Origin of the sequence: Lentzea waywayandensis, assembly GCF_900115955.1 — a bacterium.
Taxonomy (GTDB): Bacteria; Actinomycetota; Actinomycetes; order Mycobacteriales; family Pseudonocardiaceae; genus Lentzea; species Lentzea waywayandensis.
The window spans coordinates 339,996-396,219 of record NZ_FOYL01000008.1 but is presented as its reverse complement, the minus strand read 5'-3'; the positions used below and the strand labels follow the sequence as shown (position 1 = coordinate 396,219).

The 56,224-nt window shown below is 68.5% G+C and carries 55 protein-coding genes and 5 tRNA genes (1 of these 60 running past the window's edge); 23 read left to right on the top strand and 37 right to left on the bottom strand.

Features of this window, described 5'->3' with window-relative positions; translation table 11 throughout:
* Positions 1-38 precede the first annotated feature (38 nt).
* A complete protein-coding gene (locus tag BM417_RS29845) occupies positions 39-449 on the top strand; it encodes a CBS domain-containing protein (RefSeq protein WP_093601494.1) in 411 nt (136 codons plus the stop codon).
* Here the strand turns inward: BM417_RS29845 and BM417_RS29840 are convergent.
* Positions 440-2,737, bottom strand: a complete 2,298-nt coding sequence (locus tag BM417_RS29840) for a LuxR C-terminal-related transcriptional regulator (RefSeq protein ID WP_177320673.1) — start codon at positions 2,735-2,737, stop codon at positions 440-442. The genes BM417_RS29845 and BM417_RS29840 overlap by 10 nt on opposite strands.
* Before the next feature lie 56 nt (positions 2,738-2,793).
* Here BM417_RS29840 and BM417_RS29835 point away from each other — a divergent pair, with 56 nt between their 5' ends.
* Positions 2,794-3,696, top strand: a complete 903-nt coding sequence (locus BM417_RS29835) for a hypothetical protein (RefSeq protein WP_093601382.1) — start codon at positions 2,794-2,796, stop codon at positions 3,694-3,696.
* Here the strand turns inward: BM417_RS29835 and BM417_RS29830 are convergent.
* The 7 genes from BM417_RS29830 to BM417_RS29800 all read right to left on the bottom strand — a co-directional run bounded on the left by BM417_RS29830 (position 3,677) and on the right by BM417_RS29800 (position 5,529).
* Positions 3,677-4,129 (bottom strand): NUDIX domain-containing protein, encoded by a 453-nt coding sequence (locus tag BM417_RS29830; RefSeq protein WP_093601380.1) that lies wholly within the window; start codon positions 4,127-4,129, stop codon positions 3,677-3,679. The two genes, BM417_RS29835 and BM417_RS29830, sit on opposite strands and share 20 nt — an antisense overlap.
* A 16-nt stretch (positions 4,130-4,145) precedes the next feature.
* The gene (locus BM417_RS29825; protein WP_093601492.1) at positions 4,146-4,970 is read right to left on the bottom strand and encodes a DUF72 domain-containing protein; all 825 of its coding nucleotides are present in this window, start codon (positions 4,968-4,970) and stop codon (positions 4,146-4,148) included.
* 88 nt (positions 4,971-5,058) lie between these two features.
* Positions 5,059-5,133: transfer RNA gene (locus tag BM417_RS29820), tRNA-Val, on the bottom strand.
* Between the two features lies 1 nt (position 5,134).
* Positions 5,135-5,212 (bottom strand) — tRNA-Ile (locus tag BM417_RS29815).
* Between the two features lie 88 nt (positions 5,213-5,300).
* Positions 5,301-5,373 (bottom strand) — tRNA-Leu (locus tag BM417_RS29810).
* Between the two features lies 1 nt (position 5,374).
* Positions 5,375-5,448: transfer RNA gene (locus tag BM417_RS29805), tRNA-Leu, on the bottom strand.
* Between the two features lie 8 nt (positions 5,449-5,456).
* Positions 5,457-5,529: transfer RNA gene (locus tag BM417_RS29800), tRNA-Gly, on the bottom strand.
* 404 nt (positions 5,530-5,933) lie between these two features.
* Between BM417_RS29800 and BM417_RS29795 the strand changes: the two genes are divergently transcribed.
* A complete protein-coding gene (locus tag BM417_RS29795; protein ID WP_177320672.1) occupies positions 5,934-6,479 on the top strand; it encodes an NUDIX domain-containing protein in 546 nt (181 codons plus the stop codon).
* 52 nt (positions 6,480-6,531) lie between these two features.
* On the opposite strand, the gene BM417_RS29790 is transcribed toward BM417_RS29795, so the two are convergent.
* The 8 genes from BM417_RS29790 to BM417_RS29755 are packed head-to-tail and all read right to left on the bottom strand — an operon-like array spanning position 6,532 to position 13,092.
* On the bottom strand, positions 6,532-6,918 hold the full coding sequence (locus BM417_RS29790; protein WP_093601376.1) for a metal-sulfur cluster assembly factor: 387 nt from the start codon (positions 6,916-6,918) through the stop codon (positions 6,532-6,534).
* Entirely contained in the window at positions 6,915-7,355 is a 441-nt protein-coding gene (gene sufU / locus BM417_RS29785) for a Fe-S cluster assembly sulfur transfer protein SufU (protein ID WP_093601374.1), read from the bottom strand. Before sufU ends, BM417_RS29790 begins: the two co-directional genes overlap by 4 nt.
* Entirely contained in the window at positions 7,355-8,632 is a 1,278-nt protein-coding gene (locus tag BM417_RS29780) for a cysteine desulfurase (protein WP_093601372.1), read from the bottom strand. The genes sufU and BM417_RS29780 overlap by 1 nt, the downstream gene beginning before the upstream one ends.
* A 26-nt stretch (positions 8,633-8,658) precedes the next feature.
* Positions 8,659-9,432, bottom strand: coding sequence for a Fe-S cluster assembly ATPase SufC (sufC, locus tag BM417_RS29775; RefSeq protein WP_093601370.1), 774 nt, complete (start codon positions 9,430-9,432; stop codon positions 8,659-8,661).
* A gap of 34 nt (positions 9,433-9,466) precedes the next feature.
* Entirely contained in the window at positions 9,467-9,781 is a 315-nt protein-coding gene (locus tag BM417_RS29770) for a non-heme iron oxygenase ferredoxin subunit (RefSeq protein WP_093601368.1), read from the bottom strand.
* Complete coding sequence (sufD, locus tag BM417_RS29765; protein ID WP_093601366.1) at positions 9,778-10,935, bottom strand: Fe-S cluster assembly protein SufD; 1,158 nt, start codon at positions 10,933-10,935, stop codon at positions 9,778-9,780. Before sufD ends, BM417_RS29770 begins: the two co-directional genes overlap by 4 nt.
* A 1-nt stretch (position 10,936) precedes the next feature.
* A complete protein-coding gene (gene sufB, locus BM417_RS29760; RefSeq protein ID WP_093601364.1) occupies positions 10,937-12,391 on the bottom strand; it encodes a Fe-S cluster assembly protein SufB in 1,455 nt (484 codons plus the stop codon).
* Positions 12,388-13,092 (bottom strand): helix-turn-helix transcriptional regulator, encoded by a 705-nt coding sequence (locus BM417_RS29755; RefSeq protein WP_093601362.1) that lies wholly within the window; start codon positions 13,090-13,092, stop codon positions 12,388-12,390. The genes sufB and BM417_RS29755 overlap by 4 nt, the downstream gene beginning before the upstream one ends.
* A gap of 94 nt (positions 13,093-13,186) precedes the next feature.
* Here BM417_RS29755 and mptB point away from each other — a divergent pair, with 94 nt between their 5' ends.
* Together mptB and BM417_RS29745 are read left to right on the top strand one after the other, a co-directional pair.
* A complete protein-coding gene (gene mptB / locus BM417_RS29750; RefSeq protein WP_093601360.1) occupies positions 13,187-14,734 on the top strand; it encodes a polyprenol phosphomannose-dependent alpha 1,6 mannosyltransferase MptB in 1,548 nt (515 codons plus the stop codon).
* 76 nt (positions 14,735-14,810) lie between these two features.
* Positions 14,811-18,467: a patatin-like protein gene (locus BM417_RS29745; RefSeq protein ID WP_093601358.1), complete on the top strand. Its 3,657-nt coding sequence runs from the start codon at positions 14,811-14,813 to the stop codon at positions 18,465-18,467.
* A 208-nt stretch (positions 18,468-18,675) separates the two neighbouring features.
* On the opposite strand, the gene BM417_RS29740 is transcribed toward BM417_RS29745, so the two are convergent.
* Positions 18,676-20,661, bottom strand: coding sequence for a glycosyltransferase (locus tag BM417_RS29740; protein WP_093601356.1), 1,986 nt, complete (start codon positions 20,659-20,661; stop codon positions 18,676-18,678).
* Positions 20,658-21,233: a DUF998 domain-containing protein gene (locus tag BM417_RS29735; RefSeq protein ID WP_245822232.1), complete on the bottom strand. Its 576-nt coding sequence runs from the start codon at positions 21,231-21,233 to the stop codon at positions 20,658-20,660. The genes BM417_RS29740 and BM417_RS29735 overlap by 4 nt, the downstream gene beginning before the upstream one ends.
* 201 nt (positions 21,234-21,434) lie before the next feature.
* On the opposite strand from BM417_RS29735, the gene BM417_RS29730 reads away from it, so the two are divergent.
* Genes BM417_RS29730 through BM417_RS29720 form a run of 3 tightly spaced genes read left to right on the top strand, consistent with a single transcriptional unit; the run spans position 21,435 to position 24,045 of the window.
* The gene (locus BM417_RS29730; RefSeq protein WP_407656182.1) at positions 21,435-22,340 is read left to right on the top strand and encodes an ABC transporter ATP-binding protein; all 906 of its coding nucleotides are present in this window, start codon (positions 21,435-21,437) and stop codon (positions 22,338-22,340) included.
* Entirely contained in the window at positions 22,337-23,095 is a 759-nt protein-coding gene (locus tag BM417_RS29725; protein ID WP_407656180.1) for an ABC transporter permease, read from the top strand. The genes BM417_RS29730 and BM417_RS29725 overlap by 4 nt, the downstream gene beginning before the upstream one ends.
* Positions 23,096-23,115: 20 nt before the next feature.
* Positions 23,116-24,045, top strand: a complete 930-nt coding sequence (locus BM417_RS29720; protein WP_218164593.1) for a COX15/CtaA family protein — start codon at positions 23,116-23,118, stop codon at positions 24,043-24,045.
* On the opposite strand, the gene BM417_RS29715 is transcribed toward BM417_RS29720, so the two are convergent.
* The 11 genes from BM417_RS29715 to BM417_RS29665 form a co-directional block, all read right to left on the bottom strand.
* A complete protein-coding gene (locus tag BM417_RS29715) occupies positions 24,024-25,127 on the bottom strand; it encodes an ankyrin repeat domain-containing protein (protein ID WP_093601352.1) in 1,104 nt (367 codons plus the stop codon). The genes BM417_RS29720 and BM417_RS29715 overlap by 22 nt on opposite strands.
* Positions 25,128-25,136: 9 nt before the next feature.
* Complete coding sequence (locus BM417_RS29710) at positions 25,137-25,601, bottom strand: GbsR/MarR family transcriptional regulator (protein WP_093601350.1); 465 nt, start codon at positions 25,599-25,601, stop codon at positions 25,137-25,139.
* A 59-nt stretch (positions 25,602-25,660) separates the two neighbouring features.
* Positions 25,661-26,098 (bottom strand): Imm1 family immunity protein, encoded by a 438-nt coding sequence (locus BM417_RS29705; protein ID WP_177320671.1) that lies wholly within the window; start codon positions 26,096-26,098, stop codon positions 25,661-25,663.
* Positions 26,095-26,784, bottom strand: coding sequence for a DddA-like double-stranded DNA deaminase toxin (locus tag BM417_RS29700; protein WP_177320670.1), 690 nt, complete (start codon positions 26,782-26,784; stop codon positions 26,095-26,097). The genes BM417_RS29705 and BM417_RS29700 overlap by 4 nt, the downstream gene beginning before the upstream one ends.
* 15 nt (positions 26,785-26,799) lie before the next feature.
* Positions 26,800-26,967 (bottom strand): DUF397 domain-containing protein, encoded by a 168-nt coding sequence (locus BM417_RS29695; RefSeq protein ID WP_093601345.1) that lies wholly within the window; start codon positions 26,965-26,967, stop codon positions 26,800-26,802.
* Entirely contained in the window at positions 26,964-27,800 is an 837-nt protein-coding gene (locus BM417_RS29690; RefSeq protein ID WP_093601343.1) for a helix-turn-helix domain-containing protein, read from the bottom strand. The genes BM417_RS29695 and BM417_RS29690 overlap by 4 nt, the downstream gene beginning before the upstream one ends.
* A 106-nt stretch (positions 27,801-27,906) precedes the next feature.
* Positions 27,907-28,488 carry a Uma2 family endonuclease gene (locus BM417_RS29685; RefSeq protein ID WP_093601341.1) on the bottom strand — a complete coding sequence of 194 codons (582 nt, stop codon included), beginning with the start codon at positions 28,486-28,488 and terminating at the stop codon, positions 27,907-27,909.
* A gap of 91 nt (positions 28,489-28,579) precedes the next feature.
* Complete coding sequence (locus BM417_RS29680) at positions 28,580-29,098, bottom strand: hypothetical protein (protein ID WP_093601339.1); 519 nt, start codon at positions 29,096-29,098, stop codon at positions 28,580-28,582.
* Positions 29,099-29,177: 79 nt separating this feature from the next.
* Positions 29,178-29,639: a DUF742 domain-containing protein gene (locus tag BM417_RS29675; protein ID WP_245822240.1), complete on the bottom strand. Its 462-nt coding sequence runs from the start codon at positions 29,637-29,639 to the stop codon at positions 29,178-29,180.
* Between the two features lie 78 nt (positions 29,640-29,717).
* Positions 29,718-30,137 carry a roadblock/LC7 domain-containing protein gene (locus BM417_RS29670; protein ID WP_093601335.1) on the bottom strand — a complete coding sequence of 140 codons (420 nt, stop codon included), beginning with the start codon at positions 30,135-30,137 and terminating at the stop codon, positions 29,718-29,720.
* The gene (locus tag BM417_RS29665; protein WP_093601333.1) at positions 30,134-32,746 is read right to left on the bottom strand and encodes a sensor histidine kinase; all 2,613 of its coding nucleotides are present in this window, start codon (positions 32,744-32,746) and stop codon (positions 30,134-30,136) included. Before BM417_RS29665 ends, BM417_RS29670 begins: the two co-directional genes overlap by 4 nt.
* A 334-nt stretch (positions 32,747-33,080) precedes the next feature.
* Here BM417_RS29665 and BM417_RS29660 point away from each other — a divergent pair, with 334 nt between their 5' ends.
* Both BM417_RS29660 and BM417_RS29655 read left to right on the top strand, forming a co-directional pair.
* Positions 33,081-33,491 (top strand): DUF485 domain-containing protein, encoded by a 411-nt coding sequence (locus BM417_RS29660; RefSeq protein ID WP_093601331.1) that lies wholly within the window; start codon positions 33,081-33,083, stop codon positions 33,489-33,491.
* The gene (locus tag BM417_RS29655) at positions 33,488-35,065 is read left to right on the top strand and encodes a solute symporter family protein (protein ID WP_093601329.1); all 1,578 of its coding nucleotides are present in this window, start codon (positions 33,488-33,490) and stop codon (positions 35,063-35,065) included. Before BM417_RS29660 ends, BM417_RS29655 begins: the two co-directional genes overlap by 4 nt.
* Here the strand turns inward: BM417_RS29655 and BM417_RS29650 are convergent.
* Genes BM417_RS29650 through BM417_RS29640 form a run of 3 tightly spaced genes read right to left on the bottom strand, consistent with a single transcriptional unit; the run spans position 35,051 to position 36,985 of the window.
* Complete coding sequence (locus BM417_RS29650; protein ID WP_093601327.1) at positions 35,051-35,836, bottom strand: alpha/beta fold hydrolase; 786 nt, start codon at positions 35,834-35,836, stop codon at positions 35,051-35,053. The two genes, BM417_RS29655 and BM417_RS29650, sit on opposite strands and share 15 nt — an antisense overlap.
* 19 nt (positions 35,837-35,855) lie before the next feature.
* The gene (locus tag BM417_RS29645) at positions 35,856-36,698 is read right to left on the bottom strand and encodes an ATP-grasp domain-containing protein (protein ID WP_093601325.1); all 843 of its coding nucleotides are present in this window, start codon (positions 36,696-36,698) and stop codon (positions 35,856-35,858) included.
* Positions 36,695-36,985, bottom strand: a complete 291-nt coding sequence (locus BM417_RS29640) for a hypothetical protein (RefSeq protein ID WP_245822230.1) — start codon at positions 36,983-36,985, stop codon at positions 36,695-36,697. Before BM417_RS29640 ends, BM417_RS29645 begins: the two co-directional genes overlap by 4 nt.
* A 36-nt stretch (positions 36,986-37,021) precedes the next feature.
* On the opposite strand from BM417_RS29640, the gene BM417_RS29635 reads away from it, so the two are divergent.
* Together BM417_RS29635 and BM417_RS29630 are read left to right on the top strand one after the other, a co-directional pair.
* Positions 37,022-38,605, top strand: coding sequence for a DUF885 domain-containing protein (locus BM417_RS29635; RefSeq protein ID WP_093601321.1), 1,584 nt, complete (start codon positions 37,022-37,024; stop codon positions 38,603-38,605).
* A gap of 4 nt (positions 38,606-38,609) precedes the next feature.
* Positions 38,610-39,128 carry a GNAT family N-acetyltransferase gene (locus BM417_RS29630; RefSeq protein ID WP_093601320.1) on the top strand — a complete coding sequence of 173 codons (519 nt, stop codon included), beginning with the start codon at positions 38,610-38,612 and terminating at the stop codon, positions 39,126-39,128.
* A 158-nt stretch (positions 39,129-39,286) separates the two neighbouring features.
* Here BM417_RS29630 and BM417_RS29625 read toward each other — a convergent pair whose 3' ends face one another.
* The gene (locus tag BM417_RS29625; protein WP_093601318.1) at positions 39,287-40,075 is read right to left on the bottom strand and encodes a glycoside hydrolase family protein; all 789 of its coding nucleotides are present in this window, start codon (positions 40,073-40,075) and stop codon (positions 39,287-39,289) included.
* 107 nt (positions 40,076-40,182) lie between these two features.
* On the opposite strand from BM417_RS29625, the gene BM417_RS29620 reads away from it, so the two are divergent.
* Complete coding sequence (locus tag BM417_RS29620; protein ID WP_093601316.1) at positions 40,183-41,124, top strand: quinone oxidoreductase family protein; 942 nt, start codon at positions 40,183-40,185, stop codon at positions 41,122-41,124.
* Positions 41,125-41,172: 48 nt separating this feature from the next.
* On the opposite strand, the gene BM417_RS29615 is transcribed toward BM417_RS29620, so the two are convergent.
* Entirely contained in the window at positions 41,173-41,688 is a 516-nt protein-coding gene (locus tag BM417_RS29615; RefSeq protein WP_093601314.1) for an FKBP-type peptidyl-prolyl cis-trans isomerase, read from the bottom strand.
* A 386-nt stretch (positions 41,689-42,074) separates the two neighbouring features.
* On the opposite strand from BM417_RS29615, the gene BM417_RS29610 reads away from it, so the two are divergent.
* From BM417_RS29610 to BM417_RS29595, 4 genes are read left to right on the top strand one after another with little or no spacing between them, the layout of a single operon-like run.
* Positions 42,075-43,079 (top strand): hypothetical protein, encoded by a 1,005-nt coding sequence (locus BM417_RS29610; protein WP_093601312.1) that lies wholly within the window; start codon positions 42,075-42,077, stop codon positions 43,077-43,079.
* 6 nt (positions 43,080-43,085) lie between these two features.
* Positions 43,086-43,733, top strand: coding sequence for a hypothetical protein (locus BM417_RS29605; protein WP_093601310.1), 648 nt, complete (start codon positions 43,086-43,088; stop codon positions 43,731-43,733).
* 60 nt (positions 43,734-43,793) lie between these two features.
* Positions 43,794-44,444, top strand: coding sequence for an HD domain-containing protein (locus BM417_RS29600; RefSeq protein ID WP_093601485.1), 651 nt, complete (start codon positions 43,794-43,796; stop codon positions 44,442-44,444).
* On the top strand, positions 44,408-44,770 hold the full coding sequence (locus tag BM417_RS29595) for a hypothetical protein (protein ID WP_093601308.1): 363 nt from the start codon (positions 44,408-44,410) through the stop codon (positions 44,768-44,770). The genes BM417_RS29600 and BM417_RS29595 overlap by 37 nt, the downstream gene beginning before the upstream one ends.
* Here the strand turns inward: BM417_RS29595 and BM417_RS29590 are convergent.
* From BM417_RS29590 to BM417_RS29580, 3 genes are read right to left on the bottom strand one after another with little or no spacing between them, the layout of a single operon-like run.
* Positions 44,754-45,002: a three-helix bundle dimerization domain-containing protein gene (locus tag BM417_RS29590; protein WP_093601306.1), complete on the bottom strand. Its 249-nt coding sequence runs from the start codon at positions 45,000-45,002 to the stop codon at positions 44,754-44,756. The genes BM417_RS29595 and BM417_RS29590 overlap by 17 nt on opposite strands.
* Positions 45,003-45,034: 32 nt before the next feature.
* The gene (locus BM417_RS29585; RefSeq protein ID WP_093601304.1) at positions 45,035-47,020 is read right to left on the bottom strand and encodes a hypothetical protein; all 1,986 of its coding nucleotides are present in this window, start codon (positions 47,018-47,020) and stop codon (positions 45,035-45,037) included.
* 22 nt (positions 47,021-47,042) lie between these two features.
* Entirely contained in the window at positions 47,043-47,963 is a 921-nt protein-coding gene (locus tag BM417_RS29580) for a heme o synthase (protein ID WP_093601302.1), read from the bottom strand.
* Between the two features lie 253 nt (positions 47,964-48,216).
* Between BM417_RS29580 and tkt the strand changes: the two genes are divergently transcribed.
* The 6 genes in view from tkt to pgl are tightly spaced (at most 50 nt apart) and all read left to right on the top strand, a layout consistent with a single transcriptional unit that may run on beyond the window.
* Positions 48,217-50,301 carry a transketolase gene (gene tkt, locus BM417_RS29575; RefSeq protein WP_093601300.1) on the top strand — a complete coding sequence of 695 codons (2,085 nt, stop codon included), beginning with the start codon at positions 48,217-48,219 and terminating at the stop codon, positions 50,299-50,301.
* A gap of 5 nt (positions 50,302-50,306) precedes the next feature.
* Positions 50,307-51,419, top strand: coding sequence for a transaldolase (gene tal / locus BM417_RS29570; RefSeq protein WP_093601298.1), 1,113 nt, complete (start codon positions 50,307-50,309; stop codon positions 51,417-51,419).
* A 25-nt stretch (positions 51,420-51,444) separates the two neighbouring features.
* On the top strand, positions 51,445-53,031 hold the full coding sequence (locus BM417_RS29565; RefSeq protein ID WP_245822229.1) for a glucose-6-phosphate isomerase: 1,587 nt from the start codon (positions 51,445-51,447) through the stop codon (positions 53,029-53,031).
* A 50-nt stretch (positions 53,032-53,081) separates the two neighbouring features.
* Positions 53,082-54,569 (top strand): glucose-6-phosphate dehydrogenase, encoded by a 1,488-nt coding sequence (gene zwf, locus BM417_RS29560; RefSeq protein ID WP_143138861.1) that lies wholly within the window; start codon positions 53,082-53,084, stop codon positions 54,567-54,569.
* Positions 54,566-55,588, top strand: coding sequence for a glucose-6-phosphate dehydrogenase assembly protein OpcA (gene opcA, locus BM417_RS29555; RefSeq protein WP_093601483.1), 1,023 nt, complete (start codon positions 54,566-54,568; stop codon positions 55,586-55,588). The genes zwf and opcA overlap by 4 nt, the downstream gene beginning before the upstream one ends.
* On the top strand, positions 55,585-56,224 hold the 5' portion of the coding sequence (gene pgl, locus BM417_RS29550) for a 6-phosphogluconolactonase (RefSeq protein ID WP_093601293.1). 140 nt of this gene lie beyond the right edge of the window; only the first 640 of its 780 coding nucleotides appear in the window; it begins with the start codon at positions 55,585-55,587; the stop codon falls past the right edge of the window. Before opcA ends, pgl begins: the two co-directional genes overlap by 4 nt.

Here is a 56,224-nt window from a genome sequence, read left to right as displayed (position 1 = left end):
GGCGGATGCTCGTGGCACAAGGCCGGAAGGAGGAGGTTGTGACGACAGCGCGCGAGATCATGCACCCCGGAGTGCAGTGCGTGGACGAGGACGCGAACCTCGTCGAGGCCGCCCGCATGATGCGGGACCTCGACGTCGGATCCCTGCCCATCTGCGGCAAGGACGACCGGCTGCACGGGATCATCACCGACCGCGACATCGTGATCAGGGCCGTGGCCGCCGGTCTGGACCTGGCGGCGACCAGGGTCGGCGAGTTCGGGTGCCACGTCCACTGGGTCAACGCCTCGGACTCGCTGGCGCAGGTGCTGCGGACCATGGAGGACAACCAGATCCGGCGGGTGCCGGTGATCGACGAGCACCGGCTGGTCGGCATGGTGTCGGAGGCGGACCTGGCCCGGCACCTGCCCGAGCACGAGCTGGCGTCGTTCGTCGAACGGGTCTACGCCTGAAGTGCCGCTTTGAGGTCCGCGCGGTTGTTGATGCCCAGCTTCAGATAGGCGCGGCCGAGGGTGTTGTCGACCGTGCGGACGCTCAGCCCCAGTTGCGCCGCGATCTGCCTGCTGGTCAGGTTCCGCGTCGCCAGCTTCGCGATGTCGCGTTCTCGCGGGGTCAGGAGGGTGTTGCGCCCCAGTTCTTCGGCGTGCCTGAACATGCCGTGTTCCTGGAACAGGTGACCGGCTCTGGGGTCCTTGCCCGCCGCCAACGCGAACGCGTGCCGGACCGGGTCGTCGGCGAGCTCCTCGAGCTGTCTTCTGACGGAGTGGTCGCCGAGCCTGAAGGCGTCGTAGAGGGCCCAGGCCTTGAGAGGCTTGAGGTGTTCCTGGTCGGCGGCCGCTCTGGCGGTCTTCGCGGCCCTTCTGGTGTCCCGGGTGGCCTGGGTCCAGGCCTGGTTGAGCTTGATGCTCGTGGTGAAGAGCCTGCTGGCCTCTCGATCGGCTCTGACGATCAGGCGTTCGGCCTGCTTCGCCCGGCCTTGGAGGGCGTAGGCGCCGGCGAGTTCGGCGAGACAGGGCGCGGCCAGCCGGAACGTGTCGAAGCCTGCCAGGAGGATCAGCGACTCCCGGAGTGACGTGATGGCGGTTCTCAGGTCGCCTCTTGCTTTGGCCGTTGCGCCTCTCAGGCCCGCCCAGGCTCCCAGTGGGGCGTCGGCCTCCTGTTTCGCCGCCGTCCGGTACTCGCGGTCGGCCAGGTCCCAGGCCTCGTTCAGCCTGCCTTGCGCGAGGAGTCCCAGGCCGTAGCCGAAACCGACCTGGACGTAGCCCCACGGAACGTCGTCGCGGTGCTCTCTCGCGGTTCTCAGGCCGATGGCGTGGATTTCTCTTGCCTGGTCGGGATCTCCGGTGAACCCGGCCGCGGCCGCCGCGGCGGCCGCGGCCCAGCACAGCGCTTGCGGGTTCGTTGTCCGGAGGACCGGCAGGGCGGCGGTGACTGCTTCCTCGCATCTGCCGTCGAAGAGCAGGACCCAGGCCTTCGAGGCCGCAGTCGCCGGGTCCTCGACGGTGTCGAGGACGTCCGTCGCGGCCTGCGGATCGCCCAGGCCCCAGTAGAGGACGTCCGATCTCGTCACGGCCCAGCGGACGCGTTCGTCGTCTTTCGTTGGGGCGTAAGGGAGTGCTTGCAGGCTCTCCTCGTAACGGCCGCCGTGGCTCAGGATCTCGGCGAGGACGTGATCCGCTTCCCAGCCGCCGTTCGCCGCTCTGGCGAACCGTTCGGCCAGCGCCAGGTCGAACCGGTCCATGGCCTGGCGCGCTGCCTCGACCATCAGCCGCGGGTCAGCCGGTCTGCCGGAGTGGAGCCGCCACAGTCCGGCCCTCAGCGCGTCACGCTGGTCGGTGTCGGCCAGTGCGCCGCAGATCTGCTTGAGCCTGGCGGGTGGCATGGTCTCGCGCAGCACCTCGCCGTAGAGGGGGTGGCCGAGCCGGCTCAGGCCGTTCGTGGTGTGGATGAGGCCTTTGCGTTCGGCTTCGGCGATGTCGTTCGTTCTCGCCAGGCGTTCCAGGGTTTCGGTGCTGACGGGTTCGGCGCAGGCCACGACCTCCAGCAGGCGTCGCTGGTTCTCGTCGGCGTTCAGTCTGGTCGCGATGACCTCGGTGAGGCGCGGGGTGGCCTTGACGCCGTTCCAACGCCAGACGCCCTGTTTCCGGATCAGGGCCTTCGCGGTGATGAGTTCTTTGAGCAGCAACGGGTTCCCCGCGCTCATCTGGACCAGGCGGTGCCTGCTCGCCGCGTCGAGATCGAACGTGTCGAGGATCCTGCCGGTGTCCTCTTCGGACAGTGGGCCGAGCTCGATCCGTTCGGCGTGACCGTCCTTCCACAGCGCGGTGATGGCGTCCGGGCAGGGTTCGCTGGCTCTGGTGGTGAGGAGCGCGAACGTCTTGCCCCTGGTGACGAGGTGGAACACCGCTGCCGCCGAGGCGTCGTCGAGCAGGTGCGCGTCGTCGACCACGAGGTCCTGCTCGAGGTGCTCGGCGATTCTTCTGAGCACGTCGGTGCGGTCGCGCGCGTCGTCTGGCAGGAGGTGCGACATCGCACCGAACGGGATCGCCGCGCTCGCTTTGGTCGCACGGATCCATTCCGCGTCCGGCAGAACCTCTCTCGCGAGCCGTGTCTTGCCGACGCCCGCGGGTCCGGCGATGACAACGCTCTTCGGCCTCGTGCGTTCGATGAGCGCGCGCTGCTGCTCGCGGCCCACCAACGGCCACTCCGCTCGGCCGGAGTAACTCGGCTGCTCTACCACCGCCCGCACCCCCTGCCTAGCGTCCAGCGTCGTCCGCCAACACACAAGGAGGGGGCATGAGGAAAGGGTTCGGCCTTCTGGCCGCATTCGTTTTGTTCCTTGGACTTCTGCCGGGCACGGCACACGCGGCGACCTCGCTGGGCGCCGTCGTGAACGCCGCCGGCTACGGCCGTTCCGCCGACCTGAACATCGGCGAGGCGCGCGACGGCGTGGCCCTGGAGTCGAGCGCGGTGGCGTTCGGCACCGCACTGGCCCCGTTCACGGCTTCGGCTTCACCGGCGACGTGCGTCCAGGTGCTCGCGGGACGTTCCGTGGTGCTGATCGACCACCGGGGCAACCGGCTCGTCGCGTGCCTGACGTACGTGTCGTTCGGTCAGATCAACTTCTACCTGCCGCGCGCGCCGTTCACGTTCCTGCCGCACGACTCGCTGCTCGGGGCCGTGCAGATCGTGGACTCGGCGGGGGTCGCGCAGGCCTCGAAGGCGTTGTCGATCCGCGGGATCACGCCGGGGTTCTTCTCGGCGGACTCGTCGGGGTTCGGCAAGCCTGCCGGGTACGTGCTGCGGGTGCGTGCCGACGGGTCGCAGGCGCAGGAGCCGATCACGGGGTGGATCGATCTCGGGCCGCCCGGTGAGCGGGTGTTCCTGGTGCTGTACGGGACCGGGATCCGGCTGCGCACACCGGGGCGGAACGTCTGCCTGGTGTACGGCGGTGTGGTGTCGGGCGGGAAGTACCGGCCTGGCAGGTACATCTGCGGCGGACAGGTGCCGTACGCCGGACCGGCGCCGGGGTTGTTCGGCGGCGTGGACCAGGTGAACGCGGAGATCCCGCGTGACGTCGCCGACGCTCGTGGGGCGGAGGTGTTCATCCGGCTGTTCATCGACGATCCGGGCCAGGCGCCGGCTTTCGCGCGGTGGACCAACGTGTTGTCGGTGAGCGTCAGCTGTTCGACCTGCTGATGCCGTGCTCCAGATAGCGGGTCTCGCCTGATTCCCTGGCTCGCAACGCTTCGGTGACGCGGCGCGCGAGTCTGGGGATCAGGCGTTGCCGGGCCTGGTCCGGGGTCACGAACTCGTACCCCTTGAGCTCTTCGGCCTGCAGGTGGATGCGGTCGTCGGCGGTGAGAAGGCCGCCCTCGAAGACGAACAGGACTCGGTCCTGATCGCCCTGGGGCGCCCAGTCGACCACGAGCAGGCGGCCGGGTTCCCTGACCAGGCCCAGTTCTTCCTCGATCTCGCGGCGGCAGGCCTCGCTCGGGGTCTCGCCGTGCTCGATGACGCCGCCCGGGATCTCCCAGTGCGGCTTGTAGGTCGGCTCGACGAGCAGAAGGCGGCCGGCGGCGTCGAAGAACAACGCGCCGGCCGCCGAGATCGCATTGCTGCTGTGATCCACGGTTCCTTCGTACGGATCAGAACAGGGTCGCGGGCTCGACCGGTTCCGGCTCGGGCAGTGGATCGAGTCCGGGAACCAGCGCGCGCACGTCGTCGTGGAAGCGACGGGCCAGAGCGGGTGCGTCGTCGTTGTCGGGGGTGTGCACGAAGAACGTCGGCGAGAGGCCCTCGCGGAGCCAGTTCGCGACCACCTCGGCCCACGGCTGCCATCCCTCGACCGTCTCCTCGACGGAGTCCCGGCCCAGGTAGCGGACGACCGGCCGATCGGTCAGCGCGCGCGTCCGCCGCGGCATCCTCGGCTTCTTGGCCCACGCCTCGGCTTCGCCCTCGCTGGTCGGCGGACTCTGGAAGAGGACCAAGGTGTCGAACGTCATCCACTCGGCGTGCGCGTCGTCGAGCGTTCCCTCCAACAGCGAGGCCGAACGAGCGTCGGTGAAGAAATCGAGGTGACGCACCTCCACCGTGCGCCGGAGATCGGCGGGCAGCCTGCGCAGGAACCGGCCGAGGGCGTCGACGTCGAGCGGACCGAACGACGCGGGCAGCTGCGTCCACAGCACGGCCCGCTCGCCAAGGGGTTCGATCGCGTCCAGGAACGCCCGCATCTCCACCTCGACCCCGGCGAACCTGCGCTCGTGCGTGACGACCTTCGGCAGCTTCACCACGAACCGGAAACCGGGATCGGTCTGCCGCGCCCACGTTTCCACGGTGGTCCGCGCAGGAGTCGCGTAGAAGGTGGTGTTGCCCTCGACCGCGTTGCACCAGCCCGCGTATGCCCGCAGGCGCTCCTTCGGCGGCGAGGGCTGTGGCAGGAACCGTCCGGGCCACGCCTTGTGGTTCCACATCGCGCAGCCGACGTGAAGACGTGCCACTCCCACCCACTCCCCGTTGGTCGTGGGTCCAATTTACTTCACCGGTTCGTGCGCGATCTTGTGGTCGTCCGACCAGGTTTCGAACCTGGGACCCTCTGCTTGTAAGGCAGATGCTCTCCCCCTGAGCTACCGGACGGTGGTCGTCCCGCCAGGATTTGAACCTGGGACCTACCGCGTATCAGGCGGACGCTCTCACCGGGCTGAGCTACGGGACGCAAGTGGAAGACGAGGGTGTCGAACCCTCCAGGGCGATCTTGCAAGGATCACCTGCGCGCCGGCGCGTCCCCCGATTCAGTTGTGCAGTGCCGCGGGCAGGATTCGAACCTGCACTGGACGCGTTCTGAGCGCGTTGCCTCTTCCGTTGGGCTACCGGGGCGTGCGGATCCAGGGATTCGAACCCTGACTGTCATGGCCCTCGACCATGTGCCTCTACCAGTTGGGCTAGATCCACTCGAAGCGAGCGGTCGGAGGGCATCGAACCCTCTTCTTCGGTTTGGAAGACCGACGTGTCCGCCGAGTTCACCACGACCGCATTGTTTTCGAGCAGCACCGATGGAAGGAGTCGAACCCTCGGGCAACGGGTTTGGAATCCGTTCCGCTTCCAAAGCTCATCGGCATTGACGCAGGACAAAAAGAAAACCGCCCAGGGTTTCCCGTGGGCGGCTCCGAGGTCATGACCTGGGGATCAGGTCATGGCGTGGAGCCCCACGCCACCGCCAGCAGACCGCCGGCGATGAGGGCGAGAATTCGCCATCCCGCGAGCTGTGCGTTGGCAAGCATGTCTTCCTCCGGTTGATCTCTGTCGTTCGTGATGGGATCAAGCTATGCGACCGGCGGATGGGGTCGCAACGCATTTATTCAAGCTTCTCGCGGTGTTCCAGATGGTGGATCTCTGTTTCGATGGCGTTCATGTGGGGTAGGAGGTCTGGATTCGGAGTGCGTCACCCGGACGTGGCGAGGCTGCTGGCCGTGCACACACCCGCCGCCACCGATGAGGTGTCCTGGCTGGGCGGCGCGATGCCGTTGCGAGTCAGCGCCCACGTCGGTCCGGCCGACCTGCCCGACGAGCTGGTCACCTCGGTCCGGTGCGTCGTGCGGGTCGGCGAGCTGGTCGCCTTCTGCGAGAACGTCGACGGCGGCCACGTCCTGCCCGGTGGCCGGCGGCATCCTGGCGAGACGCACGCGGACACCGTGAAGCGCGAGGTTCACGAGGAGACCGGGTGGCTGCTCGACCGCGAAAGCCTTCGCCCGCTGGGATGGCTGCATTTCGAACACCTCGCCCCGAGGCGTCCTGACTACCTCTACCCCTATCCGGACTTCCTCCAGGTCGTCTTTCAGGGCACCGCGACCGAACGCGCCGGCGGGTCCGACTGGGCCGACACCGACGGGTACGAGCTGCGTTCCCGGCTCGTGAGCGTCGCCGAGGCACGCCGGACGTCCGTGAACGGCTCGCTGGCGACGACGTTCCTCGACCTGCTCTGAACGACGAACGGCGCGCACCCCGCAGGACGCGCGCCGTTCGAACGAACCGAGATCAGACGGTGAAGCCCAGTGCGCGCAGCTGCTCGCGGCCGTCGTCGGTGATCTTCTCCGGGCCCCACGGCGGCATCCACACCCAGTTGATGCGGAAGTCCGCCACGAGACCGCCGCTACCGCCGCCGGTGAGGGCCGCGCGGGTCTGGTCCTCGATGACGTCGGTCAGTGGGCAGGCCGCCGACGTGAGCGTCATGTCGATGGTGGCGACGTTCTTCTCATCGACGTGGATGTCGTAGACGAGGCCGAGGTCCACGACGTTGATGCCGAGTTCCGGGTCCACGACGTCGCGCATCGCCTCTTCGAGGTCGTCGAGCGCGGCGACATCAGCTTTGGGCTCGAAGACCGGCATGCCTTCCGCTCCCCGGACGACTTCTTCGGTGCTCATGCTGCTCCCTGGCTTCGTGCTACTGCGTCTTTGAAGGCCATCCAGCCCAGCAGCGCGCACTTCACGCGCGCCGGGTACTTCGAGACACCGGCGAAAGCGATGCCGTCTTCGAGGACGTCCTCGTCGGGCTCGATCTGGCCGCGGCTCTGCATCAGCTCGACGAACGCGTCCATCTTCTTGAACGCCTCACCCACCGGCTTACCCACGACGAGGTCGGTCAACACCGACGTCGAGGCCTGGCTGATCGAGCAGCCCTGGCTGTCGTAGGAGACGTCCTTGACCACGTCATCGACGACGTGGACCCGGAGTGTCACCTCGTCGCCGCAGGTCGGGTTGACCTGGAACGACTCCGCGTCGAACGGGTCGCGCAGGCCTCGGCCGTGCGGGTTCTTGTAGTGGTCCAGGATGATCTCCTGGTACATCTGCTGGAGCTGCATCAGGCCACCCCGAAGAACTTCTGCGCCTCGCGGACGCCGTCGACCAGTGCGTCGACCTCGTCCAGCGTGTTGTACAGGTAGAACGTCGCGCGCACCGACGACTGGGCGTTCAGGCAGCGGTGCAGCGGCCACGCGCAGTGGTGGCCCACGCGGACGGCGATGCCCAGGCTGTCGAGCACCTGGCCGGCGTCGTGCGGGTGGACGCCCTCGATCTCGAACGGCACGGCGCCGCCCCGGTCGACCGCGTCCTGCGGGCCGATCAGCCGGACGCCCTTGATGCCCGAAAGGCCTTCCAGCGCGGCAACGGTCAGCGCGTGCTCGTGGGCGTTGATCCGCTCCATGCCGACGACGCTCAGGTAGTCCACCGCGGCACCCAGACCGACGGCCTGGGACGTCATCGGCGAACCGGCCTCGAAGCGCTGCGGCGGCGGTGCGAACGTCGAGCCCTCCATCTTCACCAGCTCGATCATCGAGCCGCCGGTGATGAAGGGGGGCAACGTCTCCAGCAGCTCACGACGTCCATAAAGGACACCGATGCCGGACGGGCCGAGCATCTTGTGGCCGGAGAACGACGCGAAGTCGACACCGAGCTCGTGGAAGTCGACCGGGCTGTGCGGAACGGACTGGCACGCGTCCAGGACCGTGAGCGCGCCGACCTTCCGCGCGGCCGCGACGAGCACCGAGACCGGGTTGATCACGCCGGTCACGTTCGACTGGTGCGTGAACGCCACGACCTTGGTGCGCGGCGTGATCACGCTGTCCACATCGGACAGGTCGAGACGGCCGTCAGCGGTCAGCTTGAACCACTTCAGCGTCGCGCCGGTGCGGGAGGCGAGCTGCTGCCACGGAACGAGGTTCGCGTGGTGCTCCATCTCGGTCACGACGATCTCGTCGCCGGGACCCACGACGAAGCGCGCGGCCTCGGGACCCGAGGTCGCGGCGTTGCCCATCGCGTACGCCACGAGGTTGAAGCCCTCGGTGGCGTTCTTGGTGAACACCAGCTCGCCGAAGTCGGCGCCGACGAAGTCCGCGATGCGCTGACGCGCACCCTCGTACGCGTCGGTCGCTTCCTCGGCCAGCTGGTGGGCACCCCTGTGCACAGCGGCGTTGTGCTCCTGCAGAAAAGCTTTTTCAGCGTCCAGAACCTGCGTCGGGCGTTGCGAGGTGGCGCCGGAGTCCAGGTAGACCAGGCGCTTCCCGTCACGAACGGTGCGAGACAGGATCGGGAAGTCCGCCCTGAGGGCGGCTACGTCCAGTGGTGCTGCGGTGGTGGTCACAGCGCCTCCTCTCAACACCTGCAACGTTAGGAAAGGGCTGCGGCTTCCTTGGATCCGGTGTACTTCACGTAACCCTCGGACTCGAGCACGTCGGCCAGCTCGCGGCCACCGGACTCGACGATGCGGCCGTTCGCGAAGACGTGCACGAAGTCCGGCTGGATGTACTTGAGGATCCGGGTGTAGTGCGTGATCAGCATGACGCCGACCTCACCGGAGGCCTTGTACCGGTTGACGCCCTCGGACACGACGCGCAGGGCGTCGACGTCGAGGCCGGAGTCGGTCTCGTCGAGGATCGCGATCTTCGGCTGGAGCAGGCCCAGCTGAAGGATCTCGTGGCGCTTCTTCTCACCACCGGAGAAGCCCTCGTTCACCGAACGCTCGGCGAACGCCGGGTCGATGTCGAGGTCTGCCATCGCACCCTTGACCTCCTTCACCCAGTGGCGGAGGTTCGGGGCCTCGCCGCGCACGGCGGTGGCGGCGGTGCGCAGGAAGTTCGACATCGAGACGCCGGGGACCTCGACCGGGTACTGCATGGCGAGGAACAGGCCGGCGCGGGCGCGCTCGTCGACGGACATCTCGAGGACGTCCTCGCCGTCGAGGGTGACGGTGCCCGAGGTGATCGTGTACTTCGGGTGCCCGGCGATCGCGTAGGACAGCGTGGACTTGCCGGAGCCGTTGGGGCCCATGATGGCGTGCGTCTCGCCGGCCTTGATCGTCAGGTCGACGCCCTTGAGGATCTCCTTGGGAGCGTCCTCGCTGACGACCGAGACGTGCAGGTCCTTGATCTCAAGGGTGGCCATGACTTGCCGTTCTCCTGGTGGTGTAGCTGAGAAGTCAGTTCGTGGTGACGGTGACGTCGACGAAGACGTCGCCGTCACGGATGTCGACGGCGTAGACGTCGACCGGTTCGCTGGCGGGCGGCGAGGAGGGCTTGCCGGTCTCCAGGTCGAAGCACGACCCGTGCAACCAGCACTCGATCCCCTTGCGGGAGACCTCGCCCTCGCTCAGCGACACCGCGGCGTGCGAGCACAGATCCGCGAGTGCGTGCACCCGCTCGCCGTCGCGCACCAGCACCAGATCGACATCATCGACGCTGGCGGCGAACGGCTTGCGGTCGTCCAATGAGGACAGTGCACACACCTTGATCACGTGCCGACCGCCTCGAGCTCTGCCTCGATGGCGGCCTCGAGACGCTCGCGCACCTCGGGGACGGCGATCTTCGCGATCAGCTCCTGGAAGAAGCCGCGCACGACGAGACGCCGTGCCTGGTCCTCCGGGATGCCGCGCGCCTGCAGGTAGAACAGCTGCTCGTCGTCGAACCGGCCGGTGGCGCTGGCGTGGCCCGCACCCTCGATCTCGCCGGTCTCGATCTCCAGGTTCGGCACCGAGTCGGCACGCGCGCCGTCGGTCAGGATCAGGTTCCGGTTCAGCTCGAACGTCTCGGTGCCCTCGGCCGCCGCGCGGATCAGCACGTCGCCGATCCACACGGTGTGCGCGCCGTCGCCCTGCAACGCGCCCTTGTAGACGACGTTGCTGCGGCACTTCGCCTGCGCGTGGTCGATGAACGGCCGGTGCTCCTGGTGCTGGCCCGCGTCCGCGAAGTACAGACCGAACAGCTCCGCGTCGCCACCGCGACCCGCGTACTGCACCACCGGCGTCACGCGCACGACGTCGCCGCCGAGCGTGACCACGGTGTGCTTGATGGTCGCGTCGCGACCGAGCTTCACGTGGTGCTGCGAGACGTGCACGGCGTCGTCGGCCCAGTCGTGGATGGTGATCACCGTGAGGTGAGCGCCGTCCGCGACGAGGAACTCGACGTTGTCCGCGTACGCGCCGGAGCCGCGGAAGTCCAGGATCACGGTGCCCTCGGCGAACTGCGAGGCCTTGATCTGGATGTGTCCGTAGGCGACGGCGTCGACGCCCGCGCCGGTCACCGTGACGGTGGTCGGCTCGGACTTCACGTCACCGGGCAGCGTCACGATCGTGGCGTTCTCGAAGGACGAGTACGCCTGCGCCGCGACGCGGTCACCGGGAACGCCGGCGGTGCCGAGCCGTGAGTCGTCACGACCCACGGTCTCGACGGTGACGCCTTCGGCGGCGCTCACCTCGACGGCAGCGGTACCCGTTGCCGCAGCGCCGGAGTGCAGACCGGCAAGACGCTTGAGAGGCGTGAAGCGCCAGATCTCCTCACGGCCGCCCGGCACCTCGAACGCGTTCACGTCGTAGGACGTGAAGTGCTCCGCGCGCGAGGAGACAGGAACGACAGCTCCGTGGGAGTGAGGTTTCGTAGACAGGGCGGCCATGTCAGCCGACGGCCCCTTCCATCTGCAGTTCGATCAGGCGGTTCAGTTCGAGGGCGTACTCCATGGGGAGCTCGCGCGCGATGGGCTCGACGAACCCGCGCACGATCATCGCCATGGCCTCGTCCTCGTTCAGGCCGCGCGACATCAGGTAGAACAGCTGGTCCTCGGAGACCTTCGAGACCGTGGCCTCGTGACCCATCTGCACGTCGTCCTCGCGGACGTCGACGTAGGGGTAGGTGTCCGAGCGGCTGATGGTGTCGACCAGCAGCGCGTCGCACTTCACCGTGGACTTCGAGTGGTGCGCCCGCTTGTTGACCTGGACCAGGCCGCGGTACGACGTGCGGCCACCGCCCCGCGCCACCGACTTCGAGATGATCGTCGAAGAGGTGTGCGGTGCCATGTGGACCATCTTGGCGCCGGCGTCCTGGTGCTGGCCCTCGCCCGCGAACGCGATCGAGAGGACCTCGCCCTTGGCGTGCTCGCCCATCAGGAAGACGGCCGGGTACTTCATGGTCACCTTGGAGCCGATGTTGCCGTCGACCCACTCCATGGTCGCGCCCTCTTCGGCCTTGGCGCGCTTGGTGACCAGGTTGTAGACGTTGTTCGACCAGTTCTGGATCGTCGTGTAGCGGCAGCGGCCGCCCTTCTTCACGATGATCTCGACGACGGCCGAGTGCAGCGAGTCCGAGGAGTAGATCGGCGCCGTGCAACCCTCGACGTAATGCACGTAGGCATCTTCGTCGACGATGATCAGCGTGCGCTCGAACTGACCCATGTTCTCGGTGTTGATCCGGAAGTAGGCCTGCAGCGGGATGTCCACGTGCACGCCCTTCGGCACGTAGATGAACGAGCCGCCGGACCACGTCGCGGCGTTGAGCGCCGAGAACTTGTTGTCACCCGCGGGGATGACGGAGCCGAAGTACTCCCGGAAGAGCTCCGGCTGCTCCTTGAGCGCCGTGTCGGTGTCGAGGAAGAGGACACCCTTCTCCTCCAGGTCCTCGCGGATCTGGTGGTAGACGACCTCGGACTCGTACTGGGCGGCGACACCGGCGACGAGACGCTGCTTCTCGGCCTCCGGGATGCCCAGGCGGTCGTAGGTGTTCTTGATGTCCTCGGGCAGGTCCTCCCAGCTGGTGGCCTGCTTCTCGGTGGACCGCACGAAGTACTTGATCGAGTCGAAGTCGATCCCAGAGAGGTCAGCGCCCCAGCTCGGCATCGGCTTGAGGTCGAAGAGCTTGAGCGCCTTCAACCGGTACTCGAGCATCCACTCGGGCTCGCTCTTCTTCGCCGAGATGTCGCGGACGACATCCTCGCTGAGGCCTCGGCGTGCGCTCGCGCCGGCAGTGTCCGAGTCGGCCCAGCCGAACTCGTAGTTGCCGAGAGACGCAATGGTCTCTTCCTGCGTGAGCGGAGACTGCACCGTGGTGGGCGTGCGCTGCTCGGCAGCGGCAGTCATGCGGGCTCCCCTCCATCATCTGGGATCCGATTTGCAATGTTCGGGATGTGCGTCGTGCACACGGCGTGGCCGCGGGCGATCGTCGCGAGGCGCTGCACGTGGGTACCGAGGAGGTTCGCGAACGTCTCCGTCTCGGTCTCGCACAGCTGGGGGAACTCGGCGGCGACGTGGGCGACCGGGCAGTGGTGCTGGCACAACTGCTCGCCCGTACCCACATTTCGCGCCGCCGCAGCGTAACCCTCCCTGGTCAACGCGGTCGCAAGGGCCTTGGCCCGTTCGGCGGGCGTGACCTGGGCCACGATCGTCGAACGATGACCGTCCACGAGTGCGTCGACACGACTTTGCGCGAAGGCGCGCACTGCCTCTTCCCCACCTGTCTGGGCGAGGAACCTGAGGGCGGCGACCGCGAGGTCGTCGTAGGCGTGGCCGAACCGGGCGCGTCCGGCGTCTGTCAGCAGGAAGAGCTTCGCGGGACGGCCACGACCACGTTGGGTCTGCCGCGGTGCGTCCCTCGTCGTCGCCTCGCCGTCCGCGAGCAGCGCGTCTATGTGACGACGCACGGCCGTGGGGCTGATGCCCAGCTCCTCGGCGATACCCGCCGCGGTGACCGGGCCCTGCTCCAGGAGGAGCCTGGCGACAGCACGCCGAGTCTTGCCGTCGTGCTGCGGCACGACGTCAAGGTGGCTCTCGGCGTTTTTCACAACACCAGTGTTGCGTATTTAGCCGGAGGTAGCAAAGATCGCGGTCACAGGGTGACCTGACTCACGGCTGAACGTGGCTCGATACCCTCCTGACATGTCCACGAACGGCGGAGCTGTAACTCCGGAGAGCGACCTCTTGAACGGTCGGGAGCGTCGCCAGCTGGACATCGTCCGTCGCTGGGGCACCATCGGCGCGTTGCTGCTGACCGTCGGATCCCTGGGTGGCGGGGCCGCACCGATCTACTCGCCGCTCTACGGCGTGCCCGTTCTCGGGCTTTTCTCGAGGATGCCCAGTGTCGCGATGGGGGTCGTCTGGACCGGCATCTTCATGATCGTGTCGGCCTGGCTGGCGCTGGGCCGGTTCGTGAAGCCGGGGCGGCCGCGGCTGATCTCGCGCGGTCAGATGGACCGCACGCTGCTGATGTGGACCGTTCCGCTGGTCTTCTGCGTGCCGATGTTCTCCCGCGACGTGTACTCGTACCTGGCGCAGAGCGAGATCGCGGCGCGCGGCCTCGACCCGTACGAGCTGGGGCCGGCCAACGCGCTGGGCGTCGACCACGTGCTCACCCGCGGTGTGCCGAACATCTGGCGGGAGACGCCGGCGCCGTACGGGCCGCTGTTCCTCGCGTTCGGCCGGTTGACCGCGATGCTCACCGGCGACCACGTGGTGTCCGGTGTGTTCGTGCACCGGCTGCTGGTGCTGGTCGGCCTGGGGATGATCGTGTGGGCACTGCCCCGGCTGGCGGCCCGGTTCGGGGTGCCGCCGGTCGGCGCGTTGTGGCTGGGCGCGCTGAACCCGCTGGTGCTGTTCCACATCGTCATCGGCGTGCACAACGACGGCCTGGCGCTCGGCCTGATGCTGGTCGGCCTGGAGCTCGCGATGCGCGGGCTGGAACCGTTGAAGTGGTCGTGGATCACGCTGGGCGCCGGGGTCATCGTGTGCGGGGCGATGGTGAAGATCCCCGCGATGGCCGCCTTGGGCTTCCTCGGTGTGATGGTGGCGCGCAAGCTCGGCGGACAGCTCAAGCACCTGGCGCTGGTGGCCGCGATCATGGCCGGCATCGCCGCGGTCGGGGTGGTGGTGATCTGCCTCGGCACCGGGTTCGGCTTCGGCTGGGTCGAGACGCTGAACGTCGCGTCGACCGTCAAGTCGTGGATGTCGCCGCCCACGGCGCTGGGCTTCCTGGGGGCCGGCACCGGGATCATGCTCGGCCTCGGCAACCACACCGAGGCGATGATCTCGCTGACGCGGCTGCTCGGGCAGGGCGTGTCCGTCGTGATCACGATCGTGCTGCTGTGGCGCAGCTTCAAGGGCCGGATCAAGGCGATGAACGGCCTGGGCGCGGCTCTGGGCGCGATCCTGGTGCTCGGGCCGGTGCTGCAGCCCTGGTACGTGCTGTGGGCGGCGATTCCGCTGGCCACCGCGGTGGTCGGGCCGAAGTTCCGGATGTTCGCCATGGTGACCTCGGCGATCATCGCGATCATCCTGCCGCCGACCGGGTCCGCGTTCGACGGCCGCGCCTACACCGTGCCCCAGGCCGTCGCCGGGGCGGTCATCACGTTCGCCGTCTGCGTGCTGATCGCGCGCAAGCGGGTCGGGTCGTTCCTGAGGTCCGATCCCGCCGGGGGCGGGCAGGTCTGATCGGACCGGTAACCCCGAACCTCCGGCGGACGACTACCTCTCAGGGGAAGATCGTCGCCGGAGGGGGTGACGTGCCATGTCCGAACAACCCATGTCGCGCGAAGAGGTCCGGTTCGCCGTCGTGCTCAACGGTGGCGTGAGCCTGGCCGTCTGGATGGGCGGCGTCGTGCTGGAGCTCGACCGTCTGACCAGGCCCGGATCGGTGTACCAGCCGCTGCTGGACCTGGTCGGCTGCACGGCGAGAGCGGACGTCATCGCGGGCACGTCGGCGGGCGGCATCAACGGCGCCGCGCTGGCGTTGTCGCAGGTCAACAAGCACGCCGACCTGACGAGGCTCCGGGATCTCTGGGCTGAGCAGGGCCGGATGGAACAGCTGTTGCGCACGCCGTTCCGCGGCCAGCCGGCGTCGTTGCTCAAGGGCGACGAGTTCTTCCTCCCCCGGCTCCAGGAGGCGCTGGCGAGGCTCACCACGGACTTCGAGCCGACCGAGCCGGACGAACGCCCGATCGACCTGCGGATCACCACCACACTTCTGGGTGGCGTTCCGACGATCACCTACGACGACCTGGGCCAGCCGCTGACCCAGTCGGTGCACCAGGGTTCGTTCTCGTTCCGCCGCGACCCGTACGCTTGGGTCTCCGAGGACACGCGTGACGACTTCACGCCCGCCACCCTGAACGACCGCGTGCTTCAGCTGGCGCTGGCAGCCAGGTCGAGTGCCAGCTTCCCGTTCGCGTTCGAGCCGAGCTTCATCCCCGTCGGCGGCCAGGCCACGCCGGACCGTCCGGACATGGCGGACGTCGCCAGCTGGGCCAACGGCGCCGACCGCAGCAGGTTCGCGGTCGACGGCGGTGTTCTCGTGAACACGCCGACGAAGGAGGCGCTGGAGGCCATCGACCGGATGCCGGCGGACGGGCCGGTGCGCAGGGTGATGCTGCTGGTCTTCCCGCACGCCGAGCCGCTCGGTTCCGAACCGATGGCCGACATGATCGACAGCGGGCTGACCACGGTCGGGTCCGGCGGCAAGCTGCTGGGCGCGATGTCCAGTCAGGCCAACAGGACCTACGTCGAGAAGATCGAGGAGCACAACCGGCGCGCCGCGAGCAGCAGGGGCGGCCGGATGTCGTTGCTGGAACGCCTGCACGCGGGCGGCGACGACGTGGTCGGCGAGGTGTACTCGCTGGCGGACAAGCTCTTCGGGCACTACGAGGACATCGAGATCCGGCTGGCGGCCCGCCAGGTGACGGCGCAGCAGTTCGCGCTGCCCAAGGGGAATCCGGCGAACTGGTCGTTCGAACGGGTGCGCCGGGCCGCGGAGACCGCGCAGCGCAAGTGGAAGAAGCTGCACGGCGTCCTGCCGTACGTGCCGGGCGTGCAGCTGCCGAACGTCGTGTGCCGTGCGGACGTGGGCTGGGAGTGGGGCATCACGATGGCCGAACGCCTCGGCGCGTCGGCACTCGACCTGCTCAAGCGGCTCGTGTGGGTGGTGGACGAGAGCCAGGCCGACGAGATCGCCCAGGCCCGCCGCGCGCTGCACCAGGTCCGCGCGGAACTGCGCCGGCTGCGCACCGAGCTGTTCGACTGGAAGCCGTCCGGCTCGCTCGGCGAGACCTACTGGACCGGCAGGCTCGCGAGCTACCACGAGAACCTGATCGACGGGCATCTCGGCCTGGAGGTCAAGGCGCAGGTCGCCGAGATCGGCCGGATCGTGAGCGCCGCGCGGAAGGTGATCACCGAGCTCGACGAACGACGGCTGAAGCTCGGCGGGCTCGTCTGCTGGCACGCCCTGCTCGACCCCGCGGCCACCCCGGCAGAGGCCGGGCTCGACGACGGCGAACGGTGGCTCAGCCGCCTGCTGGCGCTGGAGATCGCGGGCACGTGCCTGTCCGACGACGCGTCGACCGGGCTGGACACGGCGGTCGAGCTGGTGCAGGTGTCGCTGCAGACGCGCAACGCGTTCGCACAGCAGTCGATCACGGCCGACGACAAGGCCGGTGGGGCGTCGCTATCGCGGTTCTCCGGGTTCCTCAAGCGGTCGTGGCGGGTCAACGACTGGATCTGGGGACGCCTCGACGGCGCCACGATGCTGTGCCGCGTGCTGTTCGACCCGCGGCGGTTGCGGCGGATGGACCTCCTCGGACGGCCTGAGGACGACCGGCGCACGGCGGAGGAACGAGCGGGGGCCGTGGTCGACCAGGTCGTCGCGGCGATGTTCGGCCTGGAACTGCCGATGCAGGTCGCCGCGTGCGCCGAGGAGGCGAAGAAGGAACTCCGCGGCATCTACGAGACCGAGAACGAGCTGTCGCCGTCGTCGATGAAGCTCGCCGAGCTCGCCGCGTGGGGCCTGCACTGGCGGATCATCTGCGAGGAGCTCCCCCGGCTGCGGGCCGCGATCATCGCCGACCGCGGTGACGGCGCGGACAAGCGTTCGCGCGGTGAGCTGTTCCTCGAGGAGCACGCGGACCTGTTGCGGCGCCTGGAATATCCGCACGAGCACACGGTCACGCTCGGCATGTCGGCGCTCAACGCGTTCGACCGCGCGGGCATCGGCCGTGAGCCCCTCACGCAGGAAGCGGCGTCGGACCAGATGATCCGCACGGCCGCGAACGCCGCGGCCGTCGCCGTCACGGTCGCCGACTCCGAACGGTCCGGGCTCGCCGCGGTCCGTCCGGTGACGCGGGTGGTCCGCGGGGCCGCGTTGCTCCCCTACTGGACGATCACCGGCCTGACCCGCGGCGGCAACCTCGCCCAGTTCCTGGGCCTGCTCGGGCTCGCGGTCGGCGGCGCGCTGGTCGTGATGGCGTTGTTCGGCATGCTGCCGGCGTGGGCGGCGGGTCCGGGCGCGGCGATCGGCGCGGCCAGCCTCCTCGCCGCCTTCGGTTACGCGGCCCTGCGCAGCGGCACGATGCTGCACGGGCTGGTGTTGCTCTCACCCGTGATCCCGTTGGTGGCCATAGCCGTCGAGCGGATGCCCGACGACAGCTCGGAGATCACCACCGGCACGATCACGGTGGCCGGTGTCGCGGCCGTCGTCCTGGCTCTGCTGGTGCTGGGCTCGTTGCCCGCGCCGATCCGCACTCCGCTCGCGGTGCTGGCCGACTTCCGGCCGTGGCAGATCATCAAGCGGCGCTGGAAGCAGGCGGCGGTCGTGCTGGTGGTCGCGGGGATGGTCTGGTCGGTGTGGCGGTTCGCGCTGCACACCGAGCCGTGGCTGGTGATCCCGGCCTCGGTCCTCTGTGGAGCGTTCGGGATCTACATGGCGCTGTCCAGCGGCAAGTCGCTGCAGCGCTGGCGCCGGGTCGAGGGCGTGTGGGGCACGGAACGCGCCGAGCCTCCCGCCGCCGCGACCGCGGGCTGGGCCGTGGTCTACGGCGTGGTGTACCTGGCGATCGCCGACGTGCTGCTGGTCATCGGGCCGCGCGGGTGGGGCTGGCAGGCGGTGATCGGCACGGCGCTGGCGTTCGGCCTGACGCTGCTGCTGATCACGTCCTGGTACGTGCCGCGGATCGAACGCCGCCGGATCCGCGAGCAGCTGGTGGCCGAGGCGATCCCGGCGATCTACCCGGACGGCTCCGACGTCGCGGCGACGTTGCGCGAACGGCTGGAGGGGCACGCCTCGCTGTACCGGTTCCTGGTGAAGGGCGAGGGCGAGCACCCCGCCGAGCTCACCCTGTCCCAGGCAGGGCTGCTTGTCGCGCAACGGATCGGGGAGAAGCTCAGGGCACGCGGGTAGCGTCCGCCCACAAAGGACTCGCGCCCGGCCCAGTACGTGACGCAGAAGTGGGCCGGGGTCAGCGCCTCCGCGGACTTCCCCGCGGACGAACGCTGACCCCGGCCTGGGCAGCCGGCCCGACGACTCCCCCGTCAGGCCACGCCCCTCGAGCTTGTCCTCAGCCGGCCCGACAACTCCCCGTCAAGCCGCGTCCCCTCGCGCCTGAACCTCAGGCCGCCAGCGCGATGACCGGAACCGTCTGACCCATCGCCCGCGCGTACAACGCCTCGAAGCGCTCCAGCGTCGTGGCCAGCGTGTGGTGCGAGATGATCTCGCTGCTGGCGGCGCCCATCCGAGCCCGCATCGGCTCGTCGTGCACGAGCGTGTGCAGGCGCTGGGCCAGCTGGTTCACGTCGCCGGGCTCGAACAGCCAGCCGTTGCGGCCGTGGTGCACGAGGTGCGGCAGCGCCATGGCGTTCGCGGCGATCACCGGCTTGCCCGCGGCCATCGCCTCCATCGTCGCGAGGCTCTGGAGCTCGGCGACACCGGGCATGACGAACAGGTCGGCGCGGGCGTAGGCGTCGAGCAGGTCGTCCTCGGACACGAAGCCGTGGAACTTCACGCGGTCCAGGATGCCGAGGTCGCGAGCCAGCAGCTCCCACTCGGCCTTGCACGTGCCGTCACCGACGATCTCGCCGAACGCTCCGGGCACGCGGGCCAGGGCGCGCAGGAACTCGTCGACGCGCTTCTCCTCGTCCAGCCGTCCGACGAACAGCGCGGTCGGCCGGTCGTTGTGGGTGACCGCGCGCTGGTAGCGGGCGATGTCGATGCCGCACGAGACGGGCACCGCGCGTTCGGGGAAACCGCTCTCGTGCAACAGCTGCACGGCGCGCGGGGTGGGCGCGGTGACGATGTCGGCGCGGCCGAAGACGCGGGCCAGGTCGCGGTAGGCGAATCTGCTGGCCATGCCCTGCAGGAACTTCGGCAGGTGGGCGTGGCTGAACAGGTTCTCCGGCATGAAGTGGTTCGTGGCGAGCGTCGGGATGCCCTGGGCGACGGCGGAGTTCAGGACGAACCGGCCCACCACGAAGTGCGCCTGGACGTGCACGACGTCCGGCTTGAGCGACTTGACCAGCTCGTCGGCCTCCTTCGACGCCTGCCACGGCAGGCAGAAGCGGAAGTCCGGGTAGAACGGGAGCCGGTGCGAACGCAGCCGGTGGACCGTGACACCGGGGATCTCGGTGGCCTTGGGCGAGTCCGGGGCGATGACGTGGACGTCGTGGCCGTTCTCGGCGAGGCCGACCGCCAGGCGCTGCGCGAAGCGCGCTGCACCGTTGACGTCCGGCGGGAACGTGTCCGCGGCGATGACGACGCGAAGCGCGCTGGAGGTGTTCACGAGAAGCTCCGTTCGGATGTTTTCACGAGGTTGACGAGCAAGTGCGAACACGCCGCAAACAGCGGCGAGAGCGCAGGCGAACAGCGCGACACCGGTCAAAGGAGACAAATGCGCGGCCTCGCCGAGCAGGAAGGCGCCGAGGCCGACCGCGACCAGCGGATCCACCACGGTCAGACAGGCGACGGCGAGATGAGGAGGTCCGCCCGCGTAGGCGTGCTGGACCAGCCAGCCGCCGACGGCGAGCGAGAGGGCGATGCCGAGCACCGACGCGAGGTGCGAGAGCCCGAAACCGCCTTGCTGCACCGACTGTGAGACGGCACGCATCAGCACGGACACGTACCCGTACGCGACGCCACCGGCCGATGCGAACGCCACGGCACGAATGCGCGCGTTCGGCGTAAGGGCTGCGATCACGCCCGGCACCGCGATCAGGCCGAGAGTCACGAGTCCCGCGGTGAGTTCGACGTCCGGCACGACCTTGGTCGCGGTCGCACTGCCCGAGGCGAACCACACGAACGCGCCCACACCCACGGTCGTGAGCAGGATCGCCGGCAACTCGCGGAAACGGCGGTCCATCAACGCGGTCATGCCGATCGCGAGGACACCAATCGGCTGCACCACCGTCAACGGCGCCATGCCGAGCGCGGCCGCGTGCACCCCGGCACCGCCGACGAGCAGCGCGAACCCGGCGAGCCACCGGGGCTGCCTCAGGACGCTGGCCCGGGCACCGGTCTCGGCGATCGCGTCGTGTTGCAGGCGGGCCGCGAGGGCGAAGCACACGGCACCGAACACGGCGAGCGTGATGGCGAGCATGGTCATGAGGTGCGCCTCACCTGTAGTGCCGCGATGGCGAAAAGGAGTCCGTAAAGGGATGCGAACAAAACGCGTTCGGTGAGTCCGCGCGCCTCGAAACCGGCGAAGGAAACGTGGCTGACCAGAAACGCGGCGCTCGACACGCTCGCCGTTATTGCGACACCGAGCAGAGCCGGAATTTTGCGGGCGATGAGCACGCCGGCCGCGGGCAGGGCCATGAACATGACCGCACCGGCGTACCGGTGGATGTAGCCGGACAACGAGGTCGGCGCTCCCGTCGGATCGGTCGGGAAGATCGTCGACACGGTCAGACCCGCCGACCAGATGCCGATCAGCCACTGCGCTGACCTGCCTACACCGCGCAGGTTGACGGCGAGCAAAGCCGAGACGGCCGCGAGACTAAGAGACGTCGCCGCGAGCCAGCCCGTGCCGTTGTTCACGAACACGTAGTCACTGATCACGTCCGTGACCGGGTTGAGCTGACCCGCCGACACGACATGCAGGTAGAAAATCGGCACCAGTGAGAACACCAGTCCCCCGACCACCAGTCCCCGTCTTTTCTCCCCCGCTTCGATCACGAGAAAAGTCTCTTGTGAACGCGGTGATCAACCAATGGGGAACTCCCCCGAGGAGACCCTGAGGTGTCCCTGAGTCACGGGGGTAGGGCTAGCCCCACCTTTTTCAGCTCTGCTTCAGGAATGGGCCGAATGACCCAGCTGCGTGCGCATTGCCCGGACCGCCTAGGCTGCGTGCTCGTGAGCCCGAATCCCCAGCCTGCGGTGGAAGTGTCGGGGCTGGTCAAGAGATACGGCTCGAAGACCGCCGTCGACGGCCTCGACCTCGTTCAGCAGCCCGGCACCGTTCTCGCCCTGCTCGGGCCCAACGGCGCGGGCAAGACGACGACCGTCGAGATCTGCGAGGGATTCCGCTCCGCCGACGACGGCTCGGTGCGCGTGCTCGGCATGGCGCCGGGTTCCGAGGCGCTGCGGCCGCGCATCGGCGTGATGCCGCAGGGCGGTGGCGGTTATCCCGGCATTCGCGCCGAGGAGATGCTGAACCTCGTGGCGGCCTGCGCGGCGAACCCGCTCGACCCGAAGTGGCTGATCGAGATCCTCGGGCTCGGTGGCGCGGTCCGCACCCCCTACAAGAGGCTGTCCGGCGGCCAGCAGCAGCGGTTGTCGCTCGCGTGCGCGTTGATCGGACGCCCTGAGCTCGTGTTCCTCGACGAGCCGACCGCGGGCATGGACCCGCAGGCCCGCCGTCTGGTGTGGGATCTCGTGGGGGCCCTTCGGGACGACGGCGTGGCCGTGCTGCTGACGACGCACCTCATGGACGAGGCCGAGGCGCTCGCCGACAACGTCGTGATCATCGACGAGGGCCGTGTGGTCGCGCAGGGCTCGCCCGCCGAGCTGACCGCGAACCGGCCGGACGACCAGCAGCTGCGGTTCCGCGCGCGGCCCGGTCTCGACCTCACGTTGCTGTCCGCCGCACTGCCCGAGGGGCTGAAGGTGCGCGAGGCGACGAAGGGCGCGTACGTCGTGGAAGGCATGATCGACCCGCAGGTCGTGTCGACCGTCACGTCGTGGTGCGCGCAGCAGGGCGTTCTGGCCGAAGAGCTCACCGTGGCCAAGCGCAGCCTCGAAGACGTTTTCCTGGAGCTGACCGGCAGGGAGCTGCGCTCGTGACCACCTTCGCTCCCGGCACGTTCAAGCCCGCACCCGGCCGCGGTTCGTTGCCGCGCATGCTCTTCGTGCACGCGCGCACCGAGGCGATGCTGACGTTGCGCAACGGCGAGCAGATCCTGCTGACGGTGATCATCCCGCTGGCGTTGCTGGTGGCTCTCAGTCTGATGTCGGTGATCCCGATGCCCGAGCCGCGCGTCGGGTCCGCCACCGCGCGGATCTTCGCGCTGGCGATCATCTCCTCCGCCTTCACCGGGCAGGCCATCGCGTTGGGCTTCGACCGGCGTTATGGCGTGCTGAAGCGGCTTTCGGCCTCGGCGCTGCCCCGGTGGCTGCTCGTCGCCGGACGCGTTTGCGGCGCACTGGTCGTGGTAGCGCTGCAGATCGTGCTGCTCGCGGTCACGGCGTTGTTCCTGGGCTGGCGCTTTCCGCTGGCCGGTCTGCCGTGGGTCGTGCTGCTGATCGTCCTGGGCACGCTGACGTTCGGTGCGCTGGGCGTGCTGCTGGGTGGCGCGCTGCGGGCCGAGATCGTGCTGGCACTGGCGAACATCATCTGGTTCGTGCTGCTGATGGTCGGTGGCGTGGCGTTGTCGGTGCCGGTCGGGTTCGTCCACCTGCTGCCGTCCGCCGCGCTGGCCCAGGCGCTGGAAACCTCTGTGGTGCACGGCACCGCCCCCGGTGTGGGCCCGGTCGCAGTGCTCGTGGCCTGGGGCGTTGTCGCGGGCGCACTGGCGACCCGGACGACTCGGCTTACCTGACGAGACCTACCATCAGGGGCGTGTCGAAGCTGACCGCCTTCCTCGTGTCCTGGCAGCGCGCGTTCGCGATTGCCGTCGTCATCGCGCAGGCCGGAATCGCGGTCACCGGGTCGATCGTCCGCGTGACCGGCTCGGGCCTCGGCTGCCCGACGTGGCCGGAGTGCGTCGAGGGCAGCGTCGTCCCGGTCGAACACCCCGAGGTCGCGGCCCTGCACCAGTGGGTCGAGTTCGGCAACCGCACGCTGACCGGTGTCGTCGGCGTCATCGCGGGTCTGTGCGTGCTGGCGGCGTGGTTCCACCTGCCGCGGCGCAAGCGGGTTCTCGTGCTCTCGCTCGTCCAGCTCGTCGGCGTGGCCGTGCAGGCGGTCGTCGGCGGCATCACCGTGCTGACCGGCCTTGCCTGGTACACCGTGTCCATCCACTTCATGATCTCGATGGGTCTGGTGTGGATGGCCGTGCTGCTCGTGAGCTCGCTGTCCGAGGGCGACGGTCCGGCTCGCTTGAAGGTGCCGGCGCCGTTGATGAAGCTTCAGGTCGTCATGGCCGTCGTGCTGGGCGCGTTGCTGCTCGCGGGCACCTGGGTGACAGCCGCCGGCCCGCACGCCGGTGACTCGTCGACGCCGCGCCTGGGCGTCGAGGTGGCGACGCTCGCGCAGATCCACGCGGACCTGCTGTTCCTGTTCCTGGGCCTGCTGATCGCGGTCGGGTTCTTCATGCGCACCCGCTCGTACTGGACGTTGGTCGGCGTCGTGCTCGCTCAGGGCGCGCTGGGCATGGTCCAGTACTGGACGGGCGTGCCCGAGGTGCTGGTGTCGATCCACGTGCTGGGCGCCGGTGCTGTTGTCGTTGCCACGGCTGCTTTGTGGACGTCGTCGCGTGAGCGCACGCACGAGGTCCCAGAGGAAATTGACACTGTGCCCTCTGACGATCAGGCGCTCAGCAAGGCCTGAGCCTCACCCTGGTCGTTGTGGCCGGCCCAGTTCGCCGGTGTCGCCTCGAAGTTCACGTCGGTGATCGTCTTGTCGGCGCCCGCGTCGAGCAGGATGCGGATGACCTTGAGATGGCCGCGTTCGGCCGCGAGATGCAGCGCCGTAACGCCCTCGCCGTGCATCGGCCCGCCGAAACCCGTGCGCTGGTTGGGATCCGCGCCCAGGTCGAGCAACGTGCGGGTGGCGTTCTCCAGCCCGCACCAGGCCGTCCACGCCAGCGCCGTGCCGCGGTAGACGTCCGCGTCGATCCGGGCGCCGCGCTTGAGCAGGTCGCCCAGGATCTCGGTGCGGTCGTTGCGGGCGGCCCACGACAACGCCTCGTCGAGCACTTCCTGCGGGTCGTTCGTCGGCCACCAGCGCGGGAAACCGCTGTGGGGCCGGTAATAGCCGCGCCTGGCCTCCGGTTCGGTGGCCAGGTCCAGATCGCCCAGGCCGGCCGCCGTGCGCAGGTTCGCCGGGTGAACTCCTTTTCGCGCCAGAAGTTCGGCGGTTTCGACGTTGCCCCAGAACAAGGCGACGGTGAGCGGCGTGCCGCCCTCGCCCCGTGCGTCCAGGTCCGTGCGGGCACCCTTGGCGAGCAACAGTTCCGCGAGGCTCGGCAGGTTCGCGTAGGCCGCCTGGTGCAACGCCGTCCAGCCGTGGACGTTCTGGTGGTCGATGTCCGCGCCGCCGTTGAGCAGCACCTCGACCAGGCGTTCGTCACACTTGGCCGTGGCCAGGCCGAGCAGGTCGTTGCCGTTGGTACCGCTGGCCTTCACGAGCCACGGATCGCGCGTGATGATCGCCTTGAGCTCACCGGGGTTCTGCATCTCGATGGCCTGGTAGGCACGGGCGAACGGCCGCGGCTTGCGGATGTTGGCCTTGAGCGCCTTCCAGTCCTCACACCCGTGGGCCTGGGCGAGAACGCTGTGCGCGCCCTCGTCCGTCAGCGGCACGTCGTCGAAGACCTCCAGCGCACCGGGCACGCCGTCCCACGCGGAGGCCAGCAATCCCCTGGCCCGCTCCTCGTAGTACTCGATGTCATCGCGAAACGGGTGCCACATGGCACCACGCTACTTCGGCGAGGCGGGCCTGCGCTCCCACAAAGCGGGGAGTTCCTCTGAGAGCCAACCGTAGAGGTGGTCGACGGTCTTCAGCCGCATCGACCGCTCCGGGTCACCACTGAGCAACCGCATGCCGTCGTCGGTGAGCGTCTGCACGCTGGCGATGGCGTTGAGCTTGCGCTGGATGAAGTCCGTCCAAGCCTTCTCGTTGATCCGGTACTCCGCCGCCTGCCGTCCGCGCCGGGTCCGCTTGCTCACCAGGCCGACGTTGACCAGGTACTTGAGGTTCGTGCTGATCGACCCGCTGCTCGCCTCCAGCTCCTGCGAGAGCTCGGCGGCGGTGCGCTCGACCGGCTGGCACACCAGCAGGTAGCCGAGGATGCGGCCGCCGATCAGCGGAATGCCCTCTTCGGCAAAGTGGGCCGCGAACCGCTCGATCCAGGCGGAGAGCCTTGTTTCCCTGCCGACGCTCATCTCAGTGATCCCTTTCGGTCGACACTGAAATCATCGTAGCGATCTTGTCAACGCGGCCACTAGAAAACGTCGAATTCCTGCCACTGGACGCAAGTGGGACGTTCGGAGGTGCGCATGAACTCGTGCAACGCCTCCCGCAGTTGAGCCAGCGAAACCACGGAGTCGGACGGGAACGCGATGTCGGCGTCGCGGTCCAGCCACAACGTGGCCGTCGCAGGCTCGGACTTCGTGGTCCAGGCGCGGTGAGCCTGAGCGTCCATCAGGTAGAGAGCCGCAGTGCCCGATTCTCTGTCCGTGGCGAACTTCAACTGGTGGTCCGGGAGGCCCAGCGCGCCCACGGTGGGTCGCCCGTCGGCGACGACCACCGTCGGATGCGGCTGGTGGTTGGCGAGCACGTCGTCGAGGAGTGCGTCGAGCGCGGCGTCCGTGTCCACGGCAACCGGCTCGTCGTCATCGTCGACGTCGCGGAAATACCAGACGCTGAGCGAATTAGTCACCTGGCTTCCTTTCCTCGGTGGACCCGCGTTGCCCGTGGGTCGTGAATCACGAGTGTTTGGCCCGGTAGCAGTATCTCTTGCAGCAACTTGGTGCAGGAGTACGGCCCCCTGCACATCGGGTTGTTGATGACCAGTTCCACTCGATCGACACCGCCGGCGCGCATTCGCCACGCCACCTTGGCCTCGACGTGGACCCCCAACGTCACCCGTGCTCCAGCCGGTCCAGGCGGATAACCGCGCGCGAACAGGAACTCGGCGATCTCGTCGTGTTCGCCGTCAGGCTCGTATCCGCTGCGGACCGACTCGGTGTAGCCATCCGGATCGACGTACTTCCCGGTGGTCTTGCCGTCGTAAACGGGGAGCGTCGCCCGCTGTTGCGTCGACCACGAAAGATCGGGTGGAACAGTCTCTGCGCCTGCGCCGAGAAGCGACCTCAGATGGTCGGCAATCCGTTCAGACACCTGTTGCGCCTGGGTAACCAGATCACCTATGCCGACGTGCGCGTCGTTCCATTGCCGCAGGACAGCGGAGTAGTCGTCCTCGTGCCTGCTTCCGCGGCCGGCAGGACCGAGCAGCTCACAGGCGTCCTTGGCCAGACTCTCGGCTTGGCGTAACGCGTTGATGAGCTGCTCTGCCTTGAACAACACCTCACGCAGGCGCTGCCCGATCTCCTCCAGCGACGCCACTGAACCGATGAACTCCTAACGGGCAGAATCACCCTTCACGACGCCGAGGAACGCGGCCCACGACTCCGCCGACACCGGCAGGTGCGGGGCAGGGGCCTTGCTGTCCCGGACCCCGACGCCACACCCCACCTCGACACAGTTGTCAGCGGTGCTGCTGTAGCTGCTCTTGCGCCAGTCGGTCATTGGAGGCCCTCCAATATGTTGTCGATCACCGCCCTGGATTGTTCACGATTGAGGGCGACGGCTGCGAGCTGCTTCACCCTGTCCTCGTAGAGCGCGACGGTTTCCTTGTCGTCGAAGAACAACCCGCAGTTCAGCGTGTCCAGGAAGACGAGTGGCGGGTACTTCGGGAACTTCATCACCCGGAAGTCACCCGACACCCCGGGGTGCGCGCCGATCGACCTGGGGATGACGTGGAAGTTGATGTACTGCCGCACCGACATCCGCAGGAGGTGCGCCAACTGCTCGCGCCACACCTCTTCGCCGCCTACAGGCAGCAAGAGCGCCTGCTGGTGCACGTAGAAGGTGAACGTCCGGCCTGGCCGCAGAATCTCCGCTCGCGCCATCCTCGCGGCCACGACCTTCGGCACGTCCTCCTTCTCGTGAGGTCCGACCTCGGCGACGGCGTACGCATAGTCATGGGTTTGCAGCAGGCCGGAGACGAGGTTCATCGACCACGCGACGATCGCACTGGATTCCTTCTCGTGGTTGATCAGCGTGCGCAGCTGGTCAGGGACGCCGTCTTCGGGAAAGAGGATGAACCCCTTCTCCCCCGCCTCCAGGAACAACGCCATCAGATGCCGTCGTTCTGCCAGCGACAGGCGGCAGTAGGCGAGCAGCACCTCGACCTCGTGCGCGGTGACGCCGCCCTTGCCGTTGACGAGGTCGGACAGCTTCGACTCGTCCCAGTCGAGCTCCTCGGCCAGCTGGCGTTGCGTCAGGCCGGTTGTGGCGATGGCGGCGCGGAGGCCGTTGCCGAACTCGCGGCCCACGACGTTCGACTCTCTTTTGGGCATGCGAAAAAGCTAGGACCCGAAAGCCTTCCGGCTCTATCGTTTCAGCTCAAAAAGCCCTGAAAGAGATCTGCTTGGAGAATCTCCAAGTCAGGCACGAAAGCCCTGATCAGCGGCACCTTCGCGAGAGATCCGCTGGATCGAACGTGACCGATGCCGTGCTGGTGATCGCCACTGTTCCAACGGTACCGGACGTCAGCGTCGCGACATGGGAATAGACACCGCTGGCCAGCCGGTAGCAATAGATGGCCAGACCGCCTTGGCCGATCATCTCGACGCGCCAGTAGCCTTCCACGCCGGCAGCCGCGAATGCCGCCGGCTTCTCCAGCCTGTCGGTCTTCTTCGTCGGCGGGCTCACGACCTCGACGATCAGCGTCACGTCGCGGACATCGACCGAGTCGGCATCGATGAACTCGGACGTCACGACGACATCGGAGATGTAGCCGAGCATGCTGTCGACGCGGACACCGATCGCGGTCAGCGCTTCCATGCCCTCGCGCGCGACAGCCTCGTCGAGGAGAGTCCGGAGACGGTCACCCACTCGCTGATGCCGCAGGGCAGGGGCGGCATGGACGACGAACCGTCCATCGACCAGCTCGACGCGGCGGCCTTCCTGGGGAGCAAGGCTCTCCCAGTCATCCAGGGTGTAGCCCTCCAGCCGCCCGGCATCGGTCACATCAGCGTCCACCATCACGAAACGGAGGCTAGAAGGCCAAGGCCTCCCGGCCTCCGCTTCGTCAGCAGATCAACCAGAACGTGTGAGCGCTTGGAATAACTCCAAGTCAGCAGACAGGCGCGAGCGGAGTCGTCTCGTCGGGCCCAGGCCGCCGGCGCCACCGGTCCAGCTTCGCGTGCTCGGTCAGCGAGATCAGCGTCTCGCGCACCGAGAGCCGGACGCGCGGGTCGCAGTTCACGACCGGCACGTCGGGCGAGATGCCCATGCCGCGGATGATGGCCTTCACGTCCGATCGAACGGACGCGTGCACGTTGTTCAGCGCGAGCACGTACGGAATGTTGTGGTCCTCGAAGTACCGCATCGCGTCCACGGAGTCCGCGGGGCGCATCACGTCGAAGAGCACGACGGCGCCCACGGCGCCGCGCACCACGTCGCCCCAGCCCGCGCGCGGGTCCTGCCACTGCGGGGCCACGAAGAGGTGCAGCGCTAAGCCGGGGTCGAGCCACACGCGTCCGAACTGGATGCGCACCAGTTCCGTCACGGCACCCGCGCGTTCTGGCGGTAGTGCGTTCATCGTCAGGAGATCGTTCTCCACGATGGACCTGATGAAAGTGCTCTTGCCCACGCCGAAGCCACCGGCGACGACAATCTTGGCCGAGGTCAGCTCCCGACCGGGCGGCCCTGGGGGCCCGAATTCGGGAAATCTAGAGCCGACGTAGTCCACTCAGCACTCTCTCCATCAACCCGAGGTCCGGCGTGTCACCGCCTGCGGAAGCGGTCTGGTGCACGTCCACCAGACCTCGTTCCGCCATGTCGCCGAGCAACACCTTCACGACTCCCAGCGGGAGACGCATCAGTGCGGCCACCTCCGCGACGGATCGCGGGGAGTGACACAACTCGACAACGCGTTGGTGCTCAGCCTGCAAGATACCTGCCGAGTGCCGACTCTGATCATTGGCGGAGACAAGTGTCTCGATCTCGAGGTCGATGTTCGACCGAGTGCGCCCACCCGTCCAGGCATATGCACGAACGATCGAGGAGTCCTGAGCCTCCTGTATGGAGGGCTCGAAGTCTTCCTGCGGCACAACGGGAGTCGCTTCCCGCGCGGGAACCGGGTCCGGCGTGCGCGCCCGCTTTCGGCCCGAGTCCAGGGAAAACCCGTTCATCAGGTCGGCGAACGTCTGCTCGGCGGGTGTTTCGGCCCGCCTTCGTCGTCGGTGCGCGTCAGGGGACGAGCTCATGGTTCACCTCACGCTGTGCAGCTGTGCTCGCAGTTCGGGGGTGAGGATCTGGCCCACCTGGTCGACGACCACGGTCATCTCGTAGGCGACTTGACCGACGTCGCTGTCGGGGGCGGCGAGAACCGCCAAACAAGACCCGTCTCGAATGGACATGAGGAGCATGATCCCGTAGTCCATCTCGATCACGGTGCGCAACACTCCGCCACCTTCGAAGCAACGTGAAGCGCTCATCGTCAGTGCCGTGACGCCGGAGGAGATAGCGGCGAGCTGCTCGGCGCGGTCCGGTGGCAGACCCGTCGACTTGGTGAGCAGCAGGCCGTCCACCGAGATCACGATCGCGTGGGCGACACCGGCCACTCGATCCGTGAAGTTCGTGATCAACCAGCCGAACTGGTCGACCTGGCGCGACTGAGGCGTGCTCATGCCTTCTCCCCGTTGTACTGGCCGTTCCCCTGGCCGCTTCCGTTCCCGTTGCTGCCGAGCGGCGCCTGGCGCAGGCCCGTCTGGTAGCTGGCGAGAAAGCCTCGTGCTCGTTCCGGATCGCGCTTCGTGCCCGTGACAGGGCGTGTGCCGTTCTCGGGACGTTCCGCGAGGTCGGGGAGCAGGTTCTTACGCGGCGCCCGTTTCGGCAACCCGGCATCGGTCTCACCGGCGTCCGTCGCGGGGTCTCCCGCCTGCTCCCAGACCGTCCCGCCGGGCTTCTTCCCGAACCACGACGCCACTACCGAGGGTGACGATACAGGCGGGGTCGTTGCCGGCGAATGATCACCGTTGACCGATTCGCCCGAGACGCCGCTGCCCCTGAACCAGGAGGACGTCGTCTCATTTGGCGACACGGCCGGCACACCGTCGTACTCGGCCGAAGCGGGGCGCGGGGTGCGCTGGGGCAGTGACTCGTCGATCGCGGCGCCGCGGAACGACATCCACTCGGCGGACTCGCGCTGGTGGTCGATGGCCGGGGCGGGCGCGGGCGGCGGTGCGAGGTTCGGCGTCTTCACGACGACGTGCGGCTGCTTGGCGAGCGCCGGCTTCGGCTGCGGCAGCGCGGCGTGGCGCGGCTGCGACGGCGCCGGGGCCTCCTCGTGCGAGCGCACGAGCTCCGCGGGCACGAGCACGAACGCGCGCAGGCCCTCACGGCCTTCTCCCGCGCCGCGCAGCCGGACCGTGATGCCGTGACGGCCGGCGAGCCTGCCGACGACGAACAGCCCCATCTGGCGTGACACGGGCACGTCGTCCTCGGTGCCGGACGACAGCCGCTCGTTGGCCTCGGTGAGCTCGGCCGGGCCCATGCCGATGCCCTGGTCGGCGACCTCGACGAGCACGGCGCCCTGCTGGTCGATCCGCGAGCCGATCACGACCTGGGTGGTGGGCGCGGAGAACGCGGTGGCGTTGTCCAGCAGCTCCGCGATGAGGCGCACGAGGTCGCTGGCCGCGTAGCCGACGATCTCGACCGACGGTGTCGACTTCACCACGACGCGCTGGTAGTGCTCGATCTCCGACGCGGCGGCGCGCAGCACGTCCGCGAGCGGGACTGGCTGGTGGAACCGGCGGGCGACGTCGGTGCCGGAGAGCACCATCAGGTTCTCGTTGTTGCGGCGCATGCGCGTCGCGAGGTGGTCGAGCTTGAAGAGGTTGGCGAGCTGCTCGGGGTTCTCCTCGTGGCGCTCCAGCTCCTCCATGAGCTTGAGCTGGCGTTCGACGAGGCCCTGTGAGCGGCGCGACAGGTTGACGAAGATGTTCTTCATGCCCGACCGCAGCGACGACTGCTCGACGGCGGACCGGATGGCCTGCTCGTGCACGGCGTCGAACGCGCGCGCCAGCTGGCCGAACTCCTCGACGCTGTGCACGGGCACCGGTTCGATCTCGGTGTCGGGCTTGCGGTCGGCGCGGATCGCGGCGACGACCTCGGGCAGGTGGTGGTGCGCCACGTCGAGGGCGGAGCGGCGCAGCTCGGACAGCGAGCGCAGCAGGTAGCGGCCGATGACGAAGCCGAGCGTGCCGGCGATCAGCAGCATCGCGAGCAGGATGACCGCGGCGGCGCCGGCCTTGTTGGACGTGTCGTCCTGGAGCGAGGCGGCGGTGTTGGCGAGCTCGTCCTGAAGTTCGCGGCCGACCTGTTCCATCAGTCGCGCGGTGGTGCCGGACGACTTGTTCCAGTCGTCGACGGCGATGCCGAACTCCTGCGGCGGCTTGGGCTGGCCGGGGCGCGTGGCGGGCGGCGGGGTGCCGTCGGGCTGGGTGAGCGCTCGTTCGACGAGAGCGGAGCGGTTCGCCACGGCGGCACCGGTCACGGTCTGGTCGTAGGCACGGCGCTGTTCGGTGGTGCTGATGGCCTGGAAGTCGTTGAGGCGGTCCTGGAGCCGGATGTCGGACTGTTCCAGCGCGCGGACCTCGGGGCCGAGGAGCTTGCCCCGGCCGATCCCGGCTAAGACGACGGCGTGCTGGAGCGAGACCTGCTCCTGCGCGATGACCATGTTGTGCAGCGCCTGCGCGGTGCCGGAGATGGCGTTGTCGTTGAACTGGCCGACGAGCGCCTGTTCGAAGTCCAGCAACGCCTTCACGACCGCGGAGTAGCCGGTGGTGCCGCCGGACGGGTCACCGCCGTCGCCGCCCTGCGAGACCTTCTCCCGCAGGTTCTTGAGCGTCTCCAGCTGACCGCCGAGCTCGGTGTAGCGGCTGCGCGCGACCTCGCTGATGCCGTCGGTGCGGTCGACGCGGCGGCGCACGGTCGAGGCGGCGTTGTCGGTGGCGCGGATCTGGTTCTGGTAGGCGCCGACACCGGAACCGCTGGTCGAGCTCTGCGCAGCGAGCGTGCGTTCCTGCTGGACGCTGGAGATCAAAGGCGCGAGATCAGCCCTGAGCCGGACCAGGCCCTGCATCTGGACGTAGTTGTCGGACCGATCGACGTAACCGGAGATCTGCAGTGCGCCCGCGCCGACCGCGACGGCCACCGGCACCAGCAGCACGACGCCGAGCTTGACCGGCAGGCGCCAGTTGCGCCAGTCGCTGATCTTTCTCCACTCGACATTCACGAAATGGTCCCCAAGGCGCGCTCGAAGTGCCCCACTATCGGCTACCTCCTGGCCTGGTGAATCCCCGCGAGCTTGAGACCCCCGCAGCTCGATATCTCGATCAGCCGTATCGGGTGTTAGCGGATAGTAGGCCAGAGAGCGTGACGCGACAACGACCTGGGGCGTGCACGATCGATCACCCACCGTGACGACCGACCTTTTGGGGTGGTCATGCAGGTTCCAGGGATTGACTCGCCGCCACGCGTGGTTACGCTTGCGCCTCCCACCCCCGGACCGGACGCGCCTTCCGCGTAGAGCCTCGCCGGGCACTCCCCGTAACGAATGCGAGCGGTTGATGACGAAGGCGCTGCCCTCCGTGTCACGCCCGGCCACCCCCGGTTTCGCGACCTTTGAAGAGCCTGCTCACTCATTGCTTATCGATGGTGACGGTGAGCCTGATTTCGGTGCCCTCCAAACGAGTGAGGATTTCCTCGCCCTGAAGCGCCGGGTCAAGCGTTTCATTCTCCCGGCGACCCTGCTGTTCCTCGCTTGGTATGTCACGTTCGTATTGCTATCAGCTTACGCCGCCGACTTCATGAGCACTCCGCTGTTCGGAACGGTGAACGTCGGCTTGACGATGGGATTCCTCCAGATCGTCACCACCATCATCATCACAATGGCGTACGCGCGTTACTCCAAGCGGAAGCTCGACCCTCAGGTCGACAAGGTGCGCGCACTCGTCGAAACCGATGAGGAGCTCGCGTGACCGGGGCGAACACCGCGATCAACCTGTCCGTCTTCGGCATCTTCGTGCTGCTGACGCTCTACATCGTGTATCGAGCGTCCACGCGGAACGTCAGCGCGTCCGACTACTACGCGGCAGGCAGCAGTTTCACGGGCACGCAGAACGGCATCGCGCTCTCGGGCGACTTCCTGTCCGCGGCGTCGTTCCTGGGCATCTCCGGCGCGATCGCCGTGAACGGCTACGACGGCTTCATGTACTCGATCGGGTGGGTAGTCGCCTGGCTGATCGGCCTGATGCTCATCTCGGAACGGCTGCGCAACACCGGCCGCTTCACGATGGGCGACGTCATGGCGTTCCGCATGCGCCAGCGCCCCGTGCGCGCGGCCGCGGCGAACTCGACCCTGGTCATCTCGATCTTCTACATGATCGCGCAGATGGCGGGCGCCGGCGGCCTGATGGCGCTTCTCCTGGACGTGCACAGCAAGATCGGCCAGGCCATCATCATCGCGGTCGTCGGCATCGTCATGGTGCTGTACGTGCTGGTCGGTGGCATGAAGGGCACCACGTGGGTGCAGATCATCAAGGCCGTGCTGCTGCTTCTGTCCGTGTCGCTGCTGACCATCTTCCTGATCGGCAAGTTCGGCTTCGACTTCTCCTCGATGCTCGACCGCGCGACGCAGCGCTCGCCGCTGGGCGAGGCCGTGCTGTCGCCGGGCGTGAAGTACGGCGCCTCGGACCTGTCGAAAATCGACTTCATCTCTCTCGCACTGGCGCTGGTGCTCGGCACCGCGTCTCTGCCGCACGTGCTGATGCGCTTCTACACGGTGCCGAACGCGCGTGAGGCCCGTAAGTCCGTGGTGTGGGCGACGTGGATGATGGCGATCTTCTACTCGTGCACGCTGGTCATCGGCTTCGGCGCGATGGCCCTGGTGGGCACGGACAAGATCACCAGCGCTCCCGGCGGCGAGAACTCGGCGGCGCCACTGCTGGCGTTCCAGGTAGGCGGCACCGTGCTCCTCGGCATCGTGTGCGCGGTGGCGTTCGCGACGATCCTCGCGGTGGTCGCCGGCCTGACGCTGACCGCCTCGGCCTCGTTCGCGCACGACGTCTACGCGAACGTGATCAAGCACGGCGAGGCCGACCCGCGCGACGAGGTCAAGGTCGCGCGCATCACCGCGGTCTGCGTCGGCGTGCTCGCGATCGTCGGCGGCATCGCGGCGAACGGCCAGAACGTCGCCTTCCTGGTCGCGCTGGCGTTCGCGCTGGCGGCCTCCGCGAACCTGCCGACGTTGCTGTACTCGTTGTTCTGGAAGAGGTTCAACACGCGCGGCACGCTGTGGAGCATCTACGGCGGCCTCACCTCGTGCGTGCTGCTGATCGTGTTCTCCCCCGCCATCTCCGGCTCGAAGTCGTCGGTGTTCCCGGACGTCGACTTCGCGTTCTTCCCGCTGTCGAACCCCGGCATCGTGTCGATCCCGCTGTCGTTCCTGGCCGGGTTCCTGGGCACGATTCTCGGCGGCGAGCCGGCGGACCGCGAGAAGCAGGCGGAGATGGAGGTGCGCGGGCTGACCGGCATCGGGTCAGGTCTGCGCTAGCAGCTCCTCCACCGCCTTGTTGAACACCTCGGGGCGTTCCAGGTTCGGCATGTGCGCGGCGCCGTCGACCACGACCAGCGTCGAGCCTGGAACGCGCTCGCTCATGTACTCGGCGTCGCTGACCGGGGTGTACTCGTCGTCGCTGCCGACGATCACCAGCGTCGGCACGGTGATCGTGGTGAGGGTCTCGGTGTAGTCGGGCCGTTCCGCGCGGCCCCTGAGCGCCGCCGCGGCACCCTCGGGCGGTGCGTTGTGCATCAGCTGTGCGACGAACTCGCCGACCTCGGGGTTGTGCGGCGCCACCATCTTCCACTTCACCTCGGTGGCGTAGCCGGACATGCCCTCGCGCAGCAGGCGGTCGGCCATGTCGTTGCGGTTGCGGCGGCCGTCCTCGGTCTCGGCCTGCGCGAACGTGTCGGCGAGGATCAGGCCGCGCAGACGCTCGGGGAACGCCCGCGCGCACTGCATGACGATCTGCCCGCCCATCGACAGGCCGCCGAGCACGAACCTCTCGACGCCGAGGTGGTCGAGCAGCCCCGCGACGTCGGACGCGAAGACGTCCAGCGGCGTGACGCCGGGGACGACGGTGGTCGCGCCGTAGCCGCGCAGGTCGGCGGCGATCACCCGCCAACCAGAGGCGCTGAAGTGCTCGACCTGCGGGCGCCACATCGTGCGGTCGAAGGGATGGCCGTGCACCAGCACCAGCACGTCGTCGCCGGTGCCCTCGTCGTCGTAGCCGATGGTGATGCCGTTGACTGCCGCGGTGGTCATGATCCGACCGTAGCGCGAACTAGGACGCGGCTTCCTGGATCGCCTTGCTGAACCGGGAGGCGGCCTCGTCGGCGGTGAGCTTGAATCCCAGCGACGGTTCGGTCAGCTCCAGTTCGAGCAGCAGCGGTTCGCCGCCGGGGCCTTCGACGACGTCCACGCGGGCGTAGAGGAAGTCCTTGCGCTGCAACGAGAGCAGCTCGGCGGCCACGTCGAGCACCTGTTCGGCGAGCTCGACCTGGCGGGAGGACGGCTCGATGCTGCCCAGCCGCTCCTCGACGTAGAGGCCGGACTCCGCCTCGGCGAGACCCTGCGCCAGCATCGGTCCTTTGTGGAACGAGTGGGAGTACTCGCCGGCGAAGAACACCAGCGCGGTCTCGCCGTGGGCGTCCACACTGGACTGGTAGGGCTGCACTAACGCCTTGACGCCGATGGCTTCGAGGTGTGCGCGGGCCGACGCGTGGTCGGTGAACCGACCGGCACCGCGCGAGCCCGCGCCGACCGCCGGCTTCACCACGAACTCGCCGTCCGGGAACACCGGGGTCTCCCCCGGTTCCACCACGGCGGTGGGCACGACGGCGACACCTTGGGCGGCGAGTTCGGCCATGTAGGACTTGTCGATGTTCCAGCGCACGACCGGAAGCGGGTTCGCCAAAGTCGGCACGCCGGCGCACCACGCCAGGAAGGCGTCCAGGTGGTCCGGGTAGTCCCAGGTCGTGCGCAGGACGACGAGATCCGCCTCGACCGGGCCGCCCCAGGGCTGCCACGTGACGTCCACGCCGTCGCGACGAAGGGCGGCGACCAGCGCTTCCTCGTCGCCGTCGCCCTCGGGCAGGCGGTCGCACGAGGCGAGCACGACCCTCATGACTGCATCTTGGCCATCTTGCGGCGGTGGCCGGAGCCGATCTTGGTGGCGGCGGTGGTCTCGCGGTCCCATTCGGCCTGCTCGACGTTGTCGGCGGCTTCGACGGCCTTGGTGGCGGACTCGACGTCCTTGGCCATCACGTCGCCCATGGCGCCGTCCGCGCCGACCAGCACGATCCGCGCGCCGGCCCGGCCGATCGGTTCCACGACGGCCCTGACCGCCGTGCCCGGCTTGCCGTGGGCCTGCACGAACTCGGCGATGCGCTTCTGAGTGGTTTGATCAGACACCCCCACACTGTAAAACCAGCGGGTAGCTTCGGTCGGGTGACCACCGACACGCTCACGTCGTTCCTCACGTGGTACTTCGACCACCACCCCGTGCACGCGGCTCAGGCCGGCTCGCTGGAGCACTACTCCACCTTCGGGGACTTCTCCGCCGCGGCGTTCGAGCAGCGGGCCAGGGAGACCGAGGAGTGGCTGGCGCGGCTGGAGCCGTTGCCGAGATCGGTGGACCGCGACCTGGCGCTTTCGGTGCTGCGCGGATCGTCGGCGAACGAGACGTGGCCGGGGTGGCGGCGCGACCCGCACGAGTACGCCGGAGTGGTGTTCTTCGGGCTGCTGGCGCCGTTCCTGCACCGGCTGCTGCCCGAGGCCGAGATCGTCGCCTCCACGGTCGCGAAGCTGCGCGAGGTGCCCGCGGTGCTCGCCGCGGCCGAGGCGAACCTCGACGCTTCGCTGGCTTCGCCGCTGGTCGTGCGGCGAGCGCTGGACCAGGTGCGGACGGGCCGGTCGTTCCTGCTGGACTCGCTGCCGCTGGAGGCGGCGCCGGAGTTCCGCGCCGTGCTGGTCGAGGCCGCCGGGCCCGCCGCGGACGCGTTCGACCGGCACGCGGCGTTCCTGGAGGACCTGGCCGTGCGGGCGACCGGCGACTGGCGGATGGGCGAGAAGCTCTACTCGGCCTTGTTGCAGGACAAGGAGATGCTCGGCTACGGCGCACCGGAGCTGCACCAGCGCGGGCAGGACGCCTACGCGGAGCTGGAAGCCGAACTGATCGAGCTCGCGGGCTCGCCGGACTGGCGTTCGGTGATGAGCTCGCTCCAGGACGACCACCCGCCGACGCTGGAGGCGATGCGCGCCGAGTACGAGGCCGAGACGGCACGGGCACGGGCGGCTCTGGTCGAGCACTCGCTGGTCACGCTGCCCGAGGGCGAGGAGTGCCACGTGGTGCCGGGGCCGCCGTTCCACCGCGCGGTCATGGCCGTGGCGAGCTACCTCGGCCCTCCGGCGCTGACGTCCAAGCGCACGGGCTACTTCTTCGTGCCGTTCACGCCCGACGGCGCCTCGGACGAGCAGGTCACGCACCGTCTGCGCACCAACGCGCGGTCGCAGCTGCCGACGATCTCGGTGCACGAGGCCTATCCCGGCCACCACTGGCACCTGACGTGGCTGGCGGCGCAGGGGCCGGCGCACCCGTTGCGCAAGGTGTTCCGGACGCCGTACTTCAGCGAGGGCTGGGCGCTGTACTCGGAGAAGCTGCTGCGCTCGGTCGGCCACTACCAGACTCGGGGCGCGTTGATGGGGCACGTCGAGGCGCGGCTGTTCCGGGCGGCGCGGATGATCGTCGACACGGCCCTGCACTGCGGCGACATGACACCGGCCGAGGCCGAGTCGTTCATGGTGGCGCGCACGGCGCTGACGCCGGGCACCGCCGTGGGCGAGGTCAAGCGGTACTGCACGCGGCCGACGCAGGCGCCGTCGTACCTGACCGGGGCGTTGGAGATCGACCTGATCCGCGACGAGTACCTGGCCGCGGGACTGGGGTCGCTGCGCGACTTCCACGACCGGATCGCGGGGTCCGGAGCGCTGCCGCTGGGGCTGGCGCGCCGGGTCGCCCTGGGCGAGGACTAGTGGCGTGACGATCGCCCTGCCCGTACCGGCCACTGCCTTGCTACTGCGGCCGTGGCAGTCGGACGATCTCCCGGCTTTGCTGGCGGCGCACCGCGATCCAGTGCTGCGCCGCCGGCTGGCCGCGCCCCTGACCGGCGACGCCGAGGCCCGGCGGTGGCTGGACGCGCAGGCCACCGGCTGGGCGAGGGCGACCCGGTTCAGCTTCGCCGTAGTCGCCGACGACCGCTCCCCGCTGGGCCACGTGGTGGTGAAGGTGGGATCGGGCGGCACAGCCGAGGTCGGCTACTGGACCGCCGCCCACGCGCGGGGGCGAGGAATCGCCTCCCGCGCGGTGGACACCTTGTCGCAGTGGGCGTTGGACGTCCAGGACATGGTCGCGCTCACCCGGCTCGACCTGATCCACGCCGTCGACAACCACCCGTCCTGCCGGGTGGCGGTCAGGTGCGGCTACGTCCTGCACGAACTGCTCCCCGCCTCACCTCCCGCGTTCCCCACCGAGGGACACCGGCACGTGCGCGGCTAAGCCGTGTCCTGTAAGTCCGTTCGATGAGAGTCACGGGCGAGAGACCCGGAGGCGGCGCCGCCGGAACGCCCTCATACCGGGCGTATTCGGGCGTTTCGGCGGTGCCGCCTCCGGGGCCCTCGGCCGCGACTATCGCGGACGAGACTTACAGGACGCGGCTAGGCCGGCCGGTAGGCCTGGCCGGCTGCCGTCAACGCCGTGCCGGTGGAGAGTCCGGTCGGACTTGTCTTCGTGGACAGGGTGAACCACGAGTAACGCTCCACGAAGGACAGTCCGTCGAGCATCCTGGTCGACGCGGTGATGAACGCGGTCTGCTGTTGCCGGCTCGGGTAGACCGCGCGGCCGGAGCGCCAGTCGATCAGCGCGTACTCGGTGAGCCAGATCGGTTTCTTGTAACGGTTGTGGACGTTGCGCAGGTACGACTCCAGGTGCCCGGTGGCCGCGGAGGAGAAGTCCTGGCCGTACCAGTGCAGCGGGATGAAGTCGACGCGCAGGTTGCGCGCCTTCGCACCCGCCATGAACCGGTCGAGCCAGCCGCCCGCGACGTCACCGCCGAACGCGACGCCGGGGGCGCCGAGCCTCAGTCCGGTGCTCTGCAGGCGTGGCCACAGGTCCAGCGCGCGTTCGACCGTCATGTTCGCCTGGCCCGCCATGTCGGGTTCGTTGAACCCCAGCAGTTGCCGGCCGTTGGCCTTCGCCTTGGCCAGCTCGGCGTCGGTCACGCTGGCCGCGCCCCAGATCATCGGGACGAACTCGGCGGTGCTCTGGATCCCTCGCCGGTCCGAGGCCCAGGTGTAGTACCAGCGGGCGTCCAGCGCGGTCATGGCGGCGCCGGCCGGACCGGGGTCGTCGGCCGCGTTCACGCCCTTCTTGGCGGAGGCGGCATGGGATGGAAGCGCTCCCATGAGGAGCAGACATGCGATCAGCAGCAGGGTTGTTTTTCGCATGGATCGGTCTTACCAGGATTGGCGCTCCTTTTGCTCCCACCAGCTGAGAAGGGGAACATCGGGGTCACGGCCCGGGTTGAGCAGGGTGAGTCGATCAAGGAGGACAGATGCCCAAGGCAGTGGTGGTGCGTTCGGCCGGTGGCCCGGAGGTGCTGGAGTACGCCGACGTGCCGTCGCCCGTGGCCGGTGACGGCGAACTGCTGGTGAAGGTGGCCGCGGCGGGCGTCAACTACATCGACACGTACCAGCGCAGCGGCCAGTACCCGATCCCGCTGCCCACGGCCCTGGGGCTCGAAGGTGCCGGCGAGGTCGTCGTCTCGAACTCCCCGGACTTCGCCGTCGGCGACAAGGTCGCCTGGATGGGTGTGCTGGGCAGCTACGCCGAGGAGGTCGTGGTGCCCGCGGCGTCCGCGGTCCGGGTGCCCGGCGAGCTGGACGTCGAACTCGCCGCGGCCGCTCTGCTCCAGGGCATCACCGCGCACTACCTGATCCACTCGACGTACGTGGTGAAGGAGGGCGACCGGGTGCTGGTGCACGCGGCGGCCGGTGGCGTCGGGCTGCTGCTGACGCAGTGGGTGAAGTCGAAGGGCGCCACCGTCGTCGCGACGGTGTCGACCGACGAGAAGGAGGCGCTGTGCCGGGAGGCCGGCGCGGACCAGGTGCTGCGGTACGGCGACTTCGCCTCGCAGATCGAGAAGGTCGACGTCGTCTACGACGGGGTCGGCGCCGACACGTTCGACCAGTCGCTGGCCTCGTTGAAGCCGCGCGGAACGCTGGCGCTGTTCGGGGCGTCGTCCGGGCCGGTGCCGCCGGTGGACCCGCAGCGGCTCAACGCGGCCGGGTCCGTGTACCTGACGCGTCCGTCGACCGGGGCCTACCTGCTCGACCGCGCGGAACTCGACTGGCGGGCCTCGGACCTGTTCGGGGCGATCGTGTCCGGTGAACTGAACATCCGGATCGGCGGCCGGTACAAGCTGGAGGAGGCGGCGCAGGCGCACACCGACCTCCAGTCGCGCAAGACGACCGGCAAGCTGCTGCTTCTGCCGTGACGTGACGAGAAGCGGCCCCTCGGATGCGAGGGGCCGTTTCGTTTCGCGTCAGGCGGCGGGGGTGACCTTCACGCCGTCGATGACGAACACGAGCGTCTCGTTCGCCTTGATGCCCTGACCGCCCTGGCCGTAGCCCTTGGCGGGCGGCACGATCAGCAGCCGGCGGCCCTTCTCCTTGAGCCCGACGATGCCCTCGTTCCAGCCGTCGATGACCGGCGCCTGGCCGACGTTCTCGACGTCGAACGGCTCGCCGCGCTCGAAGGAGCTGTCGAGGATCTTCTTGTCGGAGAACGTGGTGAGCTGGTAGTTGACCGAGGCCGTCGTGCCCGCCTTCACCTCGGCGCCGGTGCCCTGCACCAGGTCCTTGATGACGAGCTCGTCGGTGGGCTTGCAGGCGGGGATCTCGACCTTGGGCGCCGCACCGAAGTCGCCGGTGACCTTGAAGTCGTCGGCCTTGCAGGGGGTCGTGGGCGCGCCGGCCGAGGGCTGGGCCGAGCTGCCGCAGCCGGCGAGGCCGGTGGCCGCCACGAGCGCCAGGGACGCGATGAGCAGGACGTTACGCATGGTGGGTGAGCGTATTCGGACGCGTGTGAGCGGCGTGTAGCAGGCCGCACGACCTCGCCCTGAAGGCCGCCGGACGACTCGGCCTGCCGGAGCAGAGGCGGCAACGGCCGGGCGGGCTAAAACACTCACCGTGGGCGCGTTCGGGTGGGTGGGTCACCCTCATCCGACACGCACGGGGTGGGTGGCGACTGGGCGTCACCGAAGTGCACGGATACGGGTCGGCGACTGGGCCCAAGGGCGGTTATTCCGGTCCTGAATGTCGCACGAATAGCAGCTTCCTTATCTTTTGACCGACGCGTACAGTAACTCCTCGCACTTGATCGGACACCGACCGCATTCGTCCGTTCGGGTAGCAGCCAATCTGGTGACCCGGGAGGTGGAGACTCGTGTCCGCGGAGGCCGGAGGCATCCGCAGCAACCTGATCCAGGAGTTGTTCTGGACTCGGACCGGGTTGCTCCTCCTCATACTCGTCGTGACGTCGGGTGCGTCGCTGGCCATTTCCAGTCAAATGGATTCCGGGACAGCGAGAAACCTGCTGACAGCGCTGGGTACCGGCACTCTCATTTCGGCGGTCGTGAGCTTCACGCAGACGTTGATCACCTCTAAAGCGGCGCAGAAGGCGCTTCTCGCTCCGGTGATCGAGGAGAGTCGCAAGGCACTCATAGAGCTCACCCAGGAGTATCGGGCGCTCGATCGCGAGTTCTTCCCCAGTCACGTGTTCGAGCCGACGGCCAAGCCGGATCCGGTGTTCAACCAGCTCATGATGCAGGACCTGGAGCGGACGCGGCTGTACTGCTTCCGCGGGTTCGCGGGCCGGTACGCGGCGGGCAGGGTGCTGCTCAGCCAGACGGAGTGCGAGCTCAGGGCCGTGCTGGCCGACCCGCGCGACGACAACGCCATCAGCGGGCGCGCGAGGTACCTGTTGCGCAACGAAGGCGCGGACGGGGACTACGACGAGATCCAGAAACGGCTCAAGGAGCAGATCGGCATCGGGCTCGTCGGGCTCTACGCGGCGCGCAGCCGGTGTTCCAGGATCGACGTCACCATCGTTTCGGATCCGCCGCTCGATCGGCTCGAGCTGTTCGACGACTCGGCGTGGCTCACGCTCTACAGCAACACCGCGGGAGTGCTCAGGCCGTATCCGCGCACGCTCAGGTTCACCGAAAGTTCGTTCCTTTACGCGATGGAACGCGCGGAGTTCCTGCGCATCAGCAATTCCAAGGCCGGCTACCACTTCGCCATCACGCCAGCGACTTCCAGAAACGACTTCGTGGCGCTGTTCGAGAAGATCACCGGCGAGACACTCACCATCGACGGTTTCACGGAGCTCGAAGGCAAGTTCCACGCATTCCGTCGCGAATTCTCCGCATCCGCTCAGTTGAGGAGCTGATCGATCTTGCTAGCCGAGTTCACCGGGTTGTCCGCGCTCGAGGAGCTCGCCGCTCGGGTGAAGCGCGCCGAATTTCCCGTGGTGGACCACTGGGCCGATGTCGGCACGTGGTTTCGCGAGTGGGCGGCCCGGCCCGGATTGCGCAAAGAGCTTCGCGCGTACATCGACGGCCTCACACCCCAGGAGGCGACCTGGGTGATCGCGCATTCACGCGAGACGACGACGCATTTCGCGTGGTGCCTGCGCGACGAGGCGGACGAACCGTTCACGTTCTGGCTGCACGAGTACAAACCGCTGGGCGACTGGCGGGCCGGCTACGCCGACTCGGTGCACAACCACCGCTACCACTTCTGCACCACCATCCTGAGCGGTGCCTACCTGCACGAACGTTTCGACGCCCGGCTCGGTGTCGGTGGCCGCACGGTCGTCGGCACGGAACTCACGAACCGCACCCAGTGCGCCGAGGGCACCACCGGCACGATGCTCGCGCACGAGTTCCACCGCATCCCACGAGCAGCGGACGGGACCATGACGTTCCTGGTCAAGTCACGCGCCGTGAACCCGTGGAGCCTCAGCTACGACCCGGACACCGGAATCAGCCACCGGCACGTGCCGGTGGAGGACCGACTGGAGGATCTGACGAACCACCTCTGAAGCCTCACTGAGGTCCCTGCGACACGCTTACCATCAGCCCACCTGTCAGGAGGGCTGATGATGCGTACGCGCACATTGATTCCGAGGTCTGTCATCGCGGACGTGGAGCAGCGCGTGAGGCGGCTGTGCGAGGACCTGGCCGCGAAGCTGCAGTTCCACGGCTGGCACCACGTGAGCTTCGTCCGGGACAAGTCCGTGCACTTCGCCGAGCGCAACGGGGCTGCGCGAGACATCGTCGAGGTCGCGGCGCTGGTGCACGACCTCAACTACATGGTCCGCCGCAACTCGCTGCCCACGGACGGCGAGGCGTTGCGCCGCAAGGTCCTGTTCGTCGCCGGCGTCGCCCTGGGCGACATCGAGTGGATCGAGCGGATCGTCGTCGAGGCCGAGATGCGCACGCGCTCCCGCGACATCTCGCTGGAGGCACAGGCGTTGTCCGACGCGGACACGCTGTTCAAGGCACTGCCGGTCACGCCGGTCGTCCTGGCGCACAAGTACCTCCAGGAGAACGGCATCACGTTGCGCGAGCTCGCGTACAAGATCGTGGGCGAGCAGGTGGGCAAAGCCGACGAGGGCTACTACTTTTACGACTCGGAGGCCGCCGCGACCTACACCAGGTGGGCCGAGACGAACCTCCTGTTGTGGAAGTGCATCGTTGAGTCCCTCGACGACCCGTGCGTCGAGGACCTGCTGACCAAGGTGGCGTCCTGAGCGCGTTCTTCGTCGAAAACGGCACGGAGTCGGTCGCCGCCGGTGACTACGACCCGCGCGAAGCAGTCGTCGTGTGGCATGAGGTGTTCAACGAGGTGTGGGCGCCTCTGCCCGACGACAACGTTGTCGCGCTCCCTGATGCCCTCGTGGCGCAGCTCGTCAAAGCCGATCCGGCACGCATGCACGACGTCGCACTGTCGTGGGCGCCTCTCGTCGACATGGACTTCCATGCCGCGTTCGCGCACCTCAGTGAGTTGTCACGCCTTGCGCGCACGGCCGTGAGCCGCGCCGAGACCGTCTATTTACGGGTCAGCGAGCAGGCGTGAGGCCCGCCGTCTGCTGTTGAGGCATCGTGACCCCGATGGCGGTGAACGCGAGTTCACGGGCCGCACGTCGCGCGGTGAGCACGGCGAGATGAGCGTGCACGGTCGCGGTGCGGCGTAGTTCGACGTGCGTGGCGACGGCGACCTCGTGGATCACCTCGTCCGGCACCCGGTCACCGAAGGCCTCGGTCAGTTCCGCGACGGCCTGACGGATCTGAGCCTGCGAGTTCAGCATGCCCAGGTAAACGATCAGCCAACGCCGTCGGTTCAGCGAACCCGGAGATCCGCGCTGCCGTACAGCGCGTACGCGAGCCCCATCACGTTGCCACGACTGAGCATCTCCCAGCGGACCTGCCGCAACGCCTCTCCTGCGCTCAGACCGGAAGCCAGCCGCGACAGCACCATTCCCGTCACCCAGCCGGCCATGTCCTGCGGCACGGCGACCTCGGGACTGATGACGCCCGACGCGCCGTGCTCGACGAACGAGGACACCAGGCCCGCCATCGGTGACGTCCCCACGACCAACGGCTTGCGCACGGGCCAGTGCGGACGCGGCCACACGCCCTCGCGGTCCCACCGTGCGATCTCCTCGGCGTCGAGGAACCCCTCGCGGAAGTGCAGGTGGACGACGTCCATCGACTCGCCGGCCAGCACCCGTCCCAGCTCGGCGGGGGTGACGTAGGCCGAGGACACGGACTCCGGCGAGATCTGCGACATCAGCTCCGTGACGTGCCGGTCGGTGAGGCCTCGATCCATCCCCGCGTCGACCGCCATCGTCATCTCGAACGGCCACGGGCGCGGCGAGACGCGCGCCACCAGCGGCCCGGCCGGGTGCTCCAGCACGCTGGACAGACCCCAGAAACCGAAGGGGCACAACACGTTCCCGCTGTGATCGGCGACCGGGCAGTGCGCGGGCACCTCTCCCCCGGCACCGAACGGCCCGAACTGCCCAACCGACGCGCACAGCCGGTGCGGCCCGTCCTCGAACGGCAGGTCGTAGATCATCGGCCACGGCACCGACCCGGTGCCGGGGGACGCCACCATCAGCCCGGCCGGACGACCGGTCACCCGCGCGGCCCGCCGGACGGCGTCGGCGAGCCCGAGATCGCCGAACAGCCGCGAGTACACCGCCGATCCCTGCCGGGCGAGGAACGCGAGATCGGCGCAGTAGGCCGGAAAGTCCTTGCCGTACCAGGGATCCAGCCCGGACAACGCCGGCAGCGGCAGCGCGCAGCCGGCCAGGCTGACCCACGACGGCACCCCGCCCGCCGACACCAGGGCCCGGTCGCCGAGCACCAGGATCGAGGCCGCCCGCGACGGCGTGGGCGCGAGATCGGCGAACGTGCGGGAGAGCTTCAGCCGCGGCACCGTGCGGGACTCCCCCGCGCCGACCGGCAGCACGACCTGCTGGACGTGCACCGGCACGACGCCGTGGTAGATGACCAGCTCACCGGTCCACGGCACCGAGGCGTACGGCGTGGTGACCTCGAAGCTCACCCACGAACTGGGCCCCTCGGCGGGCAGCACGAACGACTCGGCCTGGACCGGACGCCCCGGCATGCTCAGCACGGCCCGCAGCCCGAGGTCTCCGGGCAGCACGGTGTTGTGCGCCCCGACGCGCGCCCACACCTCGTAGTCCGCGCCGGGCCGCAACGCTCCCGCGATGCCCTCGGTGGCTCCGGGCAGGGCGACCATCACGGTGACCGCGCGGTCCGCGACCACCGGCGGCGCGGGCAGGGAGGTGTAGGTCATCGCACCCCGCCGTTCCAGCTCCCGGAACTGCCAGAGGACGTCCTCGAGCCGTCCCTCGCCGGAACCCCGCGGCACGGCGAGGACGACGTGCGGCGCGCTCCACCCGATCAGCGCCGAGGAAGCGTCCACACCGGACACCCACGTGTGCACGGCGGTGAAGAGAACGACCGGCCGGCCGAGCCCGCGCAACGACGCGACCACCGGAGCCGAGTCCCACGAGCGCGTGTCGTGCAGAGCCACGACGTCGCCGGGCACGTCCGAGAGCGACGGCAGCGACGAGGCCGACGAGAAGTGACGCAGATCGAGCACCGCGAACCGCAGCACCCGCACCTCGGTCGTGACCACGGCCGACGTGGTCGATCCGACGGCCAGCCCCTGGCTGACCTGCGCCCACCCGCCCGGATCGGTGATCACGACCAGGGAGGACGCGGGTGTCAGGGCCGCGACGAAGTCCAGTGGTGAACCTTCACCACCGGTGACGGTGAACTCAACGGGCGCCACAGCCGTACGACTGGAGGTGCAGCTAGAACGGCCAGCCAAGCACCGGCAACCCGACAACGGCGTCGACGGCGAGACCGCAGAACACCAGCATCAGGTAGAGGTTCGACATGTGGAAGAACTTCATGGTGTTCGTGGATCCGCCGCGGCGCACGACGTTGTGCAGCTTGTGCGCGAAGACGGCGAACCACACGCCGGACAGCGCCGCGACCGCCACGTAGATCCAGGAGGTGACGGGAGCGAGGGCGAGCGTGCAGACGACGGTGATCCAGCTGTAGATCACGATCTGCCGCGTCACCTGCTGAGCTGTCGCCACCACGGGCAGCATGGGCACGCCTGCTCGGGCGTAGTCCTCCTTGAACTTCATCGCGAGGGCCCAGGTGTGCGGCGGGGTCCAGAAGAAGATGACGCCGAACATCACCAGCGCCGGCCACTCGACGGTGCCCGTCACCGCAGACCAGCCGATGATCACCGGCATGCAGCCCGCCATGCCGCCCCAGATGATGTTCTGGGAGGTGCGGCGCTTGAGGACCAGCGTGTAGACGAAGATGTAGAAGAGAATGGTCGCCACCGCGAACGCGGCCGACATCAGGTTGACGAAGATCCAGAGGAACGCGAACGAGACGATTCCGAGCACGATGCCGAAGATCAGGGCGTTGCGCGGCGGAATGGCGTTGTGCGCGAGCGGGCGGGCCGCCGTCCGCTTCATGACCGAGTCGATGTCGGCGTCGACGAAGCAGTTGAGGGCATTTGCCGACCCCGCGGCGAGGGTGCCGCCGGTGAGGGTGCAGGCGATGAGCCACAGGGGCGGCAGGCCGTGCTGGGCGAGGAGCATCGCGGGGATCGTGGTGATCAGCAGGAGCTCGATGACCCGCGGCTTGGTGAGCGCCACGTAAGCGCCAACAACCTGGCGAGGCGACCTGGGGGCCTCGAGGACGGCACTCATCGCGGGAACGCTCCTCGTGTTGAGACAGGTGTGAAATCCAGCGACTGATGGTAACCGCGTGAAGAATTCACAGCCCGTTCGGGTGCTGGTGTGCCCCGGCACACACGTGCCTGAGACCTTTCAGAGCAACATCTGAATCTCTCAGGACTAGGCTGGCCGGAGGACGTGGGAGAGAAGCGGGTCAGGCCGTTCGGGATCGATTCACGGACGCGCTAGTGACCCGCCCTAGCGACAAGTTTGGAGCTGTAAGTCCGTGACCGTCACCGACGACATCAACAGGCTCACCAAGGCCGATCTGCCTGATGACTGGACGGAGCTCGACAAGCGCGCCGTCGACACCGCCCGGCTGCTCGCGGCGGACGCGGTGCAGAAGGTCGGCAACGGGCACCCCGGCACCGCCATGAGCCTCGCGCCGCTGGCCTACACGCTGTTCCAGCGCGTCCTGCGGCACGACCCCGCCGACCCGGACTGGATCGGCCGCGACCGGTTCGTGCTCTCCGCGGGCCACTCCAGCCTGACGCTCTACGTGCAGCTCTTCCTGTCCGGCTACGGCCTGGAGCTGGACGACCTGAAGGCGCTGCGCACGTGGGGTTCCAAGACCCCCGGCCACCCCGAGCACGGTCACACCAGGGGTGTCGAGATCACGACCGGCCCGCTGGGCTCGGGTCTGGCCTCCGCCGTCGGCATGGCCATGGCCGCCCGCCGCGAGCGCGGCCTGTTCGACCCCGCCGCCGCGCCGGGCGAGAGCCCGTTCGACCACAACATCTACGTGATCGCCTCCGACGGTGACATCGAGGAGGGCGTCACCTCCGAGGCCTCGTCGCTCGCGGGCACGCAGCAGCTGGGCAACCTGGTCGTCTTCTACGACGACAACAAGATCTCCATCGAGGACGACACGACGATCGCGCTGTCCGAGGACACCGCGAAGCGCTACGAGGCCTACGGCTGGCACGTCCAGGTCGTGGAGTCCGGCGAGAACGTCAAGGGCATCCTCGAGGCCGTCGAGAAGGCCAAGGCCGTCACCGACAAGCCGTCGTTCATCCTGCTGCGCACGATCATCGGCTTCCCCGCGCCGAAGAAGCAGAACACCGGTGCCGCGCACGGTGCCGCGCTGGGCGAGGACGAGGTCAAGGCCACCAAGGAGATCCTCGGCTTCGACCCCGAGCAGACCTTCGAGGTCACCGACGAGGTCCTGGACCACACCCGCGAGGTCGTCAAGCGCGGCGAGCACGCCAAGGCGCAGTGGCAGACCTCGTTCGACGAGTGGGCCTCGGCCAACCCGGAGAACAAGAAGCTGCTCGACCGCCTCGTCGCCCGTCAGCTGCCCGACGGCTGGGCCGACTCGCTGCCGGTCTACCCGGTCGACGCCAAGGGCGTCCCGACCCGCAAGGCCTCCGGTGAGGTCATCAACGCCCTCGCCGCCGCGCTGCCCGAGCTGTGGGGCGGTTCCGCCGACCTCGCCGAGTCGAACCTGACGACCATCAAGGGCGCCAAGTCCTTCGGTCCCCCGTCGATCTCCACGGACATGTGGAACGCCGACCCGTACGGCCGCGTGCTGCACTTCGGTGTCCGCGAGCACGCCATGGGCGCGATCCTCAACGGCATCGCGCTGCACGGCCCGACCCGCCCGTTCGGTGGCACGTTCCTCGTGTTCTCCGACTACATGCGCCCGTCCGTGCGTCTGGCCGCGATCATGCAGGCCGCCGTGACGTACGTGTGGACGCACGACTCCATCGGCCTGGGCGAGGACGGCCCGACGCACCAGCCGATCGAGCACCTCGCCGCCCTGCGCGCGATCCCGGACTTCACGGTCGTGCGCCCCGGCGACGGCAACGAGACCGCGTTCGCCTGGAAGGCCGTGCTCGAGCAGCTCGGCCCGGTCGGCCTCGCGCTGACCCGCCAGAACGTCCCGACGCTGGAGGGCACCTCCGCGGAAGGCGTCAAGCGCGGCGGTTACGTGCTCTTCGGTGACGAGAACCCCGAGATCGTGATCATCGGCACAGGCTCCGAGCTGCAGATGGCGTACGAGGCCGGAAAGGTTCTGCAGGGCGAGGGCGTTGCAGTGCGTGTGGTGTCCATGCCGTCGATCGACTGGTTCGAGAAGCAGGACGCGGAGTACCGCGAGTCGGTCATCCCGTCGTCGGTGAAGGCGCGCGTCGCGGTCGAGGCCGGCATCGCGCTGCCGTGGTACCGCTACGTCGGCGACGCGGGCGAGATCGTGTCGATCGAGCACTTCGGCGCCTCGGCCGACTACCAGACGTTGTTCAAGGAGTTCGGCTTCACGACGGAGAACGTCGTGGCCGCCGCCCGCCGTTCCCTTGACCGAGTGAGGGGTTAATTTCAGTGAGCAAGCCGAATCTGGCCGCCCTGTCCGGCGCCGGCGTATCGATCTGGCTCGACGACCTGTCCCGTGAGCGGCTCACCAGCGGCAACCTGGACGAGCTGATCCGCGACTGGAACGTCGTCGGTGTCACGACGAACCCGACGATCTTCGCGGGCGCGCTGTCGAAGGGCGAGTCCTACGACGAGCAGGTCCGTGAGCTCGCCAACCGGGGTGCCGACACCGAGGCGACCATCCGCGAGGTCACCACGACGGACGTGCGCAACGCGTGCGACAAGTTCCGCGACATCTACAACTCGACCGGTGGTGTGGACGGCCGCGTCTCCATCGAGGTCGACCCGCGGCTGGCGTTCGACACGGACAAGACCGTGGCCGAGGCGCAGGACCTGTGGAAGACCGTGGACCGGCCGAACCTGCTGGTGAAGATCCCGGCCACCGAGGCGGGTCTCCCGGCGATCACCAAGACGATCGCCGAGGGCATCAGCGTCAACGTCACGCTGATCTTCTCCACCGAGCGCTACCAGGCCGTCATGGACGCCTACGTCGCCGGTCTGGAGCAGGCCAAGGCCAACGGCCACGACCTGCGCTCGATCCACTCGGTCGCGTCGTTCTTCGTGTCCCGGGTGGACACCGAGATCGACAAGCGGCTGGCGGCGATCGGCACGGACGAGGCGACCGCGCTGAAGGGCAAGGCCGCTCTTGCCAACGCGTACATCGCCTACGGAGCGTTCGAGAAGACGTTCCAGGGCGAGCGCTGGGAGGCTCTCAAGGCGGACGGCGCGCACGCGCAGCGTCCACTGTGGGCGTCGACCGGCGTGAAGGACCCGAGCTACTCCCCCACCCTCTACGTCGACCAGCTCGTCGTCTCCGACGTCGTCAACACGATGCCGGAGAAGACGCTGCACGCCGTCGCCGACGGGGGCAAGATCACCGGTGACACGGTCACCGGACGCGTCGCAGAGGGCCAGGAGGTGTTCGACCAGCTCGCCGCCGTGGGAATCGACCTCGAGGACGTGTTCAAGGTCCTCGAGACCGAGGGTGTCGAGAAGTTCGAGAAGTCCTGGGAAGAGTTGCTCGAGACGGTGACGAACCAACTGGCTCAACTGAAGGGCTGATCACGAAGTGACCTCCGTCGAAATCGTGAGGTCACCGAACGCCGACCAGGTCAGCATCATCGCTGCTGACCTGGTCGCGGATTCGGTGCCGAGCAAGCTGACCGCGCAGGACCCGACCCTGTGGGGGCCGGAAGCCGAGTCCGAGGCGAGCATTCGCCTCTCCTGGACGACGTTGCACGAGACGTCCCGTGCGCTGCTCCCCGATCTCGTGGCGCTGCGCGCCGATCTGCACGCCGAGGGCGTCGACCGCGTCGTTCTCGCCGGAATGGGTGGCTCGTCGCTGGCCCCCGAGGTGATCACGCGGACCGCGGGCGTCCCGCTGGTCGTGCTGGACACCACCGATCCCGCCCAGGTCGCCGACGCCCTTGCCGGTGATCTCGAGCGCACGGTGATCGTGGTGTCGTCCAAGTCCGGTGGAACTGTCGAGACCGACAGCCACCGGCGCATCTTCGAGAAGGCTTTCACGGACGCGGGCATCGACGCCGCGTCCCGCATCGTGGTGGTCACCGACCCCGGCTCGCCCCTGCAGAAGGCGTCCGAGGAAGCGGGCTACCGCAAGGTGTTCCTGGCCGACCCGAACGTCGGTGGCCGCTACTCGGCGCTGACCGCGTTCGGCCTGGTGCCGTCCTACCTGGCCGGCGCCGACGTCGAGGCGCTGCTCGACGACGCGGCCGAGGTCGCGAAGGTCGTGTCCCAGGACTCCGTGGAGAACCCGGCGGTCGTGCTGGCCGGGGTGTTCGGCGCCGCGCACGCGCACGGTGCCGAGAAGATCGTCTTCGCGGACACCGGGTCCGGCATCAAGGGCTTCGGCGACTGGGCCGAGCAGCTCATCGCCGAGTCGACCGGCAAGAACGGCACCGGCCTGCTGCCGGTCGTCGTCGAGGGTCCGGGTGCCGAGGGCTTCGTGAACGCACGTTCGGACGCAACCACCGTCGCGATCGGACCGGCCACCGGGTCGGCGAACATCGCGGTCGAGGGTCCGCTGGGCGCGCAGTTCCTGCTGTGGGAGTACGCGACCGCGCTCGTCGGCCGGGTGCTCGGCATCAACCCGTTCGACCAGCCCGACGTCGAGGCCGCGAAGAAGGCCTCCCGCGCGCTGCTCGACGCGCCGGCCGTCGCCGCGACCGTCCCGTCCTTTGTGGACGGCCCGGTCGAGGGGCACGGCACGGACTGGGCGCCGCGCAAGGTCCACACCGTCGCGGAAGCGCTTGCGGCGATCGTTGAAGTGGCGCCCGACCACGGCTACATCTCGGTTCAGGCGTACTTGGACAGGATCGACGACGCGTCGTTCGAGCTGCTCCGTGCGGAGATCGCGAAGAGGACGCACCTGCAGACCACGTTCGGCTGGGGTCCGCGCTTCCTGCACTCGACCGGCCAGTACCACAAGGGCGGTCACCAGAACGGCGTGTTCATCCAGATCACCGGCGAGTCCGGTGACGACCTGGAGGTGCCCGGCCGTCCCTACACGCTGGCGCAGCTGCAGCTCGCGCAGGCGCTCGGCGACGGTCAGGTCCTGGCCGAACACGGTCGCCCGGTGCTGCGTCTTCACCTCGAAGACCGCATCGCCGGCTTGGCCCAGCTCGTCGAGGCAGTCCAGGAGGACGGCTCGTGACCACATCCGCCAAGTGGCACAACCCGCTGCGGGACGCGCGTGACAAGCGCATGCCCCGCATCGCGGGCCCGAGCGCGCTGGTCATCTTCGGTGTCACCGGTGACCTGTCGCGCAAGAAGCTGATGCCCGCGATCTACGACCTCGCGAACCGGGGTCTGCTGCCGCCGGGCTTCGGCCTGGTGGGCTTCGCCCGCCGCGACTGGGCCGACCAGGACTTCATGAAGGTCGTGCACGACGCGGTCAAGGAGCACGCGCGGACGCCGTTCAACGAGGCGGTCTGGCAGCAGCTCGCCGAGGGCATCCGGTTCGTGCAGGGCACGTTCGACGACGACCAGTCGTTCGACAACCTGGCCTCGTGCCTGGCCCAGCTCGACGCCGAGCGCGGCACGGGCGGCAACCACGCGTTCTACCTGTCGATCCCGCCGGGCGCGTTCCCGACGGTGGTCAACCAGCTCAAGCGCGCGGGTCTCGCCCAGACGGCACCCGACCAGTGGCGTCGCGTCGTCATCGAGAAGCCGTTCGGCCACGACCTGAAGTCGGCCAAGGAGCTGAACAAGACGGTCAACGAGGTCTTCCCCGAGGAGTCGGTGTTCCGCATCGACCACTACCTCGGCAAGGAGACCGTGCAGAACATCCTGGCGCTGCGGTTCGCGAACCAGCTGTACGAACCCATCTGGAACTCGAACTACGTCGACCACGTGCAGATCACCATGGCCGAGGACATCGGTCTCGGTGGCCGTGCCGGGTACTACGACGGCATCGGCGCCACGCGCGACGTCATCCAGAACCACCTGCTCCAGCTGCTCGCGCTGATCGCGATGGAGGAGCCGGTCTCGTTCAAGCCCGCCGATCTGAGGGCCGAGAAGGTGAAGATCCTCTCGGCGACGCGGCCCGCGCAGCCGTTCGAGGAGACCACCTCGCGCGGCCAGTACACCGGTGGCTGGCAGGGCGGCCAGAAGGTGCTCGGTCTGCTGGAGGAGGGCGGTTTCTCGCCCGAGTCGAAGACCGAGACGTTCGGCGCGATCACCTGCGAGGTCAACACCCGCCGCTGGGCCGGGGTGCCGTTCTACCTGCGCACCGGCAAGCGCCTGGGCCGTCGCGTCACCGAGGTGGCCGTCGTGTTCAAGCGGGCACCGCACCTGCCGTTCGACGACACGGCGACCGAGGAGCTCGGCCAGAACGCCCTGGTGGTCCGGGTTCAGCCGGACGAGGGCGTGACGATCCGGTTCGGGTCGAAGGTGCCGGGCAACACGATGGAAGTTCGCGACGTCACGATGGACTTCGGTTACGGCCACTCGTTCACCGAGTCGTCGCCGGAGGCCTACGAGCGGCTGCTGCTCGACGTGCTGCTCGGTGAGCCGTCGCTGTTCCCGAAGAACGACGAGGTCGAGCTCTCCTGGGAGATCCTCGACCCGATTCTCGACTTCTGGGCTCGCAAGGACGAACCCGCGCTCGAGAAGTACAAGGCCGGTACGTGGGGGCCGCCGTCGGCGGACGCGATGACGGCTCGCACCGGAAGGCACTGGAGGCGTCCGTGATCATCGACCTGCCCTCGACCACCACCTCCCAGATCAACTCGCGGCTGGTCCGGCTGCGGGACGAAGGCGGTGCGACGACTCTCGGTCGCGTGCTGACCCTCGTGATCGTGACCGAGGACGGCCAGCGCACCGACGCCGCGATCGACGCGGCCAACGACGCTTCCCGCGAGCACCCTTGTCGCGTGATCGTCGTGGCCCGCGGCGCTCGTCAGGCGGCACCTCGCCTGGACGCGCAGATCCGCGTCGGTGGCGACGCCGGAGCCTCGGAAGTCGTTGTTCTTCGTCTGTACGGAGAACTGGCCAAGGAAGGCGCCTCGTGCGTCATGCCGCTGCTGCTGCCGGACACCCCGGTCGTGGCGTGGTGGCCGTTCGACGCGCCGGTGTCGCCGTCCAAGGACCCGATCGGCCAGCTCGCGCAGCGTCGCATCACCGATGCCGCGGCCGAGAAGAACCCGATCAAGGCCCTGGAGTCCCGGCGGGCGCACTACGCGCCGGGCGACACGGACCTGGCGTGGACGCGTCTGACGTTGTGGCGCGCCATGCTCGCCTCGTCGCTGGACCTGCCGCCGTACGAGAAGGTCACCGAGGCGGACGTGACCGGTGAGGCCGACTCGCCGTCCACGGACCTGCTCGCCGCGTGGCTGACGGACCGGCTGAAGGTCTCGGCCAAGCGCTTCAAGGCGACGTCGGGTGAAGGCATCGTGGAGGTGCGGCTCGGCCGTCCCTCCGGCGACGTCGACCTGATCCGCCCGGACGGCAAGGTCGGCACGCTGGCCCAGCCCGGCCAGCCGTCGCGGCGGGTCGCGCTCCAGCGTCGTTCGGTGCGCGACTGTCTCGCCGAGGAACTGCGCCGGCTCGACCCGGACGAGGTCTACGCGGCGGCCCTGAGGTCGCTGTCGAAGGTCGCCAAGGGCCGCGCGCACTCGGCGAAGCCGGAAGCCGCCGAGGAGGCTCCCGCTGTGGAGTCCGCCAACGGTTCGGCCGCACCCAAGAAGTCGAAGGCGAAGGCTGGTTCGTGAGCAATTCGCAAGTGGTGGTCCACCGCGACGGCGACCTTCTGGCCGCCGCCGCGGCGGCCCGCCTGGTGACCCGCATGGTCGACGCCCAGGCCGCCCGCGGCTACGCGTCCGTCGTGCTGACCGGCGGCCGCACCGGCACCGCCGTCCTGGACCACCTGAACCGGGGCGCCGCGCGCGACGCGGTGGACTGGTCGCGGGTCGACCTGTTCTGGGGCGACGAGCGTTTCCTGCCGTCCGGTCACCCGGACCGCAACGAGACACAGGCCCGTGCCGCGCTGCTGGACCACGTTCCGCTGGACCCGTCGCGGGTGCACGTGATGGAGCCTTCGGACGGCAAGTTCGGCGACGACCCCGAGGCCGCTGCCGAGGCTTACGCCGCTTTGCTGGCTTCCCTTGCGCGGCCGGAGGACCACGGCGACGTGCCCACGTTCGACGTCTGTCTTCTGGGCGTCGGCGAGGAGGGCCACGTGGCCTCTGTCTTCCCGGATTCTCCTGCCGTGCACGAGAAGGAGCGGACGGTCGTGGCCGTGCGCAACTGCCCGAAGCCACCGCCGACGCGCGTGTCGCTGACGCTGGCGTCGACGCGGTGCGCGCAGGAGGTCTGGCTGATGACCACCGGCGAGGCCAAGGCCGCCG

Excerpts from the sequence above, each read along its gene's own strand:
- BM417_RS29835 (WP_093601382.1), top strand. The coding sequence starts at position 2,794 with ATGAGGAAAGGGTTCGGCCTTCTGGCCGCATTCGTTTTGTTCCTTGGA.
- BM417_RS29825 (WP_093601492.1), bottom strand. The coding sequence starts at position 4,970 with ATGTGGAACCACAAGGCGTGGCCCGGACGGTTCCTGCCACAGCCCTCG.
- BM417_RS29790 (WP_093601376.1), bottom strand. The coding sequence starts at position 6,918 with ATGAGCACCGAAGAAGTCGTCCGGGGAGCGGAAGGCATGCCGGTCTTC.
- sufU (WP_093601374.1), bottom strand. The coding sequence starts at position 7,355 with ATGCAGCTCCAGCAGATGTACCAGGAGATCATCCTGGACCACTACAAG.
- sufC (WP_093601370.1), bottom strand. The coding sequence starts at position 9,432 with ATGGCCACCCTTGAGATCAAGGACCTGCACGTCTCGGTCGTCAGCGAG.
- sufD (WP_093601366.1), bottom strand. The coding sequence starts at position 10,935 with ATGGCCGCCCTGTCTACGAAACCTCACTCCCACGGAGCTGTCGTTCCT.
- sufB (WP_093601364.1), bottom strand. The coding sequence starts at position 12,391 with ATGACTGCCGCTGCCGAGCAGCGCACGCCCACCACGGTGCAGTCTCCG.
- mptB (WP_093601360.1), top strand. The coding sequence starts at position 13,187 with ATGTCCACGAACGGCGGAGCTGTAACTCCGGAGAGCGACCTCTTGAAC.
- BM417_RS29745 (WP_093601358.1), top strand. The coding sequence starts at position 14,811 with ATGTCCGAACAACCCATGTCGCGCGAAGAGGTCCGGTTCGCCGTCGTG.
- BM417_RS29740 (WP_093601356.1), bottom strand. The coding sequence starts at position 20,661 with ATGACCATGCTCGCCATCACGCTCGCCGTGTTCGGTGCCGTGTGCTTC.
- BM417_RS29715 (WP_093601352.1), bottom strand. The coding sequence starts at position 25,127 with ATGTGGCACCCGTTTCGCGATGACATCGAGTACTACGAGGAGCGGGCC.
- BM417_RS29710 (WP_093601350.1), bottom strand. The coding sequence starts at position 25,601 with ATGAGCGTCGGCAGGGAAACAAGGCTCTCCGCCTGGATCGAGCGGTTC.
- BM417_RS29695 (WP_093601345.1), bottom strand. The coding sequence starts at position 26,967 with ATGACCGACTGGCGCAAGAGCAGCTACAGCAGCACCGCTGACAACTGT.
- BM417_RS29690 (WP_093601343.1), bottom strand. The coding sequence starts at position 27,800 with ATGCCCAAAAGAGAGTCGAACGTCGTGGGCCGCGAGTTCGGCAACGGC.
- BM417_RS29685 (WP_093601341.1), bottom strand. The coding sequence starts at position 28,488 with ATGGTGGACGCTGATGTGACCGATGCCGGGCGGCTGGAGGGCTACACC.
- BM417_RS29675 (WP_245822240.1), bottom strand. The coding sequence starts at position 29,639 with ATGAACGGGTTTTCCCTGGACTCGGGCCGAAAGCGGGCGCGCACGCCG.
- BM417_RS29670 (WP_093601335.1), bottom strand. The coding sequence starts at position 30,137 with ATGAGCACGCCTCAGTCGCGCCAGGTCGACCAGTTCGGCTGGTTGATC.
- BM417_RS29660 (WP_093601331.1), top strand. The coding sequence starts at position 33,081 with ATGACGAAGGCGCTGCCCTCCGTGTCACGCCCGGCCACCCCCGGTTTC.
- BM417_RS29650 (WP_093601327.1), bottom strand. The coding sequence starts at position 35,836 with ATGACCACCGCGGCAGTCAACGGCATCACCATCGGCTACGACGACGAG.
- BM417_RS29645 (WP_093601325.1), bottom strand. The coding sequence starts at position 36,698 with ATGAGGGTCGTGCTCGCCTCGTGCGACCGCCTGCCCGAGGGCGACGGC.
- BM417_RS29625 (WP_093601318.1), bottom strand. The coding sequence starts at position 40,075 with ATGCGAAAAACAACCCTGCTGCTGATCGCATGTCTGCTCCTCATGGGA.
- BM417_RS29620 (WP_093601316.1), top strand. The coding sequence starts at position 40,183 with ATGCCCAAGGCAGTGGTGGTGCGTTCGGCCGGTGGCCCGGAGGTGCTG.
- BM417_RS29615 (WP_093601314.1), bottom strand. The coding sequence starts at position 41,688 with ATGCGTAACGTCCTGCTCATCGCGTCCCTGGCGCTCGTGGCGGCCACC.
- BM417_RS29600 (WP_093601485.1), top strand. The coding sequence starts at position 43,794 with ATGCGTACGCGCACATTGATTCCGAGGTCTGTCATCGCGGACGTGGAG.
- BM417_RS29590 (WP_093601306.1), bottom strand. The coding sequence starts at position 45,002 with ATGCTGAACTCGCAGGCTCAGATCCGTCAGGCCGTCGCGGAACTGACC.
- BM417_RS29580 (WP_093601302.1), bottom strand. The coding sequence starts at position 47,963 with ATGAGTGCCGTCCTCGAGGCCCCCAGGTCGCCTCGCCAGGTTGTTGGC.
- zwf (WP_143138861.1), top strand. The coding sequence starts at position 53,082 with ATGCCCCGCATCGCGGGCCCGAGCGCGCTGGTCATCTTCGGTGTCACC.